Source organism: Algoriphagus sp. TR-M9 (assembly GCF_027594545.1).
Lineage (GTDB): Bacteria > Bacteroidota > Bacteroidia > Cytophagales > Cyclobacteriaceae > Algoriphagus > Algoriphagus halophytocola.
The window spans coordinates 517,843-575,513 of record NZ_CP115160.1 but is presented as its reverse complement, the minus strand read 5'-3'; the positions used below and the strand labels follow the sequence as shown (position 1 = coordinate 575,513).

Genomic DNA, 57,671 nt, shown 5'->3' with positions numbered 1-57,671 from the left:
TTTTCCCTGCCACATCTCCTAGTTTTTCTTTGATCGAAAATGCATCAAGCAAGGCTTGGGTAGGATGCTCATGTGTCCCATCTCCGGCATTGACGATATTGGCATTTACATTTTTGGAAAGGAAATGAGGAGCACCTGGACTGGAATGGCGCATCACCACCATGTCCACTTTCATGGATAGGATATTATTGACAGTATCCACCAGGGTCTCTCCTTTTTTCACCGAACTATTTCCGGAGGAGAAATTGATCACATCTGCGGAAAGCCTCTTCTCGGCCAGCTCAAATGAGAGGCGGGTTCGGGTAGAGTTTTCAAAGAAGACATTGGCAATGGTTATATCCCGGAGTGAGGGCACTTTTTTGATCGGCCGATTGATCACTTCTTTGAAATTAGCCGCAGTATCAAGAATTAACTGTATATCTCCTTCGGTGAGATTTTTGATTCCAAGTAGGTGTTTGGTACTTAGTTGCGACATGATTAGGGTTTAACTTTCTCTGTGATCCAAATTGCATCCTTTTCGTGGCCTTGGTTTTGCCATTCCACCACCACATACTGACTTTCCAGCGTATGTACTCTTACGCCATAATAATCCGGCATGATGGGGTAGTCTCGGGTGAGCTTTCGATCTACTAGCACCATCAATTCCACTTTTTGGGGTCTCCCAAAGGCGATCATGGCATCCATAGCGGCTCGCACAGACCTTCCTTTGTACAGCACATCATCTACCAAGATCACTTTTTTTCCTTCTACAAGAAAATTGATTTTGGTTTCGTTTGCTTTCAGCGGAAAATCACGTCTGCGGAAATCATCTCTGTGAAAAGTCGCATCCAAATATCCGGAAGGTACTTTCACTCCGGATATTTCTTCTAAAAGTGTCACAATTTTATCCAGCAATATGGGTCCTCTAGGTTGCAATCCCAGAAGCACCGTATTGTCAAAATCATCATGATTTTCGATCAATTGATGACAGAATCGTCTGAGTATGATCTCAATCTGTCCTTCGTCTAAGACTAGCCTTTTTTGCATGGGGTAGATTTGCGGGTAAATATAAAAATAAAATCTAGTCCGGGAGCTCTTCCGGCTGATACAAATCCCCATCTACGAGGATTTTGGTCAGGAAAAACACCTCCCGAACCTGCTCAGTTCTATCGTTTGCTTGATACCGGATTTTTTGGGTTCCGGACATTAAGTAATACCTATCATACCAATGGATGAGACGCAGGCTTTCTACGTTGGTATCCTGAATCCTTTCGTTTTCATTGATGAGTTTGATTTCAAATTCCAGGTTTTCAAAGATCTTTTCTCCCTTGTTGAAATAGCTGAGTTTGAGAATGAGATTTTCTACAAACATGTGATAAAACTCCTCACCAACCACGGCTATTTCTCCAAAAGCCTCAGGATAAGTAGTGACCATCTCATTATAGGTACTGGCATTATCCCAAAGAACAGGACCTGCTTTGGACACTTTTACAAAATGGGCGGATTGATAACGGAATTCTGGCACCACCTGATAGCTCTGACTCGGAAACCTGGTGCCCATGATAGGGTCGTTCATGACGGTATTACCCATTCGGCTCCATCTGTCATAGCGATATCCTCCATTAGATGAACTTACTCCGGGTATATATCCTGAGCGGTTATTGCTTACCGTAAACTGATCAAAATAGATGTAATAGGCATCTTCTTTTTGTCTGATATCCCGGATGGCGTATTTATTTATAATCTCCGGGGTTTTCTCCTTGTCCAGATCTTTCAGCACATCCGCTTCTCTTTTTTCTCTGGATTTCCCTTCCAGGTAATTGTAAAAGTTAGGAAAGTCCTCTAGAGTGTACAGCTTGAAATTGTATTCCCCAAACTCGTTCAGGTCCATAATGTACATGCCTTGGTAGGTATTTCTACGCTCCAGCCCAAAAGCCCCGATCATAGCCTCTTGATACTGGCCTGTGGAGACCAACATCCCATCCATGATTCCCTGCCCTTGCTCACCAAACTGGTCCACTTTTACTTCCCGAAGCAAATTCCCGTTCAGGTCATAGGTATTGATCAGGATATCCCGGTTTTTATACACGCCCTTTCTGCTGAGCACGACTTCCAGGGACTTGGATTCTGGCATTTTCCTGATTTGCATGATTTGGGTGTCATTGCCATAAATCCCCTGCAAGGTATGTACGCTCTTGGTATCCAAATCCAAAATCTGCAATACCGGTCGGGAATCTGAAGTACCCATAAAAATCACCTTCCTTTCCTGAACCAAAAACTCGGTGAGCTCCATCTCAAGCACATTACTGACATCAAACTCCAGCCCCTTTTTGGTATGCAGTTCGATTTGAAGCACATATTTGTCTCCTATGCTGTTGTATCCCTTGGCAAAAAGCACATACAGCATCCCTTCAAAATAATCATAACCTATCATCTGATAGCCATCCTTGACCGGAAACTCAATCAAGCCAGACTCTGATTTCAGCTCTAGGTCAGAAATGAAGTATTGAAACTTTTGCTTGAAATTCAGGCCCTTTTCGGGAACAGTACGAAAAGAAACAACGCCTTCTTCTGTCCCCACCATTTCAAAAACAGGATCATAGAGTTCTGAAGGCACTTCGTGTCTGGACAGGAATTTCAACTGTGCCTGAGCCTGAATGGCCAGGGCAAAAAGCAAACAAAATAGAAGGTATCTTTTCATGAACCCATTTGATATAGTATGTCAAATTCACTTTTACTCATTGGAAGCACCGATAACCTGGACTGCTTCAGCATAGGAAGCTCGGCAAGCCTGTCCTCAGCCTTGATAGCAGCCAAACTAACTGGGCTGGCCAAAGGTTGCAGCACTTTCAATTTCACCGCCACCCAGTCCTGATGGGTAGGGTCAGGAAACTGCTCCTCACTGACTTCTGCCAATCCCACTATGGCTTTCTCTTTGCCACTGTGATAGAAAAACACCTGATCTCCCAGCTTCATTTCCTTCAGGAAATTGCGGGCCTGGTAATTCCGCACCCCATCCCAGACTTCTTCTTGTACAGCTACAAAATCATCCCAGGAGTAAGATCTTGGCTCTGATTTGACCAACCAATAGTTCATATTTTAATAACGGTTTTCTGGTTAAAAGTTTTTGACCTCTACCCGGGCAAGAATCCAGATCATCCTTTCCGGATGATAATCCTGTTTTCCTTGCCATATTTTCACATTTCAATTTTAAGTTAAACCTTCGCACACTAAATTGAAACATTATTTCAAGACATTTGTCAGAATATATTCATTCAAACCCGGAAATTTTGGACCATAAGACTCTTCTGAAAAAACTTAAACTCAGCATTCAGCTGATGGAACTCCACGATGAAAACTCTTTTAAAATCCGCAGCTATCAAAGCGCGCTGATTGCGCTAGAGCGGGGAGATCAGGACATTATGACCCTTAGCGAAAGCGAATTATCCAAAATAAACGGAGTGGGAAAAAGTATTCTGGAGGCTATACGACAACTGAAAGAAACGGATTCTTTTACGCTTCTAGATGAACTGATCGCCAAAACTCCCGAGGGGATTTTGGAAGTTTTGCAGATCAAAGGATTAGGACCTAAAAAGGTGAAAACACTTTGGAAAGAACTGGGAATCACCTCCACCCACGAGCTGATGGAGGCCTGCCAGTCCGGAAAAGTCGCCAAAATCAAAGGTTTTGGTGAGAAAACCCAAAACACCATTATTGCTAATTTGGAATTTACAGCTTCCAATGCGGGCAAATGGCTTTTCGCAGATATTGAGGAGACCATTGAGGGTCTTCAGGCAAAGTTTGAATCTCTGGCAAAAGATGCTGAAGTCGCCGTGGTCGGTGACTTTGCTAGGAAAATGGAAATCATCCATCAGGCTGAATTCCTCATTGCTACAGACAATCCGGCTTCCATCAGTTCAGCTCTAACCGCCGACGGATCTTTTGAATGGAACCTTGCACAATCCGGTCCCAAAACCCTTCGCGGCCAACTGCAGGAGCTAGACCTACAAGTCTGGGTTCACTTCTGTGAGCAAGCAGACTTCTGCTGGAAAAAACTGGCCTTTACTGCCTCGGCCTTGCATCTCCAAACCAAAGTGGACGAAAAAGAAACGGTAGCCCAGAAGCTTAGAAAAGGAAATTTCTCCACAGAACCTGAATTTTTCTCTGTCAATGAACTGCAGTTTATCCCTGCAGAACTCAGAGAGGGCTTTGGGGAAATCGCCTTGGCCAAGGAGAACAAAATCCCTGAATTACTGAAAGATGAGAACCTAAAAGGAATCCTGCACAATCACTCTACCTACAGTGACGGCAAACACAGTCTAAGACAGATGGCCGAGCACTGCAGAGACCTGGGTTATGAATATTTGGGGATTTCAGATCATAGTCAGACTGCCTTTTACGCAGGAGGGCTGGACGTGGAAAAAATCCAGAAACAGCACGAGGAGATTGATTCCCTCAATAAGGAATTGGCGCCATTCAGGATCTTCAAAGGCATAGAAAGCGACATACTTTCTGATGGGAAGCTGGATTATGAAAATGAGGTTTTGGCAAGTTTTGACTTCATCGTATCCTCGGTGCATTCTATTTTGAATATGGATGTTAAGCGCGCGACCAGTAGACTAATCACCGCTATAGAAAATCCATATACTACTATTCTAGGCCATCCAACCGGGAGGTTACTCCTACGGCGTCAAGGCTATCCAATAGATCATAAAGCGATTATTGATGCCTGTGCAGCAAACCATGTAGTCATAGAAATCAACGCCAATCCCTGGAGACTGGATCTGGACTGGAGATGGGTAAGCTATGCGCTGGAACAGGGCGTAATGCTCTCCATCAATCCCGATGCTCACGAAATGGACGGTTATGCAGACATGAAATATGGAGTGCTCGTTGGGCGAAAAGGAGGATTGACTAAAAAGATGACACTGAATGCATTGAGTGTAGATGAGTTAGGAAACTATTTTGACAAAAGACTGGGAAAGATAAAGGTCAAAAAATAACCTATAAAGAGTCGGTAGAAAAAAGTCTTGTATCTTGCGCCCCAATTATAGTTTCAGAAAAAATGAAATGGACTGAACAACCTCCAAAAATTTTGCTTCAACGCTCATTTTTGTTTGGGATTACAGGTATTGTACTGTGTGTACTTTCACTTTTGAATACTTACTTCATGTTTCTAGAAGCTCCTATGGGTCCGCTCAATGGCGTTGGCATGGCTTTGCAATTGGTTGGTTTGAGCTTAGCAGTACTGGTGATCAGAAAAAGAAAACTAGCACCTGAGATTAAAGAAAGAGCCCAGAAGATGATTCTTATCCTTGCTGTGGGTTTGTTGTTTTTTATTCTGACTTTGTAATAGAAGGAAAACTGAACGTTAACCTTTGAAACCAACAGCAAGCGCTAAATTTCTACTTGATGAACATGAAGATCATCAAACTGCCTATTTACTCAGGGTTATCATATTCTTTGATCTGTCCCAGCATTTCCTGCGCTTTCATAATCGGCGTCCATTCGTAGCTTCCAAATAGGAATTTGAACCAGCGTTTTTCACGATTTTCATAGCGGATATTGATAAACAGCCACACAGCCAGCCCTGCAAAGCCTAACGTAATCAATACTTGAATCACCCAAAAGACAGGATTTCCTGTTCCAATCCAAGAAGAACTTAAGAAGAACGTAGTCCAAAACGGCAGTTGTAACATAAGAATGCGTGTGACCCACAAGGTAGAATTGACCATTCCTGCTATCTTTTTCTGTGTGCTGATCACAGGAGCATTAATGCTAACCACCGATAGGAGAATTAACTGGTAAGCATAAATCCCAATAGCTATTTTGTTGACCAAAGAGATAAATCCAAAAGAAATCAGAAAGAAAAGATTTCCGGCAGGATAAAGATTTACTAACAGTACATCCAAAAAAAGAACCCAGATAACCCCTACCAGCAGGGTGAAAATCTTGATTGGGCGCATAGCCGAAAGGGTACTCTTTACCTTTATTTTGGTAATAGCTGAAGCATTTTTTCGATTGAATACCAATTGCTCCTGGAGTCTTTCGTCATACGATTTCCAAATTTGTTGTAGTTCTATGTCTTGCATGATTTTCTTATTGTGCTGTGAATTTCTGTTTCAATTGTTGTTTGATGCGAGAGAGTTTGGTCGCCACATTACTTTCTGACAAGCCTAATACTTTGCTAATCTCAGGGTACAAATAGCCATCTAGGTAAAGAAGTATTAGTGCACGGTCTATCTCTTTAAGTTCTCTGATTAAGGCCTGTAATAGAGCTCTGTTTTCATTTGACTCGATTTTATCCTCTTCCAGGTATATGGCAGTTTCTGAGAGCGGTTGATAAATCTGGCTCCGCTTACTTGCTTTTCGGTAAGCTGAAATCGCTACATTCAAGGCAATTCTATACATCCAGGTACTCAGTTTATAGGCTGGATTATAGCTGGGATAAGCTTTCCAAAGCTGGAGGATGATTTCCTGGATTAGATCTTCGCGATCGTCCACATCCTTGCAATAGGAGTTTGCCACTTTGTATATGATCCCTTTGTTGGATTCAATACAGGACAGGAAATGTTCTTTTTCGATGGACAAGGACTCTAGGATTAGCAGTAAAACTCTTTCAAACTATTATTCGCAGCTCTTTCAAAAAAATCACAGGCTTGAAAATAAAAATTTAAAAAGGATAAGAATTAATAGGGTTATTCGCAATGATGCAAGTAGTTAAAAAATGTAGCTAGATAGTAGCGGATAATCGTCCACCGACGACAGTCAACGGCAGGTAGTAAGAAACCTTAACCCATAATTTCTCTCTGCGAAACCTCTGTGTTCACTACGGTTTGAAAAGCAAAAAGCCCCGAAACTGGTATAGTCCCGGGGCTTTACGCTTATCAGCAAATACTCTTACTCTTCTGCTTTTTCTTTCTTCTTAACGGCAATGCTCAGTTCGGTTCCCTCTCCGGAATAATCTGCGGTAATCACATCACCTTCAGAAAGATCCCCTTTCAGGATTTCCTCAGCTATGGCATCTTCCAGATATTTCTGAATGGCCCTGTTTAGAGGTCTTGCACCATATTGCTGATCATAGCCTTTTTCTGCTAAGAATTCCTTGGCTTTTTCAGTCAACTCAATCTTATATCCCAGGTCTGTGATTCTGGAGAACAACTTTCCTAAGCTGATATCGATGATTTTGAAGATATGTTCCTTGCTCAGAGAATTGAACACCACCACATCATCCAATCTATTCAAGAATTCAGGACTGAAGGCTTTTTTCAGGGCAGTCTGGATGGTTGATTTCATCACCTCATCCATATTATCAGTTTTGGCTTTGTTTGCAAACCCAATTCCAGCTCCGAAATCCTTCAGATCACGAACGCCAATATTGGAAGTCATGATGATGATGGTATTTCTAAAATCCACTTTTCTCCCCAGACCATCGGTAAGTATACCATCGTCCAGAACCTGAAGTAAAATATTGAATACATCAGGGTGGGCTTTTTCAATTTCATCCAGCAGCACCACGGAGTAAGGCTTTCTTCGGACCTTTTCTGTCAACTGTCCACCTTCTTCATATCCCACATAGCCTGGAGGTGCTCCTACCAACCTGGACACGGAGAACTTCTCCATGTATTCCGACATATCGATTCGGATCAGTGAATCCTCTTTGTCAAAGAGGTAAGTAGCCAGCATCTTGGCTAGTTCTGTCTTACCTACACCGGTAGGACCTAGGAAAATGAAGGACCCTATGGGTTTTTTGGGATCTTTCAATCCTACTCTGGTTCGCTGTATTGCCTTGGTGAGTTTCTTGATTGCTTCATCCTGTCCGATTACTTTACCGGAGAGTTCTTCATTCATGCCTAGCAATTTCGCTCCTTCGTTCTGGGCGATCCGCTTGGCAGGAACTCCTGTCATCATAGCAATTACTTCCGCTACATGATCCTCGTTTACCGTGTATCTACGGGACTTGCTTTCTTCTTCCCACTTATTCTTCGCAGTTTCCAGTTGTTCGAGAAGCTTCTTTTCCTTATCTCTCAACTGAGCTGCCTCTTCATATTTCTGAGATTTGACCACTCGGTTTTTCTCTGATTTGATATCCTCTACTTCCGCTTCCAGCTTCAGGATTTCTTCAGGCACATGAATGTTATTAATATGCACTCTTGCTCCTGCTTCGTCTAGTATATCTATAGCCTTATCCGGAAGATATCGATCAGAAATGTATCGGTCAGATAGTTTCACACAAGCGTCAATCGCCTCTTCGGTATAATTTACATTGTGATGATCTTCATACTTATCCTTGATGTTATTCAGGATCTGCACAGTCTCCTCAGGCGTGGTAGCATCTACCATGACCATCTGAAACCGTCGGGCCAAAGCTCCATCTTTTTCAATATACTGGCGATACTCATCTAGTGTAGTAGCACCTATGCATTGGATTTCTCCACGTGCCAAAGCCGGTTTGAACATATTGGATGCATCTAGGGAACCTGAAGCTCCACCTGCTCCAACAATGGTATGCAGCTCATCGATAAACAAGATGACATTTGGAGATTTCTCCAACTCGTTCATCACGGCTTTCATACGCTCCTCAAACTGACCCCTATATTTGGTACCAGCTACCAAAGAGGCCAGATCCAAGGTCACCACGCGCTTGTTGAACAACACGCGGGAAACTTTTTTCTGTACGATCCTTAAGGCCAAACCCTCAGCTATTGCGGTTTTACCCACACCTGGCTCACCTATAAGGATAGGGTTGTTTTTCTTTCTTCTGGATAGTATTTGCGCTACGCGCTCTATTTCCTTTTCTCTACCGATGATGGGATCTAACTTATCATCCTCAGCCATTTTGGTCAGGTCACGGCCGAAATTATCCAGGACGGGTGTTCTGGACTTTTCTGCACCAGGCTTAGAGGATCCTGAGCCACTTCCGGTAGAACCAAATAATTTGGAACCATCGTCATCTCCATCTTCGGCTTCAGCTCTTGCTCTAGGCGGAGAGTCTGAGGACATTTCCAGCATTTCCTTGACGGAATCGTAATTGACGTCAAATTTGTTGAGAATTTGAGTTGCTATATTGTCTTCATCCCGCAGAATGGAGAGGAGTAAATGCTCCGTACCTATCAATTGGCTTTTGAAGATTTTGGCTTCTAGATATGTTATTTTCAATACCTTCTCTGACTGTCTGGTCAAAGGGATATTTGCCATGTTCTTCACATTGTGGTTGGCGGTTCCTTTGACGGCCCGCTCTATCGCATTGCGAAGTTCATCCATTGGCACTCCCAATTTCTTAAGAATGGAAACAGCAACACCTTCACCTTCGCGAATCATCCCCAGTAAGAGGTGCTCTGTGCCAATGTAATCATGCCCCAGGCGAAGAGCTTCTTCGCGGCTTAGAGAGATCACCTCTTTGACTCTGTTCGAAAATTTTGCTTCCATTTAATTCCTTTCTGAATGATTAATATTCCTGTACGTATGTTACCGAATTTGTTTTAAAAACACAATCCTTTTAGAGATTGTTCAGTGTTTTTTTACAGACTTTAATAAGATGCTTTTCGCAGTGGGTCCTTCACAAAACAACAAATCCAGCACCGAAAGGTTTGGCTCAAAGTCTAAGCCAAAAAGTTGAAAATAAGGCACTGGGCTATAGTAATCTCTGTGCATAAATGGCTTTGAAGGCAGCATCTGCCCCCTTATGTCTATTAACCCCTTCTTATTTTCTAAAGTATGGACCACGCTCATCTTGACAGGAAACCCCAATAATTTAAGACAGATTGTCAGGACTTCCAGATTCAGATCCCACAAACTTTCTTGCTCACCTAGAAAAACTTGCTCAAAATAGGGGAAATAAAACTCGTAAAACGGTGCCTTGCCGTAAGCACTCTGAATACCTCTCAAGTGGGTATTCAACCATTTTTGCTGATTATCGATTTTGATTTGGCTGAGCGGAATCCTGGGCCTCCTCCCTTGAATGGGCACAGAGAGGGTTTCTATTTTATTGGCCAAGCGGATTTTTGTCCTATTAAAATAGGACTGGCGCTGGTATAAATCCCCCGAACAAAGCAAGATTTCATCTGCCTCCGCCAAGGCGGCAAAATACTCTAGGTTAGGAAAGTAAGGCAGATCTACCGCCAATTTTCTACTCATTTATTCTAATTCTTCTAGTTGTCCCAAGCCCTCTCGCAGTACTTCCACCTCATCACCTGTACAGTCCAGAACCGTGGATGCCACATTCTGACCATAGCCCCCGTCGATCACTACATCTACGAGATGCTGGTATTTTTCAAAAATCAACTCTGGATCGGTGCTATACTCCACCACCTCGTCTTCATCATGTATGGAAGTAGTAAGAATGGGATAGCCCAATTCCTCCACGAGCATTCTTGGGACATTGTGATTGGGCACTCGAATACCCAGTGTTTTTTTCTTGCTGTGCAAAATTTTCGGCACCTGATTGCTGGCCGGTAAGATAAAGGTGAAGGGGCCTGGCAAGGCTTTTTTCATCATCTTGAAAACCTGCTTGCTGATTACCCGGGTAAATTGAGAAATATTGCTCAAGTCCGCACATATAATGGAGAAATTATGCTTGCGGGGATTAATGCCCTTGATTTTGCAAATCCGCTCCACTGCCCGCTGATTGGTAATATCGCAGCCCATACCATAGACTGTGTCTGTTGGGTAGATGACCACAGCACCATCCCGCAGACTTTTTACAATCTGCCTGATTTTGACAGGGTCAGGATTTTCTTCGTATAGCTTGATAAATTCGGCTGGCATGGCTTAGTCGTTTGAACTATAATTTAATGTATTTTTGGAAGATTGGGTTCCATTTCTCCAAGAGCTCCTCGACTATGGGCTGGTCTGCCTCTGCCCAATCTAGCTCCTTTAAGTCTTTTTCTCCCCGCCAGCAGTACCTTTGATGTTCCTGTAAATTTAGAACCCCACTTTGCCATTCACATAGATAAGGCAATAATCTGATTCTTACCTTTCCATCATAAGAATGCTGTATAGGGCTCAGGCTTCCTAAGATCTTGATTGCTATGTCCAGCTCTTCTGCTATTTCCCGCCTCAGACAGGCTTCTGGACTTTCTCCTTGCTCCACTTTACCACCTGGAAACTCCCACTTTCCGGGGAGACGCATGTACTCAGATCGCTGGGTACAAAGTACCTTCCCCACTTTCAAAATCAATGCACATGTGACCAGAATTTCTTTCATCCAAAACCAATTCGTAAAGAAAGGTATCACAGCAATGTGAGCAGAACAAACTCCAACTTAGATTTTTCCTTAATTTTGGCCCAGTATGAAAAGTGATAAACGCAAAAACCTATACCTGATATTAGTCATTACCAGTTCGGTACTGATGATCAGCCTTTCTTTCTATTTCTATCAGGTTTTTTTCAGCCCAAATGTGCTCATTGATTCTGAGCAGGCTTACACGCTGAAAATCAAATCTAATTCTACGTTCAAAACTGTATCAAACCAACTTTATGAAGATGAAGTGGTCAATGATATTGTGAGCTTTTCATTTCTTGCCAAAGTGATGGAATACCAGGAAAATGTAAAACCTGGACTCTATGTGCTTCAGCCTAAAATGACCAATCTAGAACTGGTCCGCCTGCTCCGGGCCGGAAGGCAAACTCCAGTGCGGGTCACTTTTAATAATGTGCGGACCAAGGAAGACCTGGCAGAGAAAATTACAGCCAATCTAGAAATCAACGAGCAGCAGTTTTTGGATTTAATCCAAGATTCGGTCTATATCCGCAAATTCGACTTCGATGAGGAGACCGTCATGAGTATGTTTATCCCAAACACTTATGAACTTTGGTGGAACACCAGCGCAGAAGGGCTTTTTGACAGAATGTACAAGGAGTACCAAAGCTTTTGGACTGAAGAGCGAAAGTCCAAAGCCAGTCAGCTGGGACTCAACGAGCGGGAAGTGAGCACTTTGGCCAGCATAGTACAAGCTGAGAGCCAGAAGGCGGATGAGCGACCTCGAATAGCGGGCGTGTACCTGAACCGGCTTAGACTCAACATGCCATTGCAAGCTGACCCTACTTTGGTGTTTGCCCTTGGTAATTTTGAACTAAAGCGAGTACTCAATGTCCACAAGGAAGTGGATAGCCCCTATAATACTTACATGTATGCGGGACTCCCTCCTGGCCCCATCAATCTGCCTGATATTAATTCCCTGGATGCAGTACTGAATGCCGAAGAACATAAGTACTTGTACTTTTGTGCCAAAGCCGATTTCTCCGGCTACCATGCTTTTGCCACCAACCTGGCGCAGCATAATGCAAATGCAAGACGGTATCAAGCTGCTTTGAATGCAGCCAAAATTTATTAGACATGTTCAACGCTGAAACTCAAATCCGGGTGCGATATGCCGAGACAGACCAGATGAGTTATGTCTATTATGGCAACTATGCCATGTATTTCGAAGTAGCCCGAGTGGAAGCGATGCGGAGTCTGGGTTTTTCCTACAGGGAAATGGAAGAAAATGGAATCATGATGCCCGTGTTGGAAAGCCACTATCGCTATCTGAAGCCTGGGAAATACGATGAATTACTCACCATCAAAACCACCATCCCTTCCCTGCCAGGAATAAGAATCCGCTTTGATTACTGCGTGTTCAACGAAGAAAACGAACTGATCACTGAAGGCTGGACCACACTGACTTTCCTCAAAAAAGAAAGCCATCGCCCCACTAGACCTCCAGAGAATTTGTTAGCTTTATTGAAAGGGTACTTTTAATAAGAAGGATAAGTGATCAAGACAAAAATCCTTAGGTTGCAGGTCAGACTGCTCAGGCAGGTACAAAAGCTCAAGAAAATCCATTTTGGGGATCCGGACAAAAACCTCTACGATGTAGGCAGGGTATTTTTGATTCAGCTTCGCAAAGATGATATTCTCGAACGTGCAGGATCCATGGCTTTCAGCTACACCATAGCGCTGTTTCCCCTGATCCTTTTTCTGCTGAACCTGATCCCCTACCTGCAAAACATCTTTCCTTACGTCACTACACAGAATATATTGACATTTATTCAGGAGATGCTGCCTACAGAGGTATATGCCCAGTCTGAGAGCACTATCATGGATATAGTATCCAAACCCCGGCAAAGCATGCTTTCCCTGGGTTTTTTCTTTGCACTTTTCGCTTCCACCCAGGGCGTGATATCCATGATGAACTCCTTCAACTCGGTGTACCAGACTAAGGAAAACAGAGGATTCCTACAGACCAGAGGAATAGCGATCAGCATAGTATTAGTATTGGCATTTACGGTCATTACCGCCAGTTTGGTGATGATTTTCGGAGGCATAGTAATTCGCAGACTGGACGAGATGCAGGTTTTTAACTCTGGGTTTATGCTGTTTCTTTTTTCCAGTTTGAAGTTTCTAATTCTCCTGCTGATGTTCTACATCACCACTGCATTCATATTTCGTTTTGCACCGGCTGTTCATGATAAGTGGAAGTTTTTTTCCACAGGGGCAAAACTTGCAGGCTTGCTGATCACCCTTGGTTTTCATGGCTTCACCTTTTACCTGAACAATTTTGCGAGTTACAACAAACTGTATGGATCTATAGGTACTTTGATAGCCTTGATGCTTTGGCTCCTGATCACCTCAATCATAATTATAGTCTGTTTTGAAGTCAATGTCAGTTTGGATCTGGTGGAAGACAGAAAAAGACGGCGCAGCGAGCGCAATATAGAGAGCCTGATAGAGGAGGAAGAAAAGAGCTTGAAGGATTGAGCCGGCTTGCAAAGAGTAATTGGTCCTCCGCAGTTTTCTGATTTCGGGAACAAAGGAAGCATAAGTTAGCTAGGCACATCATTAACAAAAAGAGAATTTCTTAAAAAATAATCTCAAAATAATCAGACACTTAGGATAAAATGTAAAAAAGCCTTTTGCAAAAGAGGAGTTTTCCGCTACTTTTGCAATCCCAATCGGAAACAAAACTGATTTGGAACTAGAGGAGTGGCAGAGTGGTCGAATGCGGCGGTCTTGAAAACCGTTGTACCGCGAGGTACCGGGGGTTCGAATCCCTCCTCCTCTGCATAGCAAAACCCTAACTATCTGAAATACTGATAGTTAGGGTTTTTATTTTTAGATCAGTAGCGAAATTAGTAGCGATTTGGTTTTATTATTGGAATTCATCGGATTAAATGAGGCATCATATTTATATGAAATTTTAGAGATCTTCCATAAATCGACAGAGTTGTCTTCGCTAATCCGATTCGCTAAAGCATATCCAATAATAAACCTAATTTCAAAGCTCGTATAATTCGTACGGTACGAGATGTACGACTCGTTCGAAACGTACGAATTTATAGTTAGAAATTCCTTTTGTCTCTATTCGTATCTAAGCAACTTGGCTGGGTTAATCAGGGATGCTTTAATTATCTGAAACCCTACGGTGAAGCAGGTGATTACTAAGATCAATGCGATAGGAAGCAGGTATATCCACCAATACATTTCAATTCTGTATGGATAATTTTCTAGCCACTTTTCCATTGATAACTTAATAACCGGAATTGAGATAAGTCCGGCAATGATGACCATAAACAAGAACTGCTTCGAGAGCAATACGATTATTTGACTTACAGAAGCCCCCATTATTTTTCGAAGGCCTACTTCCTTGATTCTCTGAGTTACCGTAAGAAGCGTGATGCCATAAAGTCCCAAACCGGCTACAACAAGAGCAAGTAACGTGAAGGCTCCTAAGAGCTGTCCGAATTTCTGATCAGCTTTATATTGAGCATTGAAGAAATCATCTAGAAAAAAGTATTCGAATGGCTTATCTGGAAATACTGTGTTCCAGGTATTTTGGATTAATGCCACATGTTCTTCTGCATTTGCGCCGTTGATTTCATCAAACTTGACAGAGACATATTTGTAGGGAAAGAAAGTAGATGTGTAAGCTATTGGGTAGTTGGACTCTTTGTAGGATACTGCCCTGAAGTCTACCACTCCTACAATTTCAGCTTTCGCAAGCGTCCTATTCCCCCAATTTACTTCCCGGCCTATGGCATCTTCGGGATTTTCATAACCAAGGATTTGAACAGCCTCCTTATTTAAAATCATAGCATATTGATTATCCACTCCCTCAATAAAATTTCTCCCGGCCACCAGATCAACCCCAAAGGTTGGGATAAAGTCGAAATCCATACGGGTAAAATAAAGCGTGACAAGCTCATCTATATTTTTAGAATGCCTAAAATTGGGCATCAATGACAGGTGTTCTTTTCCGGGGATATCGTGCGAAGCTGTAATCCCTTGTATTTTTTCATTTGCATTTAGCTTGTCTCTAAAGGTGGTAAGCCTTCTGGTGAAAACGGAGTCTGAACCAGGCGGTCCAAAAGTAGCTTGGGTATTGACTACGATGGTGCTTTCTATATCAATTCCAAGATTGCTGGTTTTCATTAAACTGAGTTGCCTATAAGCGACTGTAGATGCAGCGATCAAGGTTATGGATAACACAAATTGGAACACAATCAGGCTATGCTTCAGACTAAAAAACGATCCCTTGTTCTGGTTAGAATAGTTGCCTTTCAATGCAAGGATAGGTTTCAAAGAAGATGTGATAAATGCAGGGTATAACCCAGCTAATGCACTGCCTATCGTGATTGTGAGGACAGTTCCTAGTATAAAACTAGAGTTGGAAAAGAGAGAAAGTGTCGATTGTCCCCCAATAAAGTAAGAAATATAAGGAGCTAGCAAATACAAAAAAATGCAAGAAATGCTGAAAGCCAATAGGTTCATAACCAGCGATTCGGTTAGAAACTGTTTGATAAGCTGGGATCTTCCAGAACCTGTCACTTTTCGGACACCAACTTCTTTAGACCTTTCCAAAGAACGGGATATTGATAAATTGATGAAGTTGATCCATGCAATAAGCATTACAAAAATGGCTACAGTCAATAACGCATAAACTATTTTCAATTCGTTGTTTGCCTCAGCTTCAGCTAGTAAATCGGAGTTTAGGTGGATTGATGTCAATGGCTGAAGAGTGAAAGCTGATTTGACATTATTGTTTGCTGTGCCCGCAATATATTTCTCGGCAAATGCTGGGAACTTTGACTCCAACGATGGTATGTCCGCATCAGGAGTCAATAGTAAATAAGTGTAAAACCCATCCCACCTCCAGTTTTCATCATCACCTCCATCATCCTGACTTGTCACCTCTTGCCAAGCAAAGAGGAAGTCAAACTTCATATGGGCATTCTCAGGAATGTCCTCAAAAACGCCTACAACCGTATAGTCTTTTGCGTAATTATGACTGATGACCTTTCCGATTGCCGACTCATTTCCAAAGTACTTCTTAGCAGTAGACTGGGAAATCATTGCAGTCTGAGGTTCGAGCTGTTTTATTTCATCATTGCCTTCTATGAAGGGAAAAGAAAACACTTCAAAAAAACCACCTTTTACATGATATACTTCTTTTTCTGAAAACCGTAGCATTTCTCCATCATCAGCCAAATGAGTCACCACTATGTCTGATTCATTGCTAATCCTGAACATGGTTGTATAATCTTCCACTTCAGAATATTCATTCATCATGGCTTCACCAGTAGGAATAAATGATTGGGCTTTTTGGTATTGGAGTTCACCATCAATATAGCGGTCATGCTGAACTCGATATATGCGGTCTGAATTTTCGTGAAAACGGTCGTAGCTAAACTCAAAACAAACATATTGAATGATGATGAGGGAGGCAGTCATCCCCAATGCAAGGCCAAATAAATTTATGGCGCTAAAAACCTTATGCTTTAAAAGATTCCGATAAGCAACTAGAAGATAGTTTTTCCACATCATATTTCACAGATTGATAAAAGAGATAATAAAATTTCTACTTTCATGCCAAACAAAACAAGCTGAGAGGTGCATTAATTGAATATTATTCTATTATTTCAATTATTCCCCGAACAATAGTGTGCGTATTCGCACAATCTAGGAATTTATATTGCAGAAAACTTGAGTGAATAAAGATGTACGAATCCTTCGAAACTTTTTAAAATGTGTTAGAGTAATGCCAATTTTTTTATGCTCATGGTAATATTTTTCAACCCATGTCTCCTTTTATTTTTTCGACATCATTATTGCAAATTAAGTTTTTGTCATAAACTGACTTTGCAAGAAAACCTTATCGTTGAATACAAAAAATATATTTACATAAAAACAACTTTACTTATTTACACTTTTAAACCCAACAACTTTGACCCCTACCCGTAAATGGCTATATTAGATATTCACAAATCCACCTGATTATGTGGGCAACCATAAAATTTTTAGGCACACTTTTCATCAGCTTTATCGCCATGATCGGGGCATTGGGAGCAGAAAATCCTTTTCCTCTTTTTGCTGTTGCCTGGGGGATCTGGATCATTTTTATCGTCAGTTTGCGTCCAAGAAGAGAAAAGGAACTGGACAAAGAGCAACTTATCAGAGAAATCCTGGATAAGCTTTAGAACCCAAAAAAGAATTTTAAGGAAGCAAAAGATCCCAACAGAAAAAAGAATATCGAACTAACGCTTACCAATGTAAAGCCCATTCTAGAAAGAAAGGGCTTTTTTTATGTGTGCGTCTTGGACCAGGGAAAGTTTACAGCCTATTTCCAGAAATAATAGGCAGCTAAGAACCGATTTTAAAATTTAAGTGTCGATCAATTTGATGATCGACTAAGCTATAGATGCCTTTTAATTTTTAAATTATTCCCTTTAGCCATTCTAAGCTAGGTCTATTCGATAGCCAGATAGTTTTGAAGAGTAATAAAAAGCCCATAGCTGAAAGACTTTGGAGCTTAAAAACCAGACATATCTCTTACCATTAAATGTTCACCATTCGAAGGTTTAGATAGAGTCTATAGAACATTTCTGTGAAGAAGAGTAATTTTCAGTAATCATGCATTTTTAAAAACTCAAGGATTTGACACAACGGTAACTATAGATCTTGAAGGTATGACTATCTTATCATCCGAATATCCAATATCCAAAGACTCAAGATTACTATCTTTCGAAGTGACATACAATCCCTTCACAGAAGTTAATTTGTCATCGACCATTAAGTTCAAAGTGACATCCTTAATGCCTGAATTCACCACAACAAAAACTATCTCCCCGTTGGAATTGGATTGGTAAGCTGACACCAACAGCTCCGGATTCTGCTGGTTTTCTTTGTTTACTTGAACACCAATCCGCAGATAACCAGGCTTTACAAATCTGCTGTAGTTACCCAATGCCCACAGCATTTTGCTTTCGTAGTAGTTGCCATCTTCTTTCTGTTTGTCTATGTAAACCAATCCGTCCTTGTAGTCATAGGGAGAAATAGCCAGCCACCAATGCCAGGCACTAGCATTGGAAACAGTCAGGTCATTGTGGATCACCCGTGCTATATACAGCGCAGGATCTATCCCCAGATCCCTTCCATTTCCGTTGATTTCTCCTCCATTGTCACCCAGGATGCAGTACTCGCTCATCCAGTAGCTCAAACCCTGTACCGAACTCACAGCAGCAGCAACCCTTTCGCGCTGATTAACAGCCGACTCAAAGGGAGAAGTAGTAAAATAGCTGTGTGCAGAAACCGTCTGGCTGACCTGAGTCAAATCACCTATATAGTTAGATGATTCGGGTTGAAAGAAATCTGCTACCTGATTCCCTCTCCCTTCTTTATCTGCCTGCTCATAGAGGTAATTGATTTTCCCAGCTTCGGCTATATCTATTTTCGTAGTCAAGTTTTCATCTGACAGCGCCTTGTCCAGCGCTTTTACAATGCCGGAGATTTCATTGTTCCAAAAAGGCGTTCCTTCTTGACCTCCGTCTGACCAATCCCACTGGGGTTCATTCACAGGGCTGACATAATCCACCTTCAACCCTTTTTGCTGAAGTCCCATGATCACCTGAGTTAGGTATTCACCAAAAGCCTGAAAGTTTTCTTCAGCCAGATTTGACTGACCATCTTTGGCATAAGCCTTTCCTGTTTTAGTCATTGAAACTGGAGGACTGTTTGGAAAAATCAGCAACTTTCCTACCCCAAACTCCTGAGCGGCTCTGGCAAACCACACCTGACCCGCCTGACGATCCCAATTATAGGTCCCATCTGTTTCCAGAAAAGATTCTGCCCTTCTCCACTCATCCCGGATTCCACTTTCCTCGCCTTGCTGTGCACTCCCAGCCCCAACATTAAATCTCCACATAGAAAGACCAATTCCTTTGGGATTTCCATCGGTATCATTCTCCTTGCTGAACAAGAGCTCCGCTATTGCATTTTTCTTTTGATCGGGCCAAAGCCCAACAAACTGTCCCGACCAAGCATCTGACGCACCGAAGTGTTCGATGGATTGATAGGTTTCATTCTTCAGCGCGTTTATCACTACTATTTCCTCTTCGGGCAGATCCTGCTGCTGATCCTGACCTGAGCTCTGGCAAGCTATTAGCAATCCTGATACAGCAAAAACACATGGTTTTAACATGGGCTTAACCAGGTTGTATAAGCATTTTTTCATTTTGTTAGGTTTTTAAAAAAGAGGGAAACCTCATAGTTTCCCTCTTTCTATATTAATAACCAGGATTCTGTTCCAGTTGATTGTTTGAGGCCAAAATTTCTGACCTCGGAATAGGCAACCAGTAATTTTGTGTTTCAAATTTCTTCCCAGTCAGGGAAATCTTCCTGTTGTAGGTCAAGCTACCATCTGCTTCTTTTACAATCTCCATCCCATAAGCAGGTGTATTTTCCACTTCATCTGCGGTCATCCACCTTCTTACATCATAGTATCTATGTTCCTCGAAGGCTAGTTCGATTCTTCGCTCATGGTGGATTCTTTCGCGCATTTCATCCTGACTCAAACCAGCAGGCAAGGCAGGCATTTCTACACCTGATCTACTTCTAATCGAATTGATTGCATCATATACACTGGCATCCGGGCCTACGGCTTCGTTCTGTGCTTCTGCATAGTTGAGCAGGATTTCAGCATATCTGAAATAAATCCAGTTTTGCGTACCTGCCACTTCCCAAGGATTTTGAATCGGAAGCTCTTCATTTATGAATTTTCTTAAGTAATACCCAGTCTTGCTGGTATTCCAGTTGGAAGGGCCACCTTGACTATCGCGTCCATTAGGCAGGAATGTCTCTACCTCCCTGTTTCTATATGGGGCTCCGTTGTAGAGAATAGTCTCATAAAATCTCGGGTCACGGTTATCATAAGGAGCAGCTGCATGGGTCTCATCTTCCCAATCAAATGGAGTCCCGTCCATCATCTCATAATCGTCAACTAGATTCTGAAGTGGAACATTCCCTCCCCAACCATCATAGCCATTTGGACCATTGGCAATTTCCAAGGCAGTATGTCTTGAATTGATATTGTAATACCTGGCGAAAATGATTTCCGAATTGCTTTGCGGAGTCAAGAACAACTCTCCATAGCCTTGCTGATAAAGAGAATACTGACCCAGATCAATCACAGCCTGGGCAGCCTGAGCAGCCTCTTGCCATTTCTGTGCATTACTACCTCCATCGTTGTACAGAGGACTTGCAGCATAAAGTAACAAGCGTGACTTCAGCGCCAGTGCAGCTCCTTTGGTCGCACGTCCTTCCAGCCAAGCCCCACTGTTGGTCTGTGGTAAAACTGCTGCTGCGGCATCCAGTTCCTGAATTACATAAGCAATGGCTTCTTCTTTGGGTGCGCGCTCATAGAAGGATGGGTCTGTGAAATCATCCCCCAGCTGGGCTACATTGTCTCCCATCAATACCACATCCCCATAATTTTTGATCAGATCAAAGTAGCGGAATGCACGGATAAATTTGAGTTCTGCGATCAGCAAATCCTTTCCAGACTGGCTCATTTCCAGTTCGCCGATATTTGCCAAAGCATAGTTTACCTCACGAATACTTCTGTACGACCTTCCCCAGAAAGTCCCTGCTATCCCCGTATTTTGCGGTGAAAGCTGGCCTTGCTGTATGAACCAGGTATTGTCATCGTTATTGTAAATGGACTCATCTGTAAGCGAGCTCCACATGGCGTATTCAAATCCACGCCCAAAGCCCGGAACGTTACCGTCCCCCTCTTTATTGGTCAATCTTACCCCTAGGTATCGATTGATCACATAAGCTTCAAAAAGCGTGGAATCGGAAAGAATTGATGCATCCGAAACTCTGTCTGTGGGAACCACATCAAGAAAATCCTCATTACATCCTCCCAGCAACAGGCCACTCAGCGCTATTCCCAGGAATGGTTTAAATATATTTTTAGTAGTCATTTTGGTCGGATTTAGAATTGAATGTTTACACCAAGGTTGATGATCTTCTGCTGCGGGTAGAACTGTCCGCTTTCACTAGAACCTTCCGGGTCATAATCTTTCACTCCGGTAAGTGTAAATAGGTTGAATGCATTGGCATAAATCTTCAAGCTGCTGATTGAGAGCTTATCCAACACCGGCTGAGGCACATTGTAACCAATCTGTACATTCTTCAATCGGGCAAAGGAAGCATCGTTCAACCAGAAGTTATTTCTATACAAACCACCACTTACTGCGGAAGAAGCACGCTCGCTTACTCTTGGGAAAGTTCCCTCTGGATTGGTAGGAGAATAGCGGTTGTCCGCCCAGCTGCTGTAGAAATTACCCACAGTACCAGACTCCGGCAATACGTATTGGTTCACCTGCGTCTGTCCAGAAATCACCGCTGAGAAATCCCAGTTTTTCCAGGCTGCATTCAAAGTCATTCCAAACGTAATCTGAGGAATATTACCATACTTCGTCCGGGTCATGTCATCAGCATTGATCTCTCCGTCTCCGTTGAAATCTTCATAAATCAAGTCTCCTACTATTGCACCGGGTACATGTGGCGTACTGTCCAATTCTTCCTGGCTTCTGAAAATACCGATTGCATTGTAGAGCAGGTAAGTGTTCATTGGATTGCCTGTCTGACGCTGATAGTCTAGAACCCCAGCCGCCTCATCGATGTAAACAATTTCATTTTTGGCATAGGTAAAGTTTCCTGCTACGCCAAAGCTGAAGTTACCTTCGTGACGATAGCCTACCGTGGACTCAAAACCATGGCTTTTCACTTCGCCTATATTCTCGGCAGGCACCAGGGACTGACCGTCATAGGGATTTACAATTCCTGAAGTACCCGGAATGGAGGCGTTTCGGATGGTCAAAATTTTACTTCTGTCCTGCTGGAAATAAATGAACTCAGTAGTGAATTTCTGAAGCCAGATGGCGTTAAAGCCCACATCTGTTTTGGTTGCAACTTCCCAGGTAATATTCGGATTGGCCAATCTAGTGAGATCGATGCCCGTGTTTACCTCATCACCAAGGATATAGCGGTTATTGAAAGAATAGTTGTCAAAATACTGGAACTGTCCCACATTATCATTTCCAAGTTTACCGTAAGAAGCTCTGAATTTCAGGTCATCAAAGAAGCCTAACTTCTCTCTGAACCAATCTTCTTCAGAAATCCTATAACCTACAGAAAGAGAAGGGAAAAATCCATATCGGCTATCCGCCGGGAAATTGGACGAGCCGTCCACTCTCATCTGGAGCTCAGCCAGGTACTTTTCATTGTAGTTGTAGGCAATTCTACTCAGGTAACTTTTCCTGGTGTAGTTGTAGCTACTTCCCCAGTTGTCGTAATCGGAGGCAGCTGCTCCACCTTGAGACAATTCAGGAGTTTCTGCCGTAGGGAAATGAAGTCTGGAAGCTCCCAGCGTATGCGATCTATTTTCACTCTGCTCATAGCCTGCAAAAGCATCTATAAAATGGTCTCCAAAATAATGCTTGAAGTTCAAACGGATATTGGATACGATCATGGATTGAGAATAGTGGGTCTCAGAAAGCGAAGGCTCCTGATCCGGTCCTCCTCCTACTACCACAGGATTGTAAGCACCTGAGGTGCGGTCATAATTGTACAAAGTGTAGGGAGTACTAAAGTTTCTGGATCTGTCAGAGCTTTCATCCACTGAGAAGAATCCTTCTGCAGAAAGTCCATCCAGGAAGCCAAACTCATATTTACCTCTTAGGATACCGTTAAAGATATAGCGGGGATTCTGGTTCAAACCACCTTGCTCTGTGGCCATCACCACTGGATTTGAATTTTCGATTCCTGAAGACGGAAGGCCATTAGGATACACTGCCGCTACTGTAGGATAAGCTCTGTAGATCGAACGGAATATATTTCCGGCACTTGAAGTTGGGTATTGTCTATCTTCTTTCCTGCCGGAAAGGGATAGTCCCACAGTCAGTTTATCAGTGATATCAGCGTCCACATTGGAGCGGAAGCTGTATTGATCGTAGCGAGTAGCGCCATCTTTATACAATCCATCCTGACCTGTTTTTCCTAATGACAAGAAATAGGTCACATTGTCTGATCCCCCTCTGATGCTCAGGTCATGTTGGCTTTGCAAAGCAAAATTCTCCAAAGCTGCAGCCGCCCAATCCGTGTTCGGATAGTTGAGGGGATCGGAACCGTCTCTGAACATCCCCAGCTCATCCTCAGAATAAACCTGATTCAATCCACCCTGCGGATTATTGTAATAAGCAATTTCATTTCTAATCTGACCATAAGTACCCGCATCAGCCATCTCCGGTAATCTTGTCGGGGAGGAAAAACCTTGATTAAAGCTGTAGGAAATCACCGGTTTACCAGATTTACCACGCTTGGTGGTCACTAGAATCACACCGTTAGCAGCTCTGGAACCATAGATCGCTGCAGAAGCATCCTTTAAAACTGAAATACTTTCTATGTCATTTGGATTGAGTCGCTCCAACCCTCCAATCTGACCTGGGACACCATCTACTACAACAAGCACGTCATTGTTTCCTGTAGTAGCCAAGCCCCGGATACTGATACTGGATCCATCGTATCCAGGTTCGCCTCCTCTGTTGTTGGCGATGATCCCTGAGAATCTACCAGAAAGTGAATTAGAAATATTGGGTTGTGGACTGTTTTTCAAATCCCTGCCTTCCACTTGGGATACAGATCCTGTGAGGGTGGCTTTCTTTTGCTCACCATATCCTACAACCACTACTTCATTGAGTGATTGCTCGTCAGGGACCAGTTGCACAGTGATTCTACTTTCCCCGCTTTGGATAACACGCTCCTGAGTTACATACCCAATAAAAGATATACTTAAAGTAGCATTTTCAGTTGGGGCAAATGACAAGGTAAAATTGCCATCCAAATCCGTGACAGCACCTGTAGTAGTACCTTTTAATAAAACGGAAGCTCCTGGGAGTCCCGTGCCGGTTTCATCCAGAATTTGGCCTGAGATTTTTTCCTGACCAAATACATTGGGCACAGTGCACATCATTGCAAGTAACAATGACATACAATACAGCCATGCCCTGGCTGGTAATTGTGTTAGCATGTTTTTTAGGTTTATTTGTTAATTAATTAAAGCCGAAGGCAAGAAGAAAAACTCCTGAGTCTTCAAAACAATGTTCTGGAAAATCCGAAAGAGATAGGGGACACAAATCAGCAAATAAGGGGGTATAAATTGATCAAATGCCTATTCCCGGGATTAAAACTGGTTTTATTCAGGACTTTTATATTGATTGTGCACAGATGAAGCCTACTATTATAACCTTGCTATTACTTTGCTTTTGCCGGATCGGCAGTGGTCAAAATTTTGATTCTAGCTCAATTTTCACCAGACAGGATCAACTGACGTTTTACCTTCTTGACGTGCAAAACGGCTTGTCCAATAATTACATCAATCAAATTGAACAGGACTCCCTGGGATTCATCTGGATCGCAACCATAGACGGACTCAATCGATACGATGGGCATGGCTTCCAGATTTATAGAAAAAGCAACAGGAATCCAGCCGGAGGCCCCATGGCAAACTACATAGAGCAGTTGATAATAGATCAGAACCAGCACCTACTACTAGCCACCAATAAAGGATTAAGTACCTATGACCCAAAATCTGATTCTTTCATTCATTCAGACTTATTCAGAGGGTTAAATCCAAACTCAATCAGCAATATCATCGACGGACCCCAGGGTCATAAAATCATTACCAGCTTCGAAGGAGACATAAAGGTGCTGGATGCCGACAGCGTAATCGCCTCATTTACTCATCAACTTTCAGGTTCAAATGCCCTTTCATCCACACGCATTTCAGCGCTAGCTATGCAGGGAGATTCCATCCTTTGGGTAGGGCATTTTGACCGAGGACTGGACAAAATAGATTTGCGACTAAACAAACTAACGGCTCTGGAGGATTCAGCCTCCTCCTTTCCTGCAAACATCAATTCGCTTTTCACCGATGATTTAGGCAATCTGTGGGTAGGTTCAAATACTGGAATTCGCGTGATCACTACCCAAGGAGATACGCTCAAGCTACAGGCTTCCGAGCAGCCCAAGCTAGGCTTGAGTGATGGAAATGTACTTTGCTTTGAAAAAGGGCCTTTTGGAAATCTCTGGATCGGCACCAGAAATGGTGGATTGAATATCCTGAATTCAGCCCGGTTTTTGAAAGATCAAACGATCGAACTGAAATGGTTTAAGCCCGAACAAGATGGAAGTAGTGTATTCAACCGGACTGTCTCCAGCCTGAAGCTTAGCAAGGATGGATACATGTGGATTGGAACCAGTACGGGAATAAATTTTGTAAATCCTCAGGGCGAACCTGTACAACTTATCCAACGCCACCTTTCCAAAACAGAAACGATTTCCCACGATAGAATCGGATCGCTCGCAGAGGGAAACAACGGCAAAATCTGGATCGGTACAGACGGCGGAGGTTTGGATTACTTTGACCCACGAACCGAGCGAATCAGCCATTATGCGCATAATCCCGAAGATCCCAACAGCCTCTCCAATAATTACATAATTTCCCTTTTGGAAGACAGTAAAGACCGACTTTGGGTAGGGACTTACCAGGGTGGGTTGAATTTATTGGATACGGAAACAGGCAAATCCAAGCATTACCTCCAGGGAAGCCAAGAAAACGGACATGATGTGCGTAAAATCTTTGAAGGAAAAAATGGACAGATATGGGTGGGTACGAACAGAGGTGGACTGTATCGCTACCATCCACCCATCGACGATTTTGATTACGTCAGACAGCTGGGAAAAATAGACATCCGTGACATAGCCGAAGATAACCTGGGAAATCTCTGGCTGGCTACCTTCGGTGACGGGATTATCCGGTACAACTATCTAACAGGAGAACAAGAGCTCTTCAATGAAAACACCATCCCAGGTTTTCCTGTCGAAGTAGTGTTTGCCATAGAAGTGCTGGAAAATGGCGAGGTAATCGCCGGCAGTCGCTATGAGGGACTGATCCGATTAAACCCAGAAACCAAAGCATTCACTCTTTTTACCGATGAAAGCGGGCTCAGCAACAATTCCATCAACAGCATGGCCAAAGGTAAAGACGGAAAAATCTGGCTTGGCACCTATAGAGGCATCAGTTTTTTCGATCCAAAGACCAATGAGGTGGGCAATCTCAACTCGATCAATAACATCCAACTTGCAGAATTCAACATCGGAGCAGCGCTGGTCACCCAATCTGGCGAAGTGTACATGGGTGGAAATAAGGGCATCAATGCCTTCAATCCTAAAACCCTGGACAGTCAAGCCAATAACTACCCCTTGATTTTCACAGACCTTCGATTGATGAATAAAAAAGCATCTGTAATAAATGATGCAGATGGCTTCAGGCTCTCTCAGGCACTTCCTTACCTGCCTGAGCTCGACTTAGCCCACGATCAATCTTTGATATCTGTAGATTTTGTAGCCTTAAAACTTCCCATAGGAAAAGATGTAAACTACGCTTATAAATTGGAGCCATTCCATAGTCAATGGATAGAAACCAATCAAACGGGAACTGCTAATCTCAGTAACATTCCGCCGGGGGAATATACACTCATGGCCCGAGCAAGTTCTGGTACCAAAACCATAGCAGAAAATGAAATAGCAATCACAATCCATCCTCCATTTTGGAAAACCTGGCCAGCATATCTACTATATCTTATTTTATTGCTGACCTTGGTGGTGACGGGAATGCGCTACTATGCCGAACGGTTGAAGTTGAAAAACTCGCTTCTATTTGAAAAAAAACAAAGGCATCTGGAACATGAGCTCAACGAAGAACGCGTACAGTTTTTCACCGGATTTTCCCATGAGCTTAAAACTCCCCTAACGCTGATCATCGCTCCTGTGGAAGATTTATTACTTGAAACTAAAAATGCAAAGCATCTCAAAGTCCTGAAGCTAATCCAGAAAAATGCCACCTACCTGCATGAAATGATTTCCAAACTTCTTGAGTTCAGAAATGCAGAACTCAATGTCAACGAGCTGAATATAAAATCCCAGCCAATCGTGAAACCTGTCAAACAATGGATAGAGCAGTATCAGCCACTAGCCCGTCACAAAGGCATCAGGCTCAAGAGCGAATTACCTCAACCTGATTTTATAGCAGCAGTTGATATCCAAAAGCTTCATATCATTTTCAACAACCTGCTTTCCAACGCCTTAAAGTACTGCCGGACAAATAATCAGATAACCGTGCTAGTCAAAGAACTAAGCGGAGAGTTTGAGCTCTGTATCTGCGATAATGGACCTGGAATTCCCTACGAGCATCAGCAACACGTGTTTAACTGGTACTACCAAAGCGGTGTAAATACTGAGGAAAAAGGTACAGGAATTGGTTTGGCGCTCACCAAAAGACTTGTTGAAGACCATCAAGGTTCTATAGAACTTCAAAGTCAGCCAGGAAAAGGATGTTGCTTTACGATCAGAATTCCCGTGAAAGCGCCTGAAAATCAGCAGAGCTCACTTCATGTCGAGCCTACTAGTGAATGGCTTCCGGATCCACAGCCTGCTAAGTTGCATGCAAACATCAGTTTCGATCTGGAGGGAAACCGTGAGGTGGTATTGGTCATAGATGACAATCCGCAAATTCTGGAGTATATGGAAACACTACTTGCAGATGATTATGATCTGATTTTTGCAGAGAACGGAAATCAAGGCTTGGAAAAAGCAAAGCAGTATATTCCTGATCTGATCATTTCGGACATCATGATGCCAGAAAAAAACGGCATTGACCTCTGCGGAGTCCTAAAGGAAAATCCGGGAACCACCCATATTCCTGTGATCTTGCTTTCTGCCAAAAGCAATACCGAGAGCATCACTTCTGGATATGGAAAGGGCGCAGATGATTATATTACCAAGCCATTTGAAGGTAAAATTCTAAAATCCAGAATCAGAAACCTTCTAAACGCAAAAATCCGCCTTCGCACCTATTTTCTGGAAAAAAACACCCAGCAAGAGGAGCTTTCACCCTCTGAAAAGAGTGCTGTTGGTAGGGAAAAGTCCTTTTTGAGAGAATTGGAAACACATATTCTAAGCGGAATAGCAGAGCAAGTCACTGATGTGGACACGATCTCTCAGGCTATGGGGATGAGCAGAACTTCTCTCTTCAGAAAACTTAAAGCACTCACTGGCCAGAACATCAACCAGTACACCCGCTCGGTCAAATTAAAGAAGGCTGCTGCCCTCATCAAAGAAGAAAAACTTGGTGTAGCTCAGGCAGCTTACGAAGTCGGTTTTACCAGCGTGAAATATTTCAGAAAGCTTTTCAAGGAGCAATTCGGACATCTGCCGTCAGAAATCCATGAAACTGAAATGTACGAGAAAAAGAAAGAATAGTGGTAATCAGAATTCGAGCATGACTACAAAGTCACACACTGGCATGATTATCAACCATGCGAGATTCCATCTGACCTTATAAAAACAAATTATAAACAGATGAAAAACCTGTTAAGTCTGAATTTCTGAGGAGTAAAGAAAAATTTCAACAGACCAGAAACTTTAATTTCTGCCTAACATTCAACCCCAAAACATAAAAATCAATTGATATGCTGTAATTCCTAAGGAAATAGAGGGATTCTATCTTGCCTTACGATGAAAAGGAAAAAAAATAGGATTTGTCAAGCACAAAGAATTCTGGTTTACAGCCTGATCCCTATTTCTTTGCTTGTTTCGCTTATACCCAAAGGAAACCTGGAACTATGGACCAACCAGTTCCACCATCCCGTTCTTGATTTTTTCTTTCTATACTGGACTAATCTAGGCGATGGAATCTTGTTTTTATGGCTGATTCCCATCTTAACCTTGAAGCGATTGTCCTATGGAATCTTTATGTGCATCAGCGCACTCCTGCAAGGGATAGTTATAAGTATTTGTAAACAGGGACTATTCAAAGGCATGCCAAGGCCAATTGAATACCTCCAAGGAATAGACTTTTACCAGGTTCCTGGGTTAAACCTACACCATTGGAACTCTTTTCCTTCAGGACATACAGCCACTGCTATGGGGATTGCAGCGGGGTTAATGATCATTTATTACAAAGACCGCAGGCTCAAACATGCATTTTTGCTCACCGGACTTCTGGTTGCATTCAGTAGAGTTTATTTGATGCAACACTTTTATATTGATATTTTAGTTGGATCTCTGGTTGGAATAAGTTGTACCTGGGTAGCGAGAGAACTTACACTAAGGTATTTTTCTAAAAAAATCTTCCGGAAATCCCTATTCAAAACAAAGCCCTCCAAAACCCGGACACGAAAAATCAAACAACAAATTACGGCAAAACGGGCATCTGCCTGATCAGGACAGTTTCCTTGTTTTCAAAAGTATCCTTCGCCCTGAAAATCTCCTGATAAGGAACAGGAAATGATTCTAAATGCTTCGCATCCGTGATGATGATAGCGTCTCTATTTTCATCTGGAACCCAGGCGGGGATTGTTTTCTGCAGATGAAAAGGAAAGGCGGGATTGAAACTTTTCCAGTAAACCACCTCTTCGGTTTTTTCCAAAAAAGGCATGGAGAGAACGACTGGATTCTGTTGGTCTAGCAATGGAAGTACTTGGGAAATCAGCATCACCTTAAACAACCCGAAGCCTACCCCTAAAAAAAGGAAACTAAACCCAGGCTTTTGACGCCAAAGAAATGCCCCTAAAACAAAAACCAAAAGTAGAGCAAAATGGGACACCGAAAGTTCCTCTCCCAAATAGACCAACTGTAAATCACTGGTAAAAAAGATCACAAAGGGAAAAGCCACCAGTATAATCCCTATGAGTAGATTGGTTAGGAAAATTCCCTTAAGCCTGTTGATTCCTTTAATCTGCCATCCAAACAGCACTGCCATAAATGGAAATGCAGGTGCTATATAACCTGGCAGTTTGGTGCTGGATATAGAGAAAAAGCATACGGTGATTCCTATATAAATAAGGGAAATCAACAGCAGTGGTCGAGATCTCAAATTCCGAAAGCGATTTTTCCAAGGCAGAAACAACAGCAGGGAGGCAGGAAAAAAACCCGCAAGTGCGAACAAAAAAGGCAAATAAAAAGGCCCTCCATGTCCCTCCATAGGTTGGGAAAATCTGGAAATATTATGTTTAAAAACAAACTGACTGAGCCACTCACCCCCATAATGATAGTACACCAAAAAATACCAGGGCAAGGCAATCCCACAGAATATCAAAACCGACATAGGATCCAGCATCCTTTTCCAAAGGGATTGTGGGGATTTGCGCTGCAAAAGTAGGTACCCCAGACCTGTCCCTGCTACTAACACCAATGCTACAGGCCCTTTACTTAGAAAAGCCAATGCCAGAAAAACAGATGCCAGACGCAGGTGCTTTTTGGGATGTTGCTCGTCATGGAAAAAAGCCTCCAGTTTCAAAATACAAGCGGTAAGAAATAAAATCAAAAAAGGATCCGGAACAGCCAGTCTAAACTGAATGCCCCATTGCAAAGAGGCAATCAAGCCCACATAAGCCCAACCCGCTTCCTTTTCCCCAAATCGCTCCCGAACTCGGAAGAAAATCAAAAGGCCACAGACCCACCCTGCCAATGCAGGAAAAAACCGGGCAGCAAAAGCATTCACCCCCAATACCTTGTAAGCAATGCCAAAGAAAAAATAGTGCAAAGGTGGCTTATCGTATCGTGGTTCCCCATTGAAGGTAGGAAAAAACCAGGAAGCATTTTCCCACATTTCTCTGGCTGCCTCAGCATTTTTGGCTTCATCCAGAATGTAAATACTAAAGGAATCCAAGCCCCAAAAGGCAGTGAATAGGCCAAAGGCCAAGAGAAACCAGGATTCAAGTTTGAGGGATTTCATTAGCTCGAATGTAAATCCATCCATCAAAGTATCGGCTAAGGGAATGTTAACCTTCTGTTAGGTTAAAAGATGGCTCTCATTTTAATTAGAGTGGCTACATGTCAGAAATAAAATTTCCTTTCGACTAAAGACTCTACCAATCCTAAAAATCTCAACTAACATCTCTAGTCTTTAATTCATTTTTATTAGCCTTGGAATATATTATCCTTCTTTTTTTCTGCCCTTCCTGTGGAAGACGGGCAAAAGTAAACCAAAACCGCATATACTCACTCCATGGCACCCCAGTCCAAGTCAATCGACCAAGGTGATAAACTGATTTTAGGGGAATATAATGTTATGCAAGCCTGACATCTGATTCTCCTCAGGTATCGGGGACAGGTCATCAAAAATGTGAGCCTAATAAGGGAATCCACGCTGAGCAGGCCAAAGTACGGATGCACGGCGCAACCCTGGGTAAAAGAATCAATGTTTAGTCCCAGCACTGGCTAGAGCCAGAATTCACAGGCCATATGACCTTGATGCTATTCACTTATCCAGTTTACCAAAACTTCATATTTACCTCATGTTACCCATTTTATCATTTTGTTAACCCCCTTTTGAATGTTAAAAATTAACATTCCCGGCGGGGCAGTTGAATCTAGTTTTGGGCAAAAATCAACCCTAAACTATTCAATATGAATTCAAAAACTTTTACCCACTTAAAGGCTGGATTCTGGTTATTCCTCTTGCTGCTCGGAGTAAGCATAGAGTCCTATTCCCAGGCTACCAATGCTTCGATTTCCGGAAAGGTGTCAGACCAAAGCGGAGAACCCCTGATCGGTGCTGCTATTCTGGTTAAAAATGAATTAACAGGCTTTACCGCATCTGCTGTAACGAATTTGACGGGGAATTACATTATTAACCAGCTTCCGCTAGCCAATGACTACACGGTGACCTGTACTTATTTAGGCTATGGCACCAAGACCTTTACTGGTTACGCAGTGAATCAAGGTGAACGCATCAAGCTGGATATACAACTGGATGAAAACACCCAGACCTTAAGTGAGGTCAGTGTTGTCGCCAATTCTCTAAACAACAGTATAGATAGATTTGGGAGTTCAACCGCCGTAACTGCCAAAGACATGGAAACTCTACCTGTAAACGGTAGGAATTTCAACTCACTGGTTGATCTTTCACCGGTATCCAGAGGCAGTAATTTACTAGGCCAATTGTACTCGTCCACCAACTACACCATAGACGGTATGACCAACAGAAGTCCCCTATCGAGTGGATCTACCAACAGGGGCCCATTCTCTATATCCATGGAAGCCATCCGGGAATTTGAGGTGGTAACCAATGATTATGATGTAACCAATGGCCGAAGTGGAGGAGGTATAATAAGTGCTGTGACAAAAACCGGCACCAACACCCTGCATGGATCAGCCTTCCTTTACAACAGAGCTGACTGGCTGGCCAGTAAATATGATACCAGGGGCAATGAGAGAGAAGATGAGTTTTCAATCCAGCAATATGGCTTTACTCTAGGAGGACCTTTTATTAAAGATAAGTTGCATTTCTTCTTAGCCTATGATGGACAGCGGGATGCAAGACCACTTTATATCGCAGATATCAGAACCCCTGAAGATGAAAACCGGTACAATTTATCCCAAGCATCTTTGGACCGCTACCTAGAAATCGCCAGAGAAGAATATGGGGTTGCCGAATCCCCACAAACAGGAAGCTTTGAAAAAAAGAGATATTCTCACACTGCTTTTGCAAGAATAGATTATCAAATCAACCAGGCCAACCTGCTCAGCATTCGAAATAATTTTTCCCGAGACCTTAATAGCCAAGGTGTTTCAGACAATAGTTCCATCAACCTTTATGAGGTCTATGGAGATCACTTATCCACCGCTAATAGCTTGATGGCCTCTTTAAGAACAGAAATCAATAATAACTTGACCAACGAGCTCAAGCTCCAATACCTCTATACTTTGGATGATGGCAGACCCAATGAACAATTGCCCAGCTCCAATATCCCAAGAGCTATAGTACAAAGAGTAGAATCCGAAGTAGATGGAAGGAATGTCAACACCACTATTCAACTCGGTGGACAAAGATACCTGCCTGAGCGTTTTGAATCTAACGTATACCAATTGGTGAATAACCTCTACTTAACTAAAGGCAGAACCAATTACACCTTTGGAGCTGACCTACTTCTAAACAACCTTACCTCCTTGGCCACCAGTGAATTCAACGGCAGGTTCTATTTTACAGGATTGGACAATTTTGAGAACCTTCAGCCTTACCGATATGCAAGAGAGGTGGCCACAGAGGATCCTACTGTAGAGCAGAGTATTTTTGGAGGTGGTATTTATGCCCAAGCAGCTACAGACTTCGGGCAGGGAATGGAACTAGTGTTAGGCTTACGCGGGGATTATACTACATACAAAAACAGTCCCTCCTTCAACCAGACTGTATATGATGAATTAGGCCTGCGCACAGACGTGAAAACCGGTGGTTTTCAGATTCAGCCTCGATTCCAGTTCACTTGGGATATCAATGAAAAACAACAGGATATTCTAAGAGTAGGTGCTGGTATCTTTGGCTCTGCGCTCAACAACTATTCTGATGTCAACAACCTTCAATTTGACGGTACCAAGATATTCGCTGTAGATATCACAGGAGATCTGGTACCTACACCAAATTTTGAATCCTACAGAAACGATCCGAGCACTGCACCTGGAGTAGACCTTTTGAACCAACCTGGCATCTCGCCGGTGACCACTATCAATATGAACAGTGAGGATCTCAAAGTACCTACGGTGTATAAGGCAAACCTGATGTACAATAGAATCATCAATAACAAGTTGCGACTGGGAGTGAACTTCATTGCTTCGCTAGCAAGAAATAACTACATGTATGTGGACAGAAATATGGTGGATCAACCTTATTTCCAGCTTACTGAGGAAGGGAATAGAGGTGTTTATGTTCCCGCTGAGACCATCAGCACATCAAATGGTAATGCAGATTGGACCCAAGGTAGAAAAACCAATGAAATAGGCAGAGTATTGGAACTGAACAGTGAAGGACGCAACAACACCTTTACCATAGTACTTGATGGAACCTACCAATATTACAAAGACGGTCAGATCTCTGCCAGCTATACCTGGAATGACAGTAAGGACAATACCTCCTACAATGGAAACGTAGCAAACAGTGCTACCTTATTCCAAATGGTGGTAGATGATCCTAGAGATTTATCAGCAATGAGCTACTCTAATGGTCAGTACAGAAGTAAGGTAGTAGTATATGGCACCTTGCCTTCCTGGAAGGGATTTACTGTTGGAGTTAGGTATTCAGGAATAGGTGGGACACGGTATTCCCTGCGTGTAAACGGAAATGTGAATGGTGATTTTGTGAGTTCAAATGACTTAGCCTTTGTATTTGACCCGGAGACTCCAGGACTTTCTGAAACCATAATCGAAGGAATGAATGCTGTTTTGTCCAACCCAGATAACCTCGCTCAGGATTACATCCGAGAAAGTCTGGGTAAGGTGGCCGTGAGAAATGGTGGAGAGAACGGATACTTTGGCAACTGGGATCTAAGAGCAGCAAAGAAAATCTACTTCACAGGTCAAAGAAAATCTGGAATAGAACTAGGCCTGGACATTTTCAACGTAGCCAATCTCCTGAATAAAGAATGGGGAACCACCAAGAACCTAGGCAATCAAAACCTATTGACCATCCGAAGCTTTGATCCGGTCAAGAAAGCCTATGAGTATGAAGTGAATCCAAATGTAGGTGTGACCACACCAGGAGGAACTCCTTTCCAACTCCAGCTTTCTGGCAAAATTTTCTTCTAATCTTTTCTCATAATCCACCCTCAGTTTGATTGAGGGTGGATTCCTATAAATTCATTACTAATATGTTCTCCAAAATTTATCATAAAACACTAATAGCATTCTCGCTGGGTTTATCTATTTCGAGCTTAGCAAGGGCTCAGGAAAGCAGCCCAGCCGAGCATGTGATTTTGATTTCCATTGATGGCTTCAGACCCAATTTCTATCTGGAGGAAAAATGGCCAGCACCTAATCTACAAACTATGGCGAGGGAAGGTGCTCGCTCTCTTGGGGTCACGGGAGTATTCCCTTCCGTCACCTACCCCTCACATACTACAGTAATCACAGGCCACCTTCCTGCCCAACATGGAATCTACTACAATGCGCCATTTGAACCGAATGGTCAAACCGGCCGCTGGTATTGGGAGTCAGAATTGATCCAGGTACCTACACTTTGGGACGCTGTAAAAGCAGATGGCATGACCAGTGCCAGTTTTCTATGGCCGGTTTCGGTAAATGCCCCCATTGATTACAACCTACCCGAATTTTGGAGTCTGGAAGGTTATGGAAGAATAGAGCCCATGCGAGAAATGGAAACCCCTAAGGGACTATTAGCAGAAATGGAATTAAATGTATTGGGTAAGCTAAACGAAAAAACCTTTAATGGTGATTACCTGAACAGGGAGGACCGTATAGGTGAAATGGCAGGATATGTACTGGAAACATATCGCCCCAACTTGATTACTCTGCACTTGATCGCTACTGACCATTTTCAACATGAAGAAGGAAGAGATGGACCTATGGTTTACAAATCCATCGCCGCTACAGACCGGGCCATAGGTAAAATCATGGAAGCTGCTGAGCGCGCAGGGATTCTGGACAAAACTGCATTTATAATTACCGGGGATCACGGGTTTGTCAATATACACAGTTCCATTAGTCCAAATATCTGGCTGGTGGAAGCAGGCCTGATGGAAAATAAATCAGACCGGGGCGACTGGAAGGCTGCATTTCATACGAGTGGAGCCTCTGCATTCCTTCACCTGAAGGATCCCAATGATGAAGAGACCCTAGCTCAGGTTAAGCAATTGTTAAACGAGCTACCTAAAAACATCAAAAAGCTATTTAGAGTAGTTAAGCGGGAAGAACTGGACCTGATAGGAGCCGATCCAAATGCAGTTCTTGCCCTGGCGCCTATTCAGGGCATTTCATTCTCCGGATCTACTAGTGGCAGTGTATTAAAAGCCGCTAGAGGGGGGACTCACGGGTATTTCCCTGATTTTGACGAGATAGAAACGGGCTTTATAGCCTGGGGCGCAGGAATCAAAGAAAATGTAGAAATACAAGAAATGGGACTGGTAGATGTGGCTCCTGTAGTCAAGTACCTACTCAATCTTTCCATAGAACTGCCGGAAAGCACCTTTTACCCAGGCATTAAAAAGTAACAGCAAGCCATGAATATGGTGTGCCCCCATATCCATGCTTCTTCCCATTCATTTTCAGGAGAGTTAGTTTTATTTACTCTCCTGAAAATGCTTTGGGGGTAATCTTCGAATAATCAATACTTAAACCACGCATAACCTAAGCATGGATTCTATAGGGTAAATTTGGTGAGCAATCAACCAAAATAATGGCAACCCCCGTACGTCCAAATAACGAATCCTACAGCAGTTTCAGATTCTATGATAAGCTTTCCCTTACTCATGGTGATCAAATGTCTGGAATGGTCAAGGAATGTGTGATAAAAAAAAACGAGTATATCTACGACCCTAGCTCTGAGCATCTTTATATCTATGAGATTCTAGAAGGAGCCATCAAACTGGGCAGCTATACAGAAGATGGAGAGGAGTTCACCTTTGATGTGCTGTTGAAAGGTGATTTCTTCGGAGATCTGCGATACCTGAACAATCAATTTTTTGAATTTTCTAAATCGCTAATCGACACCAAGCTGAGGGTGTATAGTCGGGATTTTTTCAAGAAAATGGTGATTCAATCTCCTGAAACATCAGAATGGTTCATCTCCTATCTGGTCAAAAGGTGGTGTAGCGCAGAGAAAAAGCTTAAAAAAATACATGAAAAGAAAGCGCTAGAAAAGCTGACATTCATAGACTCCTTCTTTGATCTTCAGGTACATGACCATAAGGGCAAATCCTACATCTTGCTGGATTTACTTACTCAAAAGGACCTGGGAGATCTGATTGGGGTTTCCAGACAGACCATAGCCAGCACGGCAAGATTCCGGTCATTAGCAGTGTAAAAGCTCTTCTAACCAATACCAACCCTCTTTACTAAAAGAGCAACAATAGGTTAATAAGGAGCAAAAGTCCAGCATACACTTTTTTGACTGGTCATTCCCTCCAAGAATCCAGAAACCTTCGGGGAGGTTCCGCTCTTGCCTGCGACAGATCGGAACCACACCCCAAAGGTTAATGAAGGTTCAATTGATTACTTCACCGATGCCATCAGCTTCTCTTCCAAGCCCTCATCCACGGTGAGCTGGGAGATGCTGACCAGCACTGTGCCGGCAGTAATCGCATAGCCTGCATATTCCAGCAGAAGTTCAGGCACCATTCCCGGTGCTGTAAGCACGGCCGTTCCTACGGCAGCTATCAGCAAACCTGCCTTTTTAAGCATTTGGAAAAAAGGAGGTGTGGGCGCAGAGGCCCTTTGTTTTATTTCTGATAGTATATTCATTGTTGAAATGTTAAGTGTTAAATGTTAAGTGTTCTGGAAACCTATACTTCGACTTCGCTCAGTACAAGTGTCAGGGGTCGACGGTCCACGGTCGACTGTCCACGGTTGACAGATCACTGATTCTAAACCGGGGGGCTACGGGTACGCTGCAGTACATTCTTCAGCAGTGCCTGCTCAGCTTCCAGGCGGATAAAGAGCTCCTTCAGCTTGGCCAGTTCCCCGCTCAACTGACGGGTATCTTCGATCAGCAGCTTCAGGAAATAGGCGATCACCGATAGCAGCATCATGGTCACCGCCCCCGCCAGACTCAAGAGTAGCTCTGCTCCAGACATGATTCCAGTAGGTAAGGAACTCCTTCGGATATAATCTGCAGCTCTACCACTTCTCCCCGCTCCCATTCCCGCTCCAGCCTTTCCAGAAGTTTCAGAAATGCCAGTTTGGTAAACAAAGGGGTACCGTCAGCCCGGTAGCAGGTCAGGGGATAGATACAGTTGGAAACCATAGGCTCCTCCCAGGGATAAGCGGAAATCTTCCCTTTATCCGCAACTCCTATCTCCCAGCCTTTCTCCTCTGAGTGGATGGGCTCCAGTTCATAGACCCCTTCCTCCACACAGAGAGTGCCCGTACCAAAGCAAGCCTTGGGAGGCTCCCGGGTAAAGCAGAGCTGCTGCTCTCCCAGGAATAATCTCCCAAGGGTAATCCCTGCCCGGTACTTTCTATGCAGTACCAGTCGCATCTTAGGCCTGTTCTACGCCCACGATCTTGGCGGCATTGTGCGCTCCGTTGTTAATGGAGTACTCGCTACCGTTCACCATCTGCACAAACTCCACACTCAATACAAACACAAAGTGGGTTCCACTCAATTGGGTTTTGTCCACTGTCAGTGTTTGGGGAAGAACAGGTGCCAGAATAGAAATTGACCCTGTACCTGAACTGACTACAGTACGGCTGCCCAAATCAAAATCCACTCCCACTCCTGTGGCTGTGATCTTGTAATGGCTTGCACCACTTGGGATCGCAATCATATCCTGTGCATTAAATGCCGGAAGTGAAACCTCCCAAGCTGCCGCAGTATCATTGAGACCAAGCTCAAAGAAAAGAGTGCTCCCCAAGGATGAGGAAGCATTCATCTCCATGTCCTTGATCAGATTCCAATCCCCGTCTTTTACCCTTCTCTCTCCTCTGACATTGAGCAGGTCTGATTTGAGCACCTGCATCATGGATTGGGTGATTCTAAGGTTGAGCCGCTTGTCTCCGATCTGAGAGATCACCGGCCTCAGCGCATCCCTTAGCAATTTGGAGGAGGTGGCATTGTCGGTGAATTCCCGGATGTTCTCCCGGGTTCTTGCAAAGCGGGGATCATTCATGATCCTGGACTTTTCCACTCCGCCCTTTTCCCGTGCGAGATAGCCATCTTTGGTCTTGTAAAAAGACAATCTTCCTACTGGACCTTTTAGTGTAATTATTCCTGTTTGTTTTGCCATATGTATATGGGTTTTAGGTTAAACATGCAGGAAAATTCCACTCTACTAGACTGGTTATCAATCGAATGTGCGTTATGTTCGCAGGCTTCGGAATAGTTTATTTTGTGCCTGGGATTGGCAGACATGGAAGTCAAAAGGCTAAAGTTTGAAATCTAAAAACTGAACCTCATACGCTTGGCCAGAATGAGACACCTCCGCAAATGGAAGAGTTGAGAGTTTAAAATGAAAAGTTTAAAGTTGCCGTTTTCGGTATTTTGACATTAGGTATTCAATATTTTGGAGGTCGGGAAGTCGGGAGGTCGGGAAGTTGGGTGTTTGGTGTTGGGGACCGTCACTGCGAGGTGAGGTACAAGCCGCGGCAGTCTCAGACTTAGTGGGAGAAGGTCAAAGCTGAAAGCTGAAAGTAGGTAGAGTCAGAAAGTTAGGTGTCCGGTGACCGGTGACTGTTGCTGGGTATCGGAAGTCGGAAGGTTAACTGTACCGAGATCGCGTTACAGGGTCATTTCGACGAGCAAACCTGAATGTGATACTATTCGAAAATGCTGATGCGAGGAGAAATCTCCCCCAATGTTACTGTTAGGAATTACGATTGAGATTTCTCAGTCGCATAATCAGAATTAGCTTCTTTCATCAATTTAGGAGCTCCTTCGAAATGACCGTGGTTACTAAAATCACGTTCCCCTTTCCTTCCGAACGGCATACCTGTTTACCAAAGGGTAGGAAGCCTGTCACGCTGAGCGGAGTCGAAGCGTATTAGTCCTTATTCGCTAGGGTGGCAGAGATGGAAGTCTGGAAGCATGCTGAAGGCATGCAATAGTAATAGCCCAGGGTAAGGAGGCACGACGCAACCCTGGGTAAAAAAGTAATGGCATTTCACCAGCGCTGGCACACCATCCCCATTCAGAGACGGGAAGTAATTGCCAGCAAGATTACCGAAAAGCCAGATTGGACAACTATTTTTATTCAATCGACAACTTCCCTAGTTACCATAATGGCTTATGCGAAAGTTGTTTTCTCTCGATACTTTTGAGACCAAAAGTATCCAAAAGTCTTGTCAAAATAATGCTTCAGCCGCACTAGGCCAACAGTCTCCCGATACACTTCGTTATCGGGACAGGCTGGCCCGCTATTTTGACTTCCCCCCGCGCAGTCCAAGTAACGACTAGATTTTAATAATCAGCCCCATAGGGGCGGTTCATATTATTGCCTAGGGTTTCAACCCTGGGATTAAGGATTTAATGGTTAACCAGCGCTGGCCCGTGATCCTGATTCGGAGTCGGAGACGTGATGCCAGCAAGATGGAAGAGTTGAGAGTTTAAAATGAAAAGTTTAAAGTTGCCGTTTTCGGTATTTTGACATTCGGTATTCAATATTTTGGAGGTCGGGAAGTCGGGAGGTCGGGAAGTTGGGTGTTTGGTGTTGGTGACCGTCACTGCGAGGTGAGGTACGAGCCGCGGCAGTCTCAGACTTAGTGGGAGAAGGTCAAAGCTGAAAGTAGGTAGAGTCAGAAAGTTAGGTGTCCGGTGACCGGTGACCGTTGCTGGGTATCGGTAGTCGGAAGGTTAACTGTACCGAGATCGCGTTACAGGGTCATTTCGACGAGCAAACGTGTATGTTTTACTACTCGAAAATGCTGATGCGAGGAGAAATCTCCCCCAATGTTACTGTTAAGAATTACGATTGAGATTTCTCAGTCGCATAATCAGAATTAGCTTCTTTCATCAATTTAGGAGCTCCTTCGAAATGACCGTGGTTACTAAAATCACGTTCCCCTTTCCTTCCGAACGGCATACCTGTTTACCAAAGGGTAGGAAGCCTGTCACGCTGAGCGGAGTCGAAGCGTATTAGTCCTTATTCGCTAGGGTGGCAGAGATGGAAGTCTGAAAGCAGGCTGAAGGCATGCAATAGTAATAGCCCAGAGTAAGGAGGCACGACGCAACCATGGGTTCAATATAGAACCATTCCCCCAGCGCTGGCTCGGGATTGTGATTCAAAGACGGAGGCGATTTGCCAGCAAGATGGAGATATGAAGACCTGTAGGGACGGTAATCTATCGGCAGTCTGAAGACTTCATTACCCAAGGTGACCAGACCAGCTCTATCTTTTGTCTTGATTCCAATCTTAATACTTTTCTATTCAATTTTCCCCAGACATACTGAATCTGAAAATTCGACTTTGCTGCCACGCTCGGAATAAAAAGAAAAGTAAACATACAGCCCAGAGGATCTATCTATGTTGCTCCAAGGCAACTCTATTTCCTGAAAGCCATCTTTGCGATAGCAAGCTCCCTGCTTACTGAATACCCGCTGCTTCCCGGTATCATATACCACCACAAAGGTTTGGTCAGAATCCCGGGCCGAACCATCCCAACTATTAGGTGTCCACTCAATGCTGAAACTTGAATCCTCAAAAACTCCCAGCACCCCATCCTTTACCCCAGTCAGATCTCCTGAGGAGACCAAGGCCTTCATAGGCTGTAGCAGGGGGATGCCGTCCTGAGGATAAATCCCGTTCTTGAGCATCAAACTCTTGGCCCGGTCAATGCCTCGCTTGGTCCCCTTTTTAAAGCTGGCAAACCCAATGGCCAGCTCTCTTTTCATAGGTGACAAAAACTCCTGCACCAAGGCAAAAGCCTGCTGATTATAACTCTGAAGCGCGGTAGTACCACTTCTATTGCCGGAATTGGACCTGACCAGGGTCTCTCCATTGACCTGATAAAAAACCAAATTCCCCACCTTTCCGGAGATTCCTCCCAATAAACCATCTGTGACTTTTCCCATGATTTTTAAAGATTTCTTGCAAACTGTTCGTATTTAAAGAGCTGGGATTCCCCAGGATGATCCCGGAAACACCAACTACGTATTTCACACTAGTATCCCTCTATGCATTTACCTTTCTCCTTCGATGAATTATCGAAGCTGCATCGGGGTAGCATCGAAGAAGCATCGGAGAAATCCCCCTTTTTCCAAAGATCCGAGCAGGGTTCTCCTTTACGTATTTTTACTTACTTTACAAGGATGAGCTGAGCAGTTTTGATTCCAAACCCGAATGATGAAGGCGGTTCAAGGAAGCCTCAACTTGAACCTCATAAGGATAGGCTTTTTTGGTATGGGACTCGAGCTGCTTGCCCACTGCAGCAAAGCGGCACTATAGTAAAACAAGCATTATGGCCTGGCTCAGCACTGCTCATGCCTTACTGGGCTTTAGAGCATGTACTTCCGGATGACCTCCTCTGGAATCCCCGAAAAAAGGGCAAAGTCGGATACGGTCACAAACTGATGGGGTTCTTTGTTGACATAAGCACGGGCTTTATGCATCATGATCTGGGCATATCGCTCACTTCTTCCCGTCAGGCAGACAATGTCTTTTGGATAGATTACAGCACGTTTATTAATCATCATACACCTCCTCAGATTTTTAGTGTGTAGCAGAATTACCGTTGATATAAACCTGATATCTGGAGGTCTCAGCCGTCCAGGCAGTACATCCCCCAGCCTGTAACAAAAGGCTGCGGGCCCATCTATCGCATTGCTCTGACTGGGAGCCGACCTGCTCGGCCAGCATCCAAATGCTTTTCCTAAGCCTTACAATTTCATTTTGTACCCAGCCAATCGCTATATCACCTATTTCCTCCCTGAGGATGAGTACTTCATTATGAAAGTCTCCGATTTTTAGCTCTTTGGTATGGGAAGCCAGATCATTGGAGAGGCAGATAAACCTGGCCAACTGGGATTCCAGTAGTTCACTAAAGCAATCAAGAAAAGTGTTGTCTGTCCTCAGAAAACCCATGGCCAGGTAGGCTCCGGAGGCTATGGGTCTATACCTTCTATACGCTTCCAAGACAGGAGGAACAGCTGATCTTTTACTCCTCAGTTCCCACTGCAAGGCCTCCAGATGATCTTGCCAGGTTTGCTCCCATTGCTTTCCTAGTCCCGACACTCCATTAGCTTGAACTATTTCCTGATTGAATTGCAGAAGGCTAGCGCCCAGCTTTTCCAATCTGGGGACGGGATGAGAAGCTTTTCCGGACCGGAGATGAATGAGGTAATGCTCCATATCTCTATCCAGGTATATATCCAGGAGATCATCCAACAGAAACAGGCACAAAAAGAACTTCATGATCAGCTCCAGTTTCAAGGGTAATTCCTCTGGGAAAAGATAGGCGGCAAACCAATTGATCTTTTGAGTTCTGCAACGTTCCAATTCGGCGGGGCTTTCAAACAGACCAGCAGCCCAGGCCCATCGGAGCACCTCCACGTCCAGGGCAATACAATGTCTGTTCATGGCTACTGGAAATTCAAAGACTGCCTTCATACTCATTCATGATTGGGTATTTATGTCGCTCTACGGTGCTGATACTGCAATTGAAAAAATCTGCCAAATCCTGATTTTTGAGGTGCTGACCTATCCCAGGATACTTCTTGAGCAGGAGCGGAAAACCATCCATAAACTTTCTGGTTTTGATAGCTTCCTGTTCTACATGCCGCTTATTAATGCGGTGGGCTACTTCCAATGCCAGGGAATAGAACTCCGGCTTTCTGGAAAGTATCTCTGTTTCCGCCTCTAGGGTAAACCCCAGAAACACGGTATCTGACAAAGCCCTGATCATGGTCTTGGAAGGAGCGTTGCTCCTGAATGACTGCTCATCAAATGCTGTATCCGACTTGCCAAAAATCCTGAACAACTGAAGCCCTTTTTTCCCTTCCTGAAAAAGTCCCAAGAAACCTTCACAGATATAGCGGCTTTTGACATCCACCGTATCCACCTTTTTGAGTATCTCGCCTCTGGATACCCTTCGCAATGTGAGTTTCTGAAATACTGCCTCATAGGCCTCATCAGAAAACTTCCTGATCCTGTTGTTATCAGCAATCAGCTGATTCATGTACTCACGCTTTTCCATATCTCTAGTAGTAAAATTGTACTAATTCAAAATGTAGGGTGAAAAGCTTTTCGAAAGAATCTTATGAAAAACCAACTAATTATTCAATGTTAATTTATTGTTAAGGCGGATTTGATCCAAATAAACAACTAAGAATCCCTGCTTTTTTTTATAAAAAACCCTCAAATGAAGGTTTTTCTTGATCTAGAAGGCCTTCTCCCTCATTTGAGGTAGCACTTTGATAATCAGACATCTAAATTTCTTTCAGCTATCAGCAGCATAAACTGCCTCGCCATACCCCTCTACCCGCAATCCTGCTAGAAAGGCTCCGGGGCAGAGGGAGACTATAACTGCTAACCAAAATATTTCGATTATGAACCGAATTCTCAGCATCCCACTAATCATCCTCTGGACCTATACCGGATTGGATAAACTGATCCGCTGGGATGCGAGTAGAAAGGCTTTCCATAACCAGACCTTCCCGGCAGAACTAGCGGAGGTACTGGCTTATACGGTACCGATCACTGAGTTGCTGATTGCCCTGCTCCTGCTCTTTTCAGTAACCCGATGGTGGGGATATCTGGGAAGTATAATACTACTGACGGTTTTCACCACTTATGTGGGGTTGATTTGGGTAGGAGCTTTTCCGAGGGTGCCCTGTAATTGTGCAGGGATCTTGGAGAATCTGGGATGGGCAGAGCATTTTGTGTTGAATATGATTTGTATTGGAATAGCGGTGGTAGCACTTCGATTGGAAAGGTTAAAGTGAAAAGTTTAAAGTGACGGTCGTATCATTTGAAAAAAGAATTAAAAATGAATAATTGAAAATGGCGACAGGCAATAGCCCCCGACCCCTAAAGGAAAAAGGGTATTTGGGGCGTTAGGATGAATGTCAAATGATAAAATTGGAGTCAGGTAGAAACTATCGAACGCAAAGTCCCATAGGGACGAAATCTGGGTAGCGGTGGGTTTTAACCCGCCGCAAAACGAGCATTAAAATCTTCCCCAGCGCTGGCCCGGGATTGTGATTCGGAGACGGGAAATAATTGCCAGCAAGATGGAAACGGGATTACAAACCCCGATCAACAAATTACCATCAGCGAAAACAATAGTGGTCTGTGGAGACACAGACCACGGTGCAGGGAAAAAGGGTATTTGGGGCGTTAGGATGAATGTCAAATGATAAAATTGGAGTCAGGTAGAAACTATCGAACGCAAAGTCCCATAGGGACGAAATCTGGGTAGCGGTGGGTTTTAACCCGCCGCAAAACGAGCATTAAAATCTTCCCCAGCGCTGGCCCGGGATTGTGAATCGGAGACGGAGGCGATTTGCCAGCAAGATGGAAACGGGATTACAAACCCCGATCAACAAATTACCATCAGCGAAAACAATAGTGGTCTGTGGAGACACAGACCACGGTGCGGGAGTCAAGGTAGAAACTATCGAACGCAAAGTCCCATAGGGACGAAATCTGGGTAGCGGCGGGTTTCAACCCGGCGCAAAACGGGCATTAAAATCCTCCCGAGCACTGGCCCGGGATTGTGATTCGGAGACGGGAAATAATTGCCAGCAAGATGGAAACGAAAAACGGATTGGAAATCATTGCTAGTAGTCTATGGAGACTCAGACCACGGAGCGGACATTGCAAATATCGAACAGCTTGATGTCTCAGCGTGCAGCTTCTGGAGAAGCAGCACAACCTAAAAAGTCTGGAAGCAGGCTGAAGGCATGCAATAGTAATAGCCCAGGGTAAGGAGGCACGACGCAACCCTGGGTAAAAAAGTAATGGCATTTCACCAGCGCTGGCCCGGGATTGTGATTCGGAGACGGGAAATAATTGCCAGCAAGATGGAAACGGGATTACAAACCCCGATCAACAAATTACCATCAACGAAAACAATAGTGGTCTGTGGAGACACAGACCACGGTGCAGACCACGGACAAAAGAAACGGGAAGTTGGTTGATAATAGTCCGCTTGACCAATTATCAAGATTGGAGGTTTGGAAGCAGGGAAGTTGGAGGTTAGGTGTCCGATGTTGGATGTGAGGTTTTGGATGAAAGTGCTGCTTCTGGAGAAGCAGCACAACATAAGTCGGTAAGTTCGAATAATGAATACCAAATGTAGAATGATGAAGTTGGAGCAGACTGGAAAAGCATCACCACACAAAAAAAAGGAATAAGAAACCTTCGAGGAGATCCCTCACTCGCCTATGGAGTTTCGGGATGACACCTCAAAGGTTAATGATGGTAAATGGTCTGTGAAGACTTGCCATTTAATAAAACCTTCGAGGTCTTGAAGACCTCAAAGGTTAGCTAAAAAAGAGACTCATTTCTCTTGATAGCCTGGGGTAAGAGACTGGCTAGTACCCGATGAGTCTCTGAAAGGGAGATGCCGAAAACCCTTTTTTAGAGTAGGCAAACAACCTGAAACGGTTTTCCTGTTTTTGATCTGTTAAAAAACAGGACAATACCATGAATAAACTATCTAAAATGCTTCCAGCACTGGGATTAGTGCTCGGAGCAACCATGGCCATGGCCATGAATGTACCGACTATGATGGCGGAAAAAACTGCCACCAAAGTCTGGACCCCAGATTCTCATCCCGACTATGCGATGACCAACGGCTATCGTGAGATAACCAATGAGGAAATCCTTGTGGATTATGAATGCGATGAAAGTTCTCAGGAATGTGCAGTGGAATTTGTCAATGACAATCCATTTGGCACCATAGAGAATCTGGAAGAAGGCACATATGTAGCCTTATGATAAAAGGTTAATTCCCAGGGTAATTCTTCCCTGGGAATTTTTTCACCTTTCATTCTGCCGGATACCGGATAATACAATCTCGTCATCAGGTATAGGATAGGTGTACCTCACCGAATTAGGCTCCAACACATAGGACTCTCCATTCAAAGATTTTTCCAAGGTTATTTCATAATCCGCTTCCTGATTTATTCTCCTCAAATCAGTCCAACGGAGCCCCCTACCTATCAACTCCCTTCTCCTTTCATCCAGGATAAATTGAATCAATTCTTTTCCTTCGAAATCCACCGCTGGAATTTCATCACCAGCGATCCTTCTGGAAAAGAACTCCTCCAACACCGCCTTTGCCCCAGCCTCATCCCCAGTTCTGGCCAGTCCTTCTGCCAGGTTCAACTCCAATTCTCCCACACTGAGACCTCCAAACATGCCAGTGGTACCGGACAGCCTTCCTGTATAGGAGAGCCTATTTGGACCCACTGAGTCAAAATAAACCGGAAGACGAAGGTCATTCTCCCAATAGGAAGCAGCCAGCAAAGTATCTACATATACTTCGGAAGATCTATTGAATGAAACAGTCAACAAAGCGGAATAATACATGACCTCCTTTCCCATCCGCTCAAAGGGAAAGCGGGCATTCTCATCCGCTTCCCTAAAATCAAGCCGATCAGGATATAGCTCCAATGCTTCTCTTGCCGTAGCTGCAGCCGCCTGATAGTCAAATAGGGTCAAATGCAGACGGGACAGCATTCCTAGCGCAGAAACTTTACTTGGTCTGGTTTTAGGAAGCTGAAAATCCGGTAAAAGAGTCACCGCTTCATTCAGATCATCCAGAACTTTCCGGTAACATTCCTCTAGATTGGATCGAAATGCCTCTTCATTGACATCAGGGCTATCCTTCAGCACAATACCCAGCAACTGATCATTTCCACCAGCCATCTTGTAAGGAGGGGCAAAGTACTGAAGCAACTGATAATAGGCATAAGCACGGTGAAACAAGGCCTCTCCCCTGAGTTCAGCGGATCCTAAACCTTCATTATCATCCAATTTATCCAATGCATCCAGTGCCACATTGGCATAGAACACCTGCTCATAGGGAGAAATCCAATCGCCTACATAGTCTCCCTGAAAAGGATCGTCCATCCAGAAATAGGAACCTATCTGGTAAACAGATAAATCTGCCACCCCGGCATCAGCCAGGTAATAGTTATCTGCTGCCAACACCCCCAGCACGGGCTGCTCGTTAAAAACACTTGAATTATCAAGAAGACTCCGCACATCAGCCAGGGTATTCACCACCACCAGATTCTGATTGGGCTTCTCGTCCAGATATCCCTCACAGCCCCATAAAAGCAGGCTGAACCCGAGGATTGCAAATCTTATGTTTATTCTGTTCATAGTATTTTAGTTTAAGTTAAAAGGTGCTGTGGAGCCAGTTGGCTCCACAGCTAAGCCGGAATTTTAGATTTTGGAGGTAATCACCCCTCCCCTTTATGAAGAAAGTCTCCGGCTACCTTTAGTTGTTGTTAAAAATCAAGTTGGATACCTACGGCTATACTTTTTCTGGGTACCTGCCTTCCAAAATCCGGGTCCCAGTCTGTATCGGTAGCTTTCCAGATCATCCCCAGGTTATTGGCATAAAGAAAGAGTTCTGCCCGCTCCATTTTGGAGAAAAGCCCGGTTCCCTGTTTGGGAATGCTATAGCCTAAGCGGACATCCTGAAGCCGTATATGATCGCCTTTCTCAACTAGGACACTGCTGTTGCGGTAGAAGGTATCCCTCAGGTTATCTATGGAGGCAGGCTGGGAAGGGATCTGGGTTACCAGCTCGTCGCCCGGATTCTGCCATCTCAACTCATAATCCGAATGACCGCCCCTTCCCATCTGGATACTGCTGTATTGAACTGAAGTCCTTCTGAAATAATACCCAAATCGGTAACTGATATTGGCAGAAAAGCTAAACCCTTTATAGCTGAAGGTATTCCGCAAGGATCCAAACGTGGTGGGTCTGGCAGGACCGTGATAGACTATACTTTCCAGACTTGCTTCATTGACCAGGGTACGGTAATCCTCGGAAGGCTCTCCATCCAGCAGCCCACGAGGAGCTCCAGTATCCGGATTTAAACCTGCCCATGGCAGACTATAGAAAGAAAACAGCGGCCTTCCTTCCACCGGATAGTTCACTCCCCCACCCCCTCCACTTGCTCCTCTGTCGAGAATACTTGCTACCGGGGATTCTATCTCATAATCAGTCACTTTTTCCTTAAGGCCAGACAGCAGAAAGGCAGTATTCCATTTCAATCCTCCTTTCAGGTTTCTGGTATTCAGCTGCAGGTCATAGCCTGTTGTCCGCATGGAGGCATTATTACCGGTGAAGGTCAATATACCCGCACTCGGGGGATAGGGAGACTGTCCGATCAGATCCAGCCCGTCTTTCAGGTAAAATTCCAAGGTTCCGGAGATCCTGCCGTTTTTACTTTCCATATCCAGCCCTAGGTTGGTGATCTTGATCCGTTCCCATCGCAGGTTTCGGTTAGGGGGATTGACAATCTGCGCATAAGGCAAATTGGTCAATGTATTTCTGGTCGCTATTCTTGCAGTGGTAAAGGCAGAAAGGCTTCGGTCCACATTGCCGTTATAACCATAGGACAACCGGAGTTTTAGATAAGGCAGGCCCTCCCAGTGGTAAAAGTCTTCCTCACTGAGTGTCCAGCCCAGACCTGCTGACCAAAGCGGTACTGCCCGTTGGTTTGCCTCAACCCCAAATAGATTGGAAGCATCCTTCCTGGCGCTCAGGGTGAGTAGATAGCGGTTTGAATAGCTAAGCGAGGCATTCGCAAACAGGGAATAAAAGCGGTCTGCCCCAGCCCCTACACCATCCGCATTGGTAACCGGAGAAGTGATCAATGGAAAATTATACTGGGGAAAAACAGAAAGGTAATCCACTTTCTGGGTACTGCCCGTTTCAGCATTGTACCCGTACAGTCTTTGACTGGATGTTTCAAAATCCAGCATTTTCAATTCTGCCCCAGCCAGTGAGTTAAATTCCCATTTATTACCCCAATCACCTGCATATTCCAGCATTGCCCTTGCTGAATGGCTGTTGGAGAACCTGCTGGAGTGCTGTAAAATCCCGCCGTAGGGAATATTCCGGATCAGGTTTCCATTCTCATCGAATTCGCTGAATAGGTTGATCTCCTCTCTGGCGTAATAGCTGTTCTGGTCATACAGGGTTTCGCTACGAGAATTCATCTGCCAGTACTGATAGAGCATCTTGGCCTTCAGCCCTTTGAGCAAGGCATAATCCATTCCCAGATTCAATCTCCAGTCATCCAGGTAATCCTTGGTAGGACTGAGCCCTATTTCATCCAGGGGAACGTAATCCCAGTCCAGCAGGCCCGCTGCTTCTGCCTCCTGCTTAAAACTGTTGATGAATCTATTGGTTACGGCCAGCGGATTGCCATTTTCATCGGCCAGCCGGGCATAGGGATACATGGTCTGGGCCGAGGTAAAACTCAGGTCACCCGGACCTGCGTTCTGATCCACTTCCCTGCTTTTGGCCCCATAAAAACCTACCTGTATGCCCAGCTTATCGTTAACCAAGCGGAAATCATTTTTCACATTCAAGGTAAACCTGTTGTTGGAATTACCTACCTCAGAGAGTCGCTGGTCATCATAGCCCAAGGATATCAGGTAGCTGTTGGATGCAGATCCACCAGACAAGCCAATATTATATTGCTGGTTTAACTGGGGCCTATAGAGGTACTGCTGAATATCTTCCCGAAGGTCATAACTCCGATAGGCCGCTATTCGGCGGTCAGCTTCCTCAGCAGTGATCAGTCCTTCCCTCTCCTGGTAAAGTGTCTCCACCACCGGGGTGACCGCAGGACGTGTAGGATTGAAAAAGGTACTGTTGTAATACCCTGCCTCAAAAAGCTGTTCTTCTATCGTTATAAATTCATTGATGCCCATGACCGGGGAAAGGAAGGGATCGGGCTGCTGGATCCAGTTGGAATTGGCAGTCAGGCTCACCTTCATCCCCTGATTCCGCTTACCTGACTTGGTGGTGATCACAATCACCCCATTCCCTGCCCTGGCTCCCCAGATAGAGGCCGCAGCAGCATCCCGTAATACGGTGATGCTTTCCACGTCATTGGGGTTGATATCATCCAGGCTTCCATCATAGGGAAAATTATCAATGACAATTAAAGGCTGGGAGAACACCCCCAGTGTACTTCTTCCACGGATGGAGATGGGATCTCTGGTCTGGTCCCCTGCCCTGTTGAAGATCAGTCCGGAGGTCACATCTTCCAGCCTGTCCACCAGGTTTGTACTGACCCTTCGGTCGATCAGTTCCTCATCCAGCGTCACAAAGGATCCTGAAGCCCGGTCTTTTGGGATTTCCTGATACCCTGTGGATACCACCTCCACTTCATCCAGTCCCATTTCCATGGGCTCCATTTCCAGTAGAAGTTCTTTTCCCAAAGGCACCGTCACCTTTGTGTTCAGGGTTTTATATCCCATAAAACTTACCCTGAGCTCATAGTCCCCTGCCTCCAGCTCCATCCTGAATTCACCCTCTTCATTTGCGATGGCGGAGCCCCCGCCCGGGGTAAATAAAACCAATGCACCCGCCATGGGAATACCACTGTCCTTTTCCAATACCGTTCCCTGTAAGAACTCCTGCGCCTGCAAGGTCTGAAAAACAAAGACCATCAGACCACTCAATAGATATCGAAGCGTTCTCATAAGGCAAGTAGTTTAGGTTCTGCTACTTTTCTTATCACCAACACATTGATTTCTTCCTCCCGCTTGACCAGGTCAAGCCCTTTTTCCCTGAGTGCCTGGCCCAAACTTTCCACATCGGAAAAATTGGCCTGGAGATCCAGATCAATGGGATAGTCCAATCCCGTCTTGTTGATGACCGGATAGGGACTATTGCGAAGAAAGACCACATTCAGATGATGTACCAGCCCCTGTATGGAAAGGTTCCTCATCTGAAGACCGGCATCCATGGCATAGGAGCTTTTTTCCGTGGTAGAAGCGGGATAGACACTCCCTTCCTGCTGGATCAATGCATAGACCGTTTTCTTCTTTTTCTCCACCTTAGCCTCAATATGCGGGAAGAAGCGTCTTAAATCTTCCCTCATCAGCTCATAGGGGTCCGTATGGGCAGGGGCAATCAGCTCATACCCGAACACATGGTTCCCCTGTGCCATCCACTCCCTATAATCATTACCCGACTTGGAGGTGGTGAGCTCTTCTTCACCGAATCCTTCTGTCTCAAATCGGTTTCTACCAAAATAGTCCTCCATGCTTTTCCCGGAATAGGCCAAGCTATAATGGTCATAGAGCGGCCTATTGGTAATCCTGATATGGGACATTTCCTCAAAGTTCTGGTAAAGTCCCCCTCGTATTTCCGGGATATATCCTGTCATGGCAGACTGAAACCAAATGTTCTTATTGCCTACCTCGGGAGAACCGGAAACCAGCCGCTCCCCTTTGGGAAGTCTCACGCGCATATCTTCCTTAGTCCTAAAGGAGGATTCACCGGTACTTAGCAGTTCATCCAAATTGGCAGTGGTGATATCCTCTATCCCTGTAATGCCCACTACTTTTCCTTCAGGATCGAGCACCACCACATGGGGTATCACCGAATGGGGAAAGTAGGATCGCATCTTGCGGGCATCCACCACCAGCGGCAACGCTACAGCTTCCAGGCGTTTGTTTCCTGAAATTGTCTGGGTGATTTGATCCTCGGCAAAGACAGTGATCGGCAAAATGGCAATCCGGTCTCCATACTTCTTCTGGATGGCATCCAGCTGAGGCAGGGAAGCGATACTGGCTGTACAGGTAGGAGCCCAGAATTCCAGGATCACATACTTGCCCCGGTAATCATCCAGCCGAAGCTTATCCGAATCATAGTGTAATACCTCTGAGAACTCAATCCCAGCAGGAATCTGATCGCCAATGGATAAGGTATCGGAGCGGGAATCCCCGCCCCGATGGGTCTCCCCCATACCAGAGGAGAACTGGGGCGTGGACCTATGAGGTAAATCCGCCCCGGGTGAATCAGCAACTTGTGCTGTGGAAGTGCTTGTGGGAAGGCATAGCAATCCCAGTAAGCAAATGAGTATTAATTTTTTCATTGCTTTTGATGTTTGTTTGATGCTGGAAGACGGAAGTGGTCGATAGTCCATAGTCGATAGTCGACAGACCAAAGTCCACGGACCACAGTCCACGGCCGTGAGTGGAACAGGATTAGCAGTGGCAGTCGCAGGAGACAGTCATCAATGTTACCGTCATTGCGATCCCGAGAATCGGGAGAAGCAATCTCACTTAAAGTCCGAAAGCTCAAAGCTGAAAGCTGAAAGGAGCTCCGCAAACGCTTGGCTCTAGCTTCTTGACTCTTGGCTCTTGACTCTACCCTCTTGCTACTTATCAGAAGACATAGTTTTTCCACCTTAGCCTACATGGCCAACCAGCAATAAATGAATACTAAGAAATCTGTCAGCGCTACCGGCTACTGTGAGCTTGCTGACCTGAGTGTGTAGTAACCGATCTGCTCAGGGATGTGCACCTCCCCTTTCACGGTCTTAAAAGTGAACCCTCAGATGGGATTCTTGGGCTTCAGAGGATACAGGCGATCTACCGCGGTGATGCCTTGTTCCTCTGGTAATAGGTTACAATCAATAGGTAAAGAGCAATGTGTCCCAAGATTGTAAGCAGTCCTCTCCCCTTTCCAGAAATTCCTTCCCGAGAAGCTTGGTAATCCAGAAAAAATCAAGGTCTGTTCCATGATACTTGGGTTATAACAATGTCCAAGTTGAAAACAGACCAAATGAATAGAGGCAGGCTCTCAACTTGCAAGTTGTAAGGTACGTAGGAGAACCTTGGTGAAACCACCATGAAACGCATGCAGAGAGAACCCACCTCTATACCGTAAATATAGAAAGTGGGCTTCTACTCTTTGCCCTGCGTTCTTGAAATTTCCTACGTTTCTACAACTGGACTCAGACTAGACGCCATTAATTGACTTATAGCTGGTACTAATATCTCATATTTGTTTTCAAAAAACAAATTAAAACCCAAAATATGAGGACAAAATTTTACTGGTCTTTGCTTTATGGCAAAGAAGGAAAAACTAAAAATTGATCATCGGATTTTGGCAGATAATTTAAGATCGCTTAGAAAACAAGCTCTGTTAACTATTAATGGCATTGACGCATACACTAATCAATCCAGCGATCACATCCGTCAATTGGAAAATAAAGGGAATAAAGTCACTCCCAACGTAAATACCTTACTACCATATAGCACGCTCTATGATGTTACAGTCAATGACCTTTTGAAGAAACCAGATCTAAAACTAGGTTCAAACTTAAAAGTACTAGAAACCTTCAGAAGGAATTACAAAGACTTCAAAGACTATTTTATTGATGCATTATCTACACCTGATTTTATCCGGTTAAAAGTTCTCCCTTTACCTCAAATGAAAGCTGGTATGAAAGTTTCAGAAATTATTGATCTATTCCCAGATGATAACATTGAGAGCAAGCCACTTTCTAGAGAATTAGGGCGAATGGTTGAAAAAGGTATATTGGTTAAGGAAGATTCAAGTGGAAATGGAGCCGTTTACTTGTATAGGCTTAAATAGTTTTGAGCTAATGTGTTGATCAATTATTACAGATACCTTTTTACGATCTACAATAGAAACGAGTCATGAATTTGAACTCTCAGTAGTCCTCTGTTTTCTATTTTATATAATAACTTTTCTTTAGTATCCATTCCTTCTTTAACCATTGTTGCAAGATTTCTTATAACAAATGGAATATCATCAATATCATAATCCAATAACTGAAGTTTTTCTTTCAGAGTTAGAGAAACTGCCCCTATAGCATAACTAAATTGGGGCACTAATCTCAATACAAAGTGGCGAGCCTTTGTCAAATAATCATCTGATTTACCTGGGATCATTTCATTAATTGTATTATAATTTTCACCACGTATAAAGGCAGTTAAAATTGGTTCAATATCCATAATTTTTTCAGAAACCTCGCTTATTTCATATTTTGAGACTTTTAATCCCAAAACACGTGCTAGCTGAGCCTGTGCTGCCGAATTGGGAAACATTTCGGTAGTACGAATTTCACTACCTTTCAACCATTTTAAAAACCAATTAATCCATTGGCTTACAGAATACTCTAGAAGCTCATTCAAGTCGATTTCATCAAGGCTATTTCCTAATTGTTCAATAATATTTGGCTGTATACCTGTTTTTAAACTCACATTTTCAACCAATTCTGAATAAAGCAACTCTAGAGCCAGACCATCTCTTACCCTAGTCAATCTATTTAATTGTTCATAGAAAGTATTATTTCCATTCTTCTCAGCCTTAAATGCAGCAAATGATTTATTGAAAATGGTTTTGATTGAGGTATTTTCAGTGTCCTCGCTATTTAGTCGTAAAAGTAAACTGTTAACGTCTTGAGAAAAAAAGTCATCTTGATCACTTTTGGTTACTTCATCCAGGAACCTAGTTAAGGGATCATTTATGGTTAAACACTGATCATTTTTTGAAAAAACTTGTTTCTGCAAATCTTTCCATGCTTCTGGTGCTTCGCTTCTATTATCAAACTCAATATTCGATCCTGGCACAATTATAACGACTCCGTGTGCGGCTGTCCCTGCTCTACCTGCCCTTCCTGATGCATTTAAAATTTCATGAGCCAAAAGCTTTTCACGCAAATCTGTATCTTCATCAAAACGATCATCTCCTGCAATGATGACAACCTCTGCAGGTAAATTAATTCCTTGTGCTAAAGTAGCAGTAGCAACAATTGCATGTATTCCATCTTTAGATTTAAAGAGTAATTCATTTAATTGCCTTTCAACTGGAAGCAATAAACCATGGTGTGCCGCAACATTATTTTCCATATTAAAAAATGAAAATTTGAGGTCACCGAGTTCTAAACTTAGACTGAAAATTTGTTTAGAGTTCTGGATGGAAAAAGCGGAAAAGTCAAATTCTCTTTTATCTAAAAGGGCATTTAAAGTTTTTGAGGTGCTTTTTGCAACAACTGGATTGTCTACAAATACTAAGGTTTTGATTCCGGAATTAACGAAAAATGAGGCTAGTTCTGCAGCAACTTGATTCCTATTACTTGTAATTTTCCAATTTTTATTTAAACCAAGTTTAATTTTTTTATCTAGAATTTTCCCCATAAAAAAGTTATTAGGTCTGCTAGAATCCCAGATATTTCGTAAACTAAATATCTGATAAGGTGTTGCGACAATCTGTTCAGCTATTGCCTGAGGTGGACCACCCTTAAGTTTCTTTAAATGGGCTTCCCTAATTATCTTTTTTAGATCATCTAATTCATTAGTAGGGTACAATACACAACCTTGAAGTTGTCTTGTGGGTTTCCAAGTAGAATTAAAAGCTTCACAATTTCGACCAGTAATTTTACTTACCCATTCAGCTATTTCCTCTCCATTTTCAACCATCGCGGACATCAATAAGTAATCAGAGTCAGGGATTTCAGCAAACAAACGCAGTAGGCAATACATTGCATCTAGACTTCTTCTATCAATTCTATCCTCCCTTCCATTTACTAGGTGAAATTCATCGAATACGACCAAACCAACTTTATGAAAGTTCTCAGGGTTCATTGCAAGTAAAGTCAGACAACGTTCGGGAGTCATTACATTAATGGTTAAAAGTTTCTGATTTTCAATATCAGTAAATTCGCCCCCAAGTTCCAGCATATCAAGGTGTAGGTTATCAAACAATTTTCTTAAATCTCGATTAATTTGGTCTTCCAAAGCATGTGTTGGCACCAAATACAAAACCGAGCGTTCTGATATAATTGTGGAGGCTATCTTTAACTCAGCTATTGTAGTCTTTCCTGCGCCTGTGGGAAAAGTTAAAACAGCAGAGTTTCCAGAATCTAAAAAGCCGGTTTGAATAGCTTCAAAATGATTTTCCCACAAATATGGTCTGGATGCGGCCATTTTTTGTAAAAAAGAATACCATTTTTCATGATCTGTTCCTTTTGGCGGAACTACATTTATAATACCTCTTCTGAGTAGACTTTCCTGTAAAGTATTTAGGAGTAATGCCAAATGATATGGCCCAGAATAGCAACTTGTAACAATATCATCCCCATATGAAATGTTACTAGCAGATAATTCAATAACTTCTTTAAAAAAGTTGTATTTCGAAGAAGTTCTTCCTAGTAAAACCTTTGACATATGCTGAAGACCCAATAGCAATTGAAGCCACAAATAATCTTCGGCTTCAATATTATTATCAATTTCAGAATAGGTTTTAGTTATTGGTTGAACGGCTTTTAATAAGTCTAATTGTCCTCTTGCTAAATACCGAATTGAAATTGACAACTGATCTTTAATATTTTCAATCTTAAATAGAGAAACTTTTTCTGCCACTTCCGCAGCGTCAGTAGGACTTTCTCCAATCAAAAACAACAAAATTGAAGACATCCAGCTCGGCACGTTTTGAGAAGTGAGCTCGTGAACTAGGTTATCTTGATTTCTAATTAACTGTAGTAAATGATGAGCAGTTCCAGAAACAAATGCAGCAGATACTTGATTTGTATTTTTCAAATTAAGAACAGTCATCGACTCTAAATTATTTGCCAACTTTCTCAATTCCGCGATATCACTTATTAACTTTTGGTCTACCCTTTTGGAATCGTCCAACCTTCGTCTAACAGAAACTATGCGAGCATAAACTTCTGTTAAATATTGAGGAAGATTGTCAGTTTCAGATCCATCAATTTGAGGCGCATTACGTATAACTTCCTCTGTAATTGAATTGTACATGTTAAGGTCTTTGTTTTTCTAAAAAATCATAAATCTCAAGAGAAAAGTCATCCATCCATTTTCTAATGTCAGTTTGGCTAAAAGTCAATG

At 43.5% G+C, this 57,671-nt stretch carries 42 protein-coding genes and 1 tRNA gene (2 of these 43 only partly in view); 15 read left to right on the top strand and 28 right to left on the bottom strand.

Features of this window, described 5'->3' with window-relative positions:
- The 4 genes in view from PBT90_RS02670 to PBT90_RS02655 are tightly spaced (at most 34 nt apart) and all read right to left on the bottom strand, a layout consistent with a single transcriptional unit that may run on beyond the window.
- Nucleotides 1–475, bottom strand: the 5' portion of a protein-coding gene (locus PBT90_RS02670) for an aspartate carbamoyltransferase catalytic subunit (RefSeq protein WP_264808794.1). The gene continues 452 nt to the left of window position 1, outside the view; only the first 475 of its 927 coding nucleotides appear in the window; it begins with the start codon at nt 473–475; its stop codon lies off the left edge, out of view.
- 2 nt (nt 476–477) lie between these two features.
- Nucleotides 478–1,026 (bottom strand): bifunctional pyr operon transcriptional regulator/uracil phosphoribosyltransferase PyrR, encoded by a 549-nt coding sequence (gene pyrR / locus PBT90_RS02665; RefSeq protein ID WP_270131442.1) that lies wholly within the window; start codon nt 1,024–1,026, stop codon nt 478–480.
- A 34-nt stretch (nt 1,027–1,060) separates the two neighbouring features.
- Nucleotides 1,061–2,680: a transcriptional regulator gene (locus PBT90_RS02660; protein ID WP_270131440.1), complete on the bottom strand. Its 1,620-nt coding sequence runs from the start codon at nt 2,678–2,680 to the stop codon at nt 1,061–1,063.
- A complete protein-coding gene (locus PBT90_RS02655) occupies nt 2,677–3,075 on the bottom strand; it encodes an EVE domain-containing protein (protein ID WP_270131438.1) in 399 nt (132 codons plus the stop codon). Before PBT90_RS02655 ends, PBT90_RS02660 begins: the two co-directional genes overlap by 4 nt.
- Nucleotides 3,076–3,269: 194 nt before the next feature.
- Here PBT90_RS02655 and polX point away from each other — a divergent pair, with 194 nt between their 5' ends.
- Both polX and PBT90_RS02645 read left to right on the top strand, forming a co-directional pair.
- Nucleotides 3,270–4,982: a DNA polymerase/3'-5' exonuclease PolX gene (gene polX, locus PBT90_RS02650; RefSeq protein ID WP_270131436.1), complete on the top strand. Its 1,713-nt coding sequence runs from the start codon at nt 3,270–3,272 to the stop codon at nt 4,980–4,982.
- A gap of 62 nt (nt 4,983–5,044) precedes the next feature.
- The gene (locus PBT90_RS02645) at nt 5,045–5,332 is read left to right on the top strand and encodes a hypothetical protein (RefSeq protein WP_264808789.1); all 288 of its coding nucleotides are present in this window, start codon (nt 5,045–5,047) and stop codon (nt 5,330–5,332) included.
- 88 nt (nt 5,333–5,420) lie between these two features.
- Here the strand turns inward: PBT90_RS02645 and PBT90_RS02640 are convergent, their stop codons facing one another.
- The 6 genes from PBT90_RS02640 to PBT90_RS02615 form a co-directional block, all read right to left on the bottom strand.
- The gene (locus PBT90_RS02640; RefSeq protein ID WP_270131433.1) at nt 5,421–6,071 is read right to left on the bottom strand and encodes a hypothetical protein; all 651 of its coding nucleotides are present in this window, start codon (nt 6,069–6,071) and stop codon (nt 5,421–5,423) included.
- 7 nt (nt 6,072–6,078) lie between these two features.
- Nucleotides 6,079–6,570, bottom strand: a complete 492-nt coding sequence (locus PBT90_RS02635; RefSeq protein WP_270131431.1) for an RNA polymerase sigma factor — start codon at nt 6,568–6,570, stop codon at nt 6,079–6,081.
- 309 nt (nt 6,571–6,879) lie between these two features.
- On the bottom strand, nt 6,880–9,408 hold the full coding sequence (locus tag PBT90_RS02630) for an ATP-dependent Clp protease ATP-binding subunit (protein WP_264808786.1): 2,529 nt from the start codon (nt 9,406–9,408) through the stop codon (nt 6,880–6,882).
- An 81-nt stretch (nt 9,409–9,489) separates the two neighbouring features.
- Nucleotides 9,490–10,116 carry a WbqC family protein gene (locus PBT90_RS02625; RefSeq protein ID WP_270131429.1) on the bottom strand — a complete coding sequence of 209 codons (627 nt, stop codon included), beginning with the start codon at nt 10,114–10,116 and terminating at the stop codon, nt 9,490–9,492.
- Nucleotides 10,117–10,746, bottom strand: a complete 630-nt coding sequence (locus PBT90_RS02620) for an L-threonylcarbamoyladenylate synthase (RefSeq protein WP_264808783.1) — start codon at nt 10,744–10,746, stop codon at nt 10,117–10,119. It lies immediately after the preceding gene.
- Nucleotides 10,747–10,762: 16 nt separating this feature from the next.
- Nucleotides 10,763–11,185, bottom strand: a complete 423-nt coding sequence (locus PBT90_RS02615; RefSeq protein WP_270131424.1) for a (deoxy)nucleoside triphosphate pyrophosphohydrolase — start codon at nt 11,183–11,185, stop codon at nt 10,763–10,765.
- An 85-nt stretch (nt 11,186–11,270) separates the two neighbouring features.
- Between PBT90_RS02615 and mltG the strand changes: the two genes are divergently transcribed.
- The 4 genes from mltG to PBT90_RS02595 all read left to right on the top strand — a co-directional run bounded on the left by mltG (nt 11,271) and on the right by PBT90_RS02595 (nt 14,024).
- Nucleotides 11,271–12,314 (top strand): endolytic transglycosylase MltG, encoded by a 1,044-nt coding sequence (gene mltG / locus PBT90_RS02610; protein ID WP_270131422.1) that lies wholly within the window; start codon nt 11,271–11,273, stop codon nt 12,312–12,314.
- A 2-nt stretch (nt 12,315–12,316) separates the two neighbouring features.
- Complete coding sequence (locus PBT90_RS02605; RefSeq protein ID WP_270131420.1) at nt 12,317–12,721, top strand: acyl-CoA thioesterase; 405 nt, start codon at nt 12,317–12,319, stop codon at nt 12,719–12,721.
- 12 nt (nt 12,722–12,733) lie between these two features.
- Nucleotides 12,734–13,720, top strand: a complete 987-nt coding sequence (locus PBT90_RS02600; RefSeq protein ID WP_264808779.1) for a YihY/virulence factor BrkB family protein — start codon at nt 12,734–12,736, stop codon at nt 13,718–13,720.
- 219 nt (nt 13,721–13,939) lie between these two features.
- Nucleotides 13,940–14,024, top strand: a tRNA-Ser gene (locus tag PBT90_RS02595).
- A 296-nt stretch (nt 14,025–14,320) separates the two neighbouring features.
- On the opposite strand, the gene PBT90_RS02590 is transcribed toward PBT90_RS02595, so the two are convergent.
- A complete protein-coding gene (locus PBT90_RS02590) occupies nt 14,321–16,690 on the bottom strand; it encodes an ABC transporter permease (RefSeq protein WP_455423632.1) in 2,370 nt (789 codons plus the stop codon).
- Between the two features lie 545 nt (nt 16,691–17,235).
- Here PBT90_RS02590 and PBT90_RS02585 point away from each other — a divergent pair.
- A complete protein-coding gene (locus PBT90_RS02585) occupies nt 17,236–17,436 on the top strand; it encodes a hypothetical protein (protein ID WP_264808778.1) in 201 nt (66 codons plus the stop codon).
- A gap of 449 nt (nt 17,437–17,885) precedes the next feature.
- Here PBT90_RS02585 and PBT90_RS02580 read toward each other — a convergent pair whose 3' ends face one another.
- Genes PBT90_RS02580 through PBT90_RS02570 form a run of 3 tightly spaced genes read right to left on the bottom strand, consistent with a single transcriptional unit; the run spans nt 17,886 to nt 24,329 of the window.
- Complete coding sequence (locus tag PBT90_RS02580; protein ID WP_270131417.1) at nt 17,886–19,469, bottom strand: glycoside hydrolase; 1,584 nt, start codon at nt 19,467–19,469, stop codon at nt 17,886–17,888.
- 52 nt (nt 19,470–19,521) lie between these two features.
- Entirely contained in the window at nt 19,522–21,219 is a 1,698-nt protein-coding gene (locus PBT90_RS02575) for a RagB/SusD family nutrient uptake outer membrane protein (RefSeq protein WP_270131415.1), read from the bottom strand.
- Nucleotides 21,220–21,230: 11 nt separating this feature from the next.
- Nucleotides 21,231–24,329, bottom strand: coding sequence for a SusC/RagA family TonB-linked outer membrane protein (locus tag PBT90_RS02570; RefSeq protein ID WP_270131413.1), 3,099 nt, complete (start codon nt 24,327–24,329; stop codon nt 21,231–21,233).
- A gap of 197 nt (nt 24,330–24,526) precedes the next feature.
- Here PBT90_RS02570 and PBT90_RS02565 point away from each other — a divergent pair, with 197 nt between their 5' ends.
- Nucleotides 24,527–28,621: a two-component regulator propeller domain-containing protein gene (locus PBT90_RS02565; RefSeq protein WP_270131411.1), complete on the top strand. Its 4,095-nt coding sequence runs from the start codon at nt 24,527–24,529 to the stop codon at nt 28,619–28,621.
- A 255-nt stretch (nt 28,622–28,876) separates the two neighbouring features.
- Nucleotides 28,877–29,581: a phosphatase PAP2 family protein gene (locus PBT90_RS20430; protein WP_396127658.1), complete on the top strand. Its 705-nt coding sequence runs from the start codon at nt 28,877–28,879 to the stop codon at nt 29,579–29,581.
- Here PBT90_RS20430 and PBT90_RS02560 read toward each other — a convergent pair.
- On the bottom strand, nt 29,556–31,097 hold the full coding sequence (locus PBT90_RS02560) for an ArnT family glycosyltransferase (RefSeq protein WP_270131403.1): 1,542 nt from the start codon (nt 31,095–31,097) through the stop codon (nt 29,556–29,558). The two genes, PBT90_RS20430 and PBT90_RS02560, sit on opposite strands and share 26 nt — an antisense overlap.
- 674 nt (nt 31,098–31,771) lie before the next feature.
- On the opposite strand from PBT90_RS02560, the gene PBT90_RS02555 reads away from it, so the two are divergent.
- From PBT90_RS02555 to PBT90_RS02545, 3 genes are all read left to right on the top strand, one after another.
- Nucleotides 31,772–34,942 carry a TonB-dependent receptor gene (locus PBT90_RS02555; RefSeq protein ID WP_270131401.1) on the top strand — a complete coding sequence of 1,057 codons (3,171 nt, stop codon included), beginning with the start codon at nt 31,772–31,774 and terminating at the stop codon, nt 34,940–34,942.
- A 62-nt stretch (nt 34,943–35,004) separates the two neighbouring features.
- A complete protein-coding gene (locus PBT90_RS02550; protein ID WP_270131399.1) occupies nt 35,005–36,363 on the top strand; it encodes an alkaline phosphatase family protein in 1,359 nt (452 codons plus the stop codon).
- Between the two features lie 185 nt (nt 36,364–36,548).
- Complete coding sequence (locus tag PBT90_RS02545) at nt 36,549–37,175, top strand: Crp/Fnr family transcriptional regulator (protein WP_270131397.1); 627 nt, start codon at nt 36,549–36,551, stop codon at nt 37,173–37,175.
- A gap of 188 nt (nt 37,176–37,363) precedes the next feature.
- Here PBT90_RS02545 and PBT90_RS02540 read toward each other — a convergent pair whose 3' ends face one another.
- The 8 genes from PBT90_RS02540 to PBT90_RS02505 all read right to left on the bottom strand — a co-directional run bounded on the left by PBT90_RS02540 (nt 37,364) and on the right by PBT90_RS02505 (nt 43,978).
- On the bottom strand, nt 37,364–37,612 hold the full coding sequence (locus PBT90_RS02540) for a hypothetical protein (RefSeq protein WP_264808772.1): 249 nt from the start codon (nt 37,610–37,612) through the stop codon (nt 37,364–37,366).
- A gap of 122 nt (nt 37,613–37,734) precedes the next feature.
- Nucleotides 37,735–37,899: a hypothetical protein gene (locus PBT90_RS02535; RefSeq protein ID WP_270131395.1), complete on the bottom strand. Its 165-nt coding sequence runs from the start codon at nt 37,897–37,899 to the stop codon at nt 37,735–37,737.
- A gap of 20 nt (nt 37,900–37,919) precedes the next feature.
- On the bottom strand, nt 37,920–38,348 hold the full coding sequence (locus tag PBT90_RS02530) for a hypothetical protein (RefSeq protein WP_264808769.1): 429 nt from the start codon (nt 38,346–38,348) through the stop codon (nt 37,920–37,922).
- Between the two features lies 1 nt (nt 38,349).
- Nucleotides 38,350–39,096, bottom strand: coding sequence for a hypothetical protein (locus tag PBT90_RS02525; RefSeq protein ID WP_270131392.1), 747 nt, complete (start codon nt 39,094–39,096; stop codon nt 38,350–38,352).
- Between the two features lie 2,132 nt (nt 39,097–41,228).
- Nucleotides 41,229–41,876 carry a DUF6266 family protein gene (locus tag PBT90_RS02520; RefSeq protein WP_270131390.1) on the bottom strand — a complete coding sequence of 216 codons (648 nt, stop codon included), beginning with the start codon at nt 41,874–41,876 and terminating at the stop codon, nt 41,229–41,231.
- Between the two features lie 423 nt (nt 41,877–42,299).
- Entirely contained in the window at nt 42,300–42,497 is a 198-nt protein-coding gene (locus PBT90_RS02515; protein ID WP_264808766.1) for a hypothetical protein, read from the bottom strand.
- Nucleotides 42,498–42,513: 16 nt separating this feature from the next.
- Nucleotides 42,514–43,410 carry a terpene synthase family protein gene (locus tag PBT90_RS02510; protein ID WP_270131388.1) on the bottom strand — a complete coding sequence of 299 codons (897 nt, stop codon included), beginning with the start codon at nt 43,408–43,410 and terminating at the stop codon, nt 42,514–42,516.
- Nucleotides 43,394–43,978, bottom strand: coding sequence for a cyclic nucleotide-binding domain-containing protein (locus PBT90_RS02505; protein WP_264808764.1), 585 nt, complete (start codon nt 43,976–43,978; stop codon nt 43,394–43,396). Before PBT90_RS02505 ends, PBT90_RS02510 begins: the two co-directional genes overlap by 17 nt.
- Before the next feature lie 370 nt (nt 43,979–44,348).
- Between PBT90_RS02505 and PBT90_RS02500 the strand changes: the two genes are divergently transcribed.
- Both PBT90_RS02500 and PBT90_RS02495 read left to right on the top strand, forming a co-directional pair.
- The gene (locus tag PBT90_RS02500; RefSeq protein WP_264808762.1) at nt 44,349–44,744 is read left to right on the top strand and encodes a MauE/DoxX family redox-associated membrane protein; all 396 of its coding nucleotides are present in this window, start codon (nt 44,349–44,351) and stop codon (nt 44,742–44,744) included.
- Between the two features lie 1,705 nt (nt 44,745–46,449).
- On the top strand, nt 46,450–46,743 hold the full coding sequence (locus PBT90_RS02495) for a DUF6520 family protein (RefSeq protein WP_270131384.1): 294 nt from the start codon (nt 46,450–46,452) through the stop codon (nt 46,741–46,743).
- 42 nt (nt 46,744–46,785) lie between these two features.
- Here the strand turns inward: PBT90_RS02495 and PBT90_RS02490 are convergent, their stop codons facing one another.
- The 3 genes from PBT90_RS02490 to PBT90_RS02480 all read right to left on the bottom strand — a co-directional run bounded on the left by PBT90_RS02490 (nt 46,786) and on the right by PBT90_RS02480 (nt 52,885).
- Nucleotides 46,786–48,135 carry a RagB/SusD family nutrient uptake outer membrane protein gene (locus PBT90_RS02490; protein WP_270131382.1) on the bottom strand — a complete coding sequence of 450 codons (1,350 nt, stop codon included), beginning with the start codon at nt 48,133–48,135 and terminating at the stop codon, nt 46,786–46,788.
- Between the two features lie 128 nt (nt 48,136–48,263).
- The gene (locus tag PBT90_RS02485; RefSeq protein ID WP_270131380.1) at nt 48,264–51,485 is read right to left on the bottom strand and encodes a SusC/RagA family TonB-linked outer membrane protein; all 3,222 of its coding nucleotides are present in this window, start codon (nt 51,483–51,485) and stop codon (nt 48,264–48,266) included.
- Complete coding sequence (locus PBT90_RS02480) at nt 51,482–52,885, bottom strand: redoxin domain-containing protein (protein WP_270131378.1); 1,404 nt, start codon at nt 52,883–52,885, stop codon at nt 51,482–51,484. Before PBT90_RS02480 ends, PBT90_RS02485 begins: the two co-directional genes overlap by 4 nt.
- A gap of 977 nt (nt 52,886–53,862) precedes the next feature.
- On the opposite strand from PBT90_RS02480, the gene PBT90_RS02475 reads away from it, so the two are divergent.
- On the top strand, nt 53,863–54,393 hold the full coding sequence (locus PBT90_RS02475) for a helix-turn-helix domain-containing protein (protein ID WP_270131376.1): 531 nt from the start codon (nt 53,863–53,865) through the stop codon (nt 54,391–54,393).
- Between the two features lie 47 nt (nt 54,394–54,440).
- Here PBT90_RS02475 and PBT90_RS02470 read toward each other — a convergent pair whose 3' ends face one another.
- Nucleotides 54,441–57,581 carry a DEAD/DEAH box helicase gene (locus PBT90_RS02470; RefSeq protein ID WP_270131374.1) on the bottom strand — a complete coding sequence of 1,047 codons (3,141 nt, stop codon included), beginning with the start codon at nt 57,579–57,581 and terminating at the stop codon, nt 54,441–54,443.
- A gap of 1 nt (nt 57,582) precedes the next feature.
- Nucleotides 57,583–57,671, bottom strand: the 3' portion of a protein-coding gene (locus PBT90_RS02465; protein ID WP_270131372.1) for a hypothetical protein. Its footprint extends 703 nt past the window's final position; only the last 89 of its 792 coding nucleotides appear in the window; its start codon lies beyond the right edge, outside the window; the stop codon is at nt 57,583–57,585.

Bases quoted from the DNA above. Each gene is read 5' to 3' on its own strand.
- pyrR (WP_270131442.1), bottom strand. From the start codon at position 1,026: ATGCAAAAAAGGCTAGTCTTAGACGAAGGACAGATTGAGATCATACTC.
- PBT90_RS02660 (WP_270131440.1), bottom strand. From the start codon at position 2,680: ATGAAAAGATACCTTCTATTTTGTTTGCTTTTTGCCCTGGCCATTCAG.
- PBT90_RS02655 (WP_270131438.1), bottom strand. From the start codon at position 3,075: ATGAACTATTGGTTGGTCAAATCAGAGCCAAGATCTTACTCCTGGGAT.
- PBT90_RS02645 (WP_264808789.1), top strand. From the start codon at position 5,045: ATGAAATGGACTGAACAACCTCCAAAAATTTTGCTTCAACGCTCATTT.
- PBT90_RS02640 (WP_270131433.1), bottom strand. From the start codon at position 6,071: ATGCAAGACATAGAACTACAACAAATTTGGAAATCGTATGACGAAAGA.
- PBT90_RS02630 (WP_264808786.1), bottom strand. From the start codon at position 9,408: ATGGAAGCAAAATTTTCGAACAGAGTCAAAGAGGTGATCTCTCTAAGC.
- PBT90_RS02625 (WP_270131429.1), bottom strand. From the start codon at position 10,116: ATGAGTAGAAAATTGGCGGTAGATCTGCCTTACTTTCCTAACCTAGAG.
- PBT90_RS02620 (WP_264808783.1), bottom strand. From the start codon at position 10,746: ATGCCAGCCGAATTTATCAAGCTATACGAAGAAAATCCTGACCCTGTC.
- PBT90_RS02615 (WP_270131424.1), bottom strand. From the start codon at position 11,185: ATGAAAGAAATTCTGGTCACATGTGCATTGATTTTGAAAGTGGGGAAG.
- mltG (WP_270131422.1), top strand. From the start codon at position 11,271: ATGAAAAGTGATAAACGCAAAAACCTATACCTGATATTAGTCATTACC.
- PBT90_RS02605 (WP_270131420.1), top strand. From the start codon at position 12,317: ATGTTCAACGCTGAAACTCAAATCCGGGTGCGATATGCCGAGACAGAC.
- PBT90_RS02590 (WP_455423632.1), bottom strand. From the start codon at position 16,690: ATGACTGCCTCCCTCATCATCATTCAATATGTTTGTTTTGAGTTTAGC.
- PBT90_RS02585 (WP_264808778.1), top strand. From the start codon at position 17,236: ATGTGGGCAACCATAAAATTTTTAGGCACACTTTTCATCAGCTTTATC.
- PBT90_RS02580 (WP_270131417.1), bottom strand. From the start codon at position 19,469: ATGAAAAAATGCTTATACAACCTGGTTAAGCCCATGTTAAAACCATGT.
- PBT90_RS02575 (WP_270131415.1), bottom strand. From the start codon at position 21,219: ATGACTACTAAAAATATATTTAAACCATTCCTGGGAATAGCGCTGAGT.
- PBT90_RS02570 (WP_270131413.1), bottom strand. From the start codon at position 24,329: ATGCTAACACAATTACCAGCCAGGGCATGGCTGTATTGTATGTCATTG.
- PBT90_RS02565 (WP_270131411.1), top strand. From the start codon at position 24,527: ATGAAGCCTACTATTATAACCTTGCTATTACTTTGCTTTTGCCGGATC.
- PBT90_RS20430 (WP_396127658.1), top strand. From the start codon at position 28,877: ATGAAAAGGAAAAAAAATAGGATTTGTCAAGCACAAAGAATTCTGGTT.
- PBT90_RS02560 (WP_270131403.1), bottom strand. From the start codon at position 31,097: ATGAAATCCCTCAAACTTGAATCCTGGTTTCTCTTGGCCTTTGGCCTA.
- PBT90_RS02555 (WP_270131401.1), top strand. From the start codon at position 31,772: ATGAATTCAAAAACTTTTACCCACTTAAAGGCTGGATTCTGGTTATTC.
- PBT90_RS02550 (WP_270131399.1), top strand. From the start codon at position 35,005: ATGTTCTCCAAAATTTATCATAAAACACTAATAGCATTCTCGCTGGGT.
- PBT90_RS02545 (WP_270131397.1), top strand. From the start codon at position 36,549: ATGGCAACCCCCGTACGTCCAAATAACGAATCCTACAGCAGTTTCAGA.
- PBT90_RS02540 (WP_264808772.1), bottom strand. From the start codon at position 37,612: ATGAATATACTATCAGAAATAAAACAAAGGGCCTCTGCGCCCACACCT.
- PBT90_RS02535 (WP_270131395.1), bottom strand. From the start codon at position 37,899: ATGATGCTGCTATCGGTGATCGCCTATTTCCTGAAGCTGCTGATCGAA.
- PBT90_RS02530 (WP_264808769.1), bottom strand. From the start codon at position 38,348: ATGCGACTGGTACTGCATAGAAAGTACCGGGCAGGGATTACCCTTGGG.
- PBT90_RS02525 (WP_270131392.1), bottom strand. From the start codon at position 39,096: ATGGCAAAACAAACAGGAATAATTACACTAAAAGGTCCAGTAGGAAGA.
- PBT90_RS02520 (WP_270131390.1), bottom strand. From the start codon at position 41,876: ATGGGAAAAGTCACAGATGGTTTATTGGGAGGAATCTCCGGAAAGGTG.
- PBT90_RS02515 (WP_264808766.1), bottom strand. From the start codon at position 42,497: ATGATGATTAATAAACGTGCTGTAATCTATCCAAAAGACATTGTCTGC.
- PBT90_RS02510 (WP_270131388.1), bottom strand. From the start codon at position 43,410: ATGAAGGCAGTCTTTGAATTTCCAGTAGCCATGAACAGACATTGTATT.
- PBT90_RS02505 (WP_264808764.1), bottom strand. From the start codon at position 43,978: ATGAATCAGCTGATTGCTGATAACAACAGGATCAGGAAGTTTTCTGAT.
- PBT90_RS02500 (WP_264808762.1), top strand. From the start codon at position 44,349: ATGAACCGAATTCTCAGCATCCCACTAATCATCCTCTGGACCTATACC.
- PBT90_RS02495 (WP_270131384.1), top strand. From the start codon at position 46,450: ATGAATAAACTATCTAAAATGCTTCCAGCACTGGGATTAGTGCTCGGA.
- PBT90_RS02490 (WP_270131382.1), bottom strand. From the start codon at position 48,135: ATGAACAGAATAAACATAAGATTTGCAATCCTCGGGTTCAGCCTGCTT.
- PBT90_RS02485 (WP_270131380.1), bottom strand. From the start codon at position 51,485: ATGAGAACGCTTCGATATCTATTGAGTGGTCTGATGGTCTTTGTTTTT.
- PBT90_RS02480 (WP_270131378.1), bottom strand. From the start codon at position 52,885: ATGAAAAAATTAATACTCATTTGCTTACTGGGATTGCTATGCCTTCCC.
- PBT90_RS02475 (WP_270131376.1), top strand. From the start codon at position 53,863: ATGGCAAAGAAGGAAAAACTAAAAATTGATCATCGGATTTTGGCAGAT.
- PBT90_RS02470 (WP_270131374.1), bottom strand. From the start codon at position 57,581: ATGTACAATTCAATTACAGAGGAAGTTATACGTAATGCGCCTCAAATT.